We start from the raw sequence: 56,743 nt of genomic DNA, 5'->3' as shown, positions 1-56,743 counted from the left end.
GCCGCCCGCTGCGGTTGATTCCACGGAGCTTGCCGTCTGCTTCTGCTGCCAGAGGCTTTCGAGCGTACGACGCAGACGCGCCGGCGTCACCGGCTTGTGCAACACCGGTATGCCCATCGCCGAGAGCGCCTCCAGTTCAGGCGAAGCCATGTCGCCGGTAATCAGCAACGTGACGACTTCGCCGTGTCCCGCGTGCCGCAGCACATCCCGCACGGCATACAGCGCCTCGGCGCCTGTGCGATGGTTCGCCAGCTGGTAGTCACACAGCACGGCGTCCGGCGCGAAACCTTCGTCGACGGCCTGCAGCGCCTGGATCTCATCCGGCGCGCCGCGCACGATACAGCCCCAGCGGCCAAGCAGCGTCGACAGCCCTTCGAGAATCGACGGGTCATCGTCGATGCACAGCACGCGGCGTCCTTCTATTGCCGAACTGTTCACGACCGTATCGCTCAGGCTCGATACGATCCGTGTCGGATCGCCCGCCTGGACGAGGAAGCGGAATGTCGAGCCGCGCCCGGGCGCCGAGTTCATCTGCAACTCGCCACCGAGCAGGTCAACCAGGCGGCGCACGGTTGGCAGCCCAAGCCCGTGCCCCTGGCGCGCGTCGCGCTGCGGATTCGCGACCTGATAGAACTCTTCGAAAATGCGCCCCTGTTCAGCGAGCGGAATGCCGATGCCCGAATCGCGCACTTCGATATAGCCGCCCGAGCGCCGCCCCGCGCGACGGAAACCGAGCCAGATCGCGCCTTCCTCGGTATAACGCACCGCGTTCGACAGCAGATTGCTCAGCACGCGTTCCAGCAGCACCGGATCGCCGTGCACGATCATCGAGGTCGGCGCAATGCGCAGCGCCAGCCCTTTCGCCGCGGCCTGCGGCCGGTACTGGCTGCCGACACGCTCGAACAGTTCGGCGAGCCGGAAATGCAGCCGGATCACCTGCGTCACGCCGCTTTCGAGCCGCGCCAGATCGAGCACCTGGTTGAACAGCTGGTTCAGCGCCTCGACGTTGCGCACGATGTGGTCGGCGGTCTTCGCGTGCTGCGCCGGCGCGACCGTGCCGTCGTTCAGCGAAGCGGCGAGCAGCCCGATCGCGTGCAACGGTTGCCGAAGGTCATGGCTCGCCGCCGCAAAAAACCGGGTTTTGGCAAGGCTGGCCTCCTCGGCGACCAGCTTCTGCGCCGCCAGCGATTCCGCCAGATATTGCTGGTCGACGCGCGCCTCGACCACGCGGCGAAACAGCTTCCGGTAGCTCAACGCATACACGTTGATCGCGCAGAAGAAGAACGCCAGGACGATCGCGAGAATCGTTCGATCGAACGTATGGACGCTGAAATGCAGCGCAATCGAAGGCAACAGCAGGAACGGAATCGCGGTGACGAAGTTGCGAAAATCGAAACCGTTGGCCATGAACACGCCCGCCGCGAGCGTGACGAGCATCACCGTGTGCAGCAGCGGCAGGTCGGCATGCGGGCTTTGAAAAGCGAACCAGATGGCCGCGCCCGGCGCCGAGTAGAGCAGCATGCCGCGCAGCGCGTGAAGGTTGATCCATCCGCGCGGCGTCAGCGCGGTGGGCCACCGGCGATTGCAGAGCCACAGCGCCAGCCCGGCGCAGTTGGCGACGGCGTAAAACCCGAAACACAACGCGAAAAGATGCGGCGACGGAATGTCCGGCCAGTAGATCGAGATCAGTACGACGATCGAAAACCAGTGCGACACGAAGGCAATCGGGTCCTGCGCGTACAGGACCGGCACAAGATCTTCGTCAATGGCCCGCTGGATCGGATCGGCCCGCATCGTGCGGTCTCCTTGCTGGAAGCCAGCTGTCTGAATGGCGAACCGTGCTGGCTGCTCGCCCCGTTGTGCCGCGTCGTAGCGATGGTTTACCCGGGAGTTTACCCATCAGCTACCACTTAATCCATATAGGCGAAGGCGTCGGTAAAAACCATACTGGTTGCAACTTACCAGCGCGGCCAAAGCCTTTCGGGGCTTTTCAAACAGCCAGATTCACGGCTTCCCGGCGGATTATCCGCCTCCCCCGCGCTCCATGCCCCAAATATTCGACGGAGGCTTTCATGGGCGCTCTTCCGGGCCGCGACCTGGCACGACATCTCGACGACGCAATCCTGCCCGATCTGTGGCGGCGCCGCACGCAGCTGTCGCACGACGAAATGGCGTCGATGTACGACCTCGTCCGGCGCGCGCTGCGCACGTACCATCCCGTCGAACTGCAGGCGCTCGGTGAAGACAAGGAAGAACTCGTCGCCCAGTTCATCTATACGAAGGTGCTGCGGCTCGCGCCGGGCCATACCGAATCGCAGGCCTGCCCGGAGAGCGCGCCGTCGAGCAGCTACGCGCTCTGTGCGTATTTCCGCCGCTATCTGATCGACTGTCTGCGTAGCGCAAGCCATCAACGCAATGTCTCCATGGAAAACGACGGCATGGAACAGGAAATCGACCTGCACGCCCAGGCCCTCGAAGATCCGGTCGACAGCGTGCTGATGGACTACGGTCTCAACGAACACTGCGTGCGCCGCGCCGCCCGGGCCTTTATCGCGAGCCTCGAGGAGCCGGAGCAGATCGTGCTGGCCGGCAGCCTTGGCTGGTGCTCCGAATGCAAGGGCGGTCTGTCGGCCGTTGCCGCGCAATACAGCGTGCCGTCCTACCACTATCGCGCCGTCAAACTCGGCGTCACCATGAAAAAGACGGCCGACGCCGACGATTTTTCCAATACGAAGATCGGCCGCTGGCTCGTCGATGTGCTCGGCATCGCGATCAACCTCGACAATCGCGATGCCATTCTCGTCGCGCTGAATCTGCTCGCGGCCGAATCGAACGCGCAGGAAATGAATGAAGCAGCCGCATAACTGAAGCGCAGCCTGGGCGCAGTCTTTCGTGTGCGGACCGGCCGCATGAAAGACTGCGCGTTTTTTCAATTGCGTCTGCTTGCGCCGTCTAAGATAAATAAGCCCGGGGCGCTCCCCCGCGCTGTCGCGTCCAGTCCCGTCCATTCCTGCCAGGGTTTCCCCGCCCTGCACCCGTGCATGAGAGGTGGTCGTATGAACCGCTTGTCCAGCGCCATTGCGGCGATAGAGCCACATTACGAGGTCGTTGTCGTCGGATCGGGCTATGGCGGCGCTATTGCCGCGAGCCGCATGGCGCGTGCAAAGCGCAAGGTGTGTCTGCTCGAGCGGGGCCGCGAATTCATGGCGGGCGAGTTTCCGTCGACGCCCATCGAAGGTGCCGGGCAGGTGCAGTACAACACGGCAGTCAAGCAGATCGGCTCACCGCTCGCGCTGCTCGAAGTGCACCTCAATGCCGAAGTGAACGCGGTGGTGGGTTGCGGGCTCGGCGGCACGTCGCTGATCAATGCGAACGTGGCGCTGCATCCTGATCCGCGACTGTGGGACGATCCGCGCTGGCCGGCCGCGGTACGCGACGACAAGGACGGTTTGCGCGACGGTTACGCGCGCGCGGTCGCGATGCTGACGCCCTCGCGGGTGCCGGACGATTTTCCGCGTCTGCCGAAACTCGATGCGCTCGAAATGTCGGCAAAAGCGCTGGGTATGGAACAGCGCTTCTACCGGCCGCCGATCACCGTCACTTTCACGACGGGACCCAACGCGGCAGGCGTCCATCAGGAACGCTGCATCGGCTGCGGCGACTGCAATTCCGGCTGCAATCACGAAGCAAAAAATTCGACGCACATGAACTATCTGCCCGATGCCGTCGCGCACGGTGCGCAGATTTTCACGGGCGCTGCCGTGCATTCCGTCGTGCGCGACCCAGCCACGCAAAAATGGCGGGTGCGCTACCAGATCGTCGACGTCGGCCGGGAAATCTACGACGCCCCCGACCTCTTCGTGACCGCCGATCATGTGATCCTGTCAGCAGGCACGATCGGTTCGACCGCCATTCTGCTGCGTTCCAGGGAGGCCGGTCTGCCTGTTTCGCCGCAACTGGGTCATCATTTCACCGGCAACGGCGACGTGCTCGCGTTCGCGTTCAACACCGATACAGAGATCAACGGCGTCGGCTGGGGTACGCACAAGCCTGGCGAGATTCCGCCGGTCGGCCCGACGATCTGCGGGATCATCGATCACCGCGACACGCCGGATGTGAAGGACGGCTTCGTCATCGAGGAAGGTTCGCTCGCGGCGCCGATCGGCGGCCTGATGATGGGCGTACTCGGACTCACAGCGCCGCTCGCAGGCGTGCCTGTGCCGGATCTGCCAGGCGAAGGCAAGCTGGACGACGAAGCGCGCATTCTCGAAAGCATTCTGCGCGGACCGTATCACGGCGCAATGCACAACACGCAGACGTATCTCGTGATGGCGCACGACGATGAAAGCGGTCAGATTTCGGTCGAGAACGGCCGGCCGCGCATCAGCTGGCCTAATGCAGGCAAGCAGCCCATCTACGCGACCGTCGAAAAGACGCTCGAGGAAGCGACTGTCGCGCTGGGGGGCAAATACCTGCGCAATCCGATCTCGCTGGACGCATTCAGGGACCGCCAGGTGACCGTGCATCCGCTAGGCGGCTGCGGCATGGCGGAAGACGCCGCGAATGGCGTCGTCGACCAGGCGGGCCGCGTGTTCAGCGGCCCGGCAGGCAACGCGGTACACGATGGCCTCTACGTGATGGACGGCGCGGTGATGCCGATGTCGCTCGGCGTCAATCCGCTGCTGACGATTTCCGCGCTGGCCGAGCGCAACTGCGCGCAACTGGCCGCATCGCAGGGCTGGGCGATCGACTACGAGTCCGCCGGCACGAACGCTCCGCCTGCGCCGCCGAAAGCCGGCATCCGCTTTACAGAAACGATGATCGGCGACTACACGCCGACAGGCGCGAAAGATGCCGTCAACATGCGCTTCACGGCGACCATCCAGTCGGACGACCTCGAAGACATGATGCAGAATCCGCGGCATCAGGCGGGCATATCCGGCACGATGACGTGTCCTGCACTTTCATCGCAGCCGCTGACGATCAGCGATGGGCGTTTCAACCTCTTCGTCGTCGACGAAAACAACGTCGACCGGCGCGACATGAACTACCGGATGACGCTTCAGTCCGTAGAAGGCAAGACGTACTACTTCTTTGGGCAGAAAATCATTACGCGCACGTCCCTGCTCGAACTGTGGACGCAGACGAACACGCTCTACGGTCAGATGCGCGAAGCGCCGGCCGAGGATGCGCCGGTGATCGGCACCGCGACGCTCATCATCACGTTCGAGAATTTCCTGAGACAGTCCCGCACTTACGACATTACCAACGCGCCCGATAACGAAACGCGGCTCGCGATGGCCGTGAAATTCGGGAAGTTCTTTAGCGGCATGCTGTTCAACGAATATGGCGGCGTCGCGACGCCGCTGCAGTACTTCGATCCTGACGCGGCACCGCGTGTGAAGCGCGCGTTGCGCACGCCAGTTCCACAAGTCTCGTTCTTCAAGACCGATGACGGCAAGACTTTGAGACTCACCCGCTTCCACGGCGGCGACAAAGGTCCGGTGTTGCTGATCCATGGCTCAGGCGTATCGAGCCGCATCTATTCGACTGACCTCATCGATACGAACCTCGTCGAATTCCTGTGCGCGACGCAACATGATGTGTGGCTCGTCGATCTGCGCGTGAGCATCGAGCTGCCGAGCGCGCCCGATCCTACGACCGCCGACGCCGTCGCGCAATACGACATCCCCGCGGCTGTGGCGAAAGTGCGCGAACTGTCGGGCGCGGACAGCATCCAGATTGTCGCGCACTGCTTCGGCGCGGTTGCCTGCACGATGTCGCTGCTGTCAGGGCTTAAGGGCGTTCGCTCGGTCGTGCTCTCGCAGGTTTCCGCGCACCTCGTTCCACCGCCATTGGCGCGGATAAAGGCCGGCTTGCACGTGCCGGATATTCTTAAGCATTTCGGTATTGAGGATATGAGTGCGTACACGAAACGCGATTCATGGCCGAAGAATCTGCTCGACGACGCATTGCGCTTTTATCCGGTAGAAGACGATGAGGAATGCACGAACGCAGTGTGTCATCGCGCGACGTTCATGTATGGTCTTCTCTACGAGCATGCGCAGCTCGATGAGCTGCTGCATTCGAATCTGCAGGAGCTGTTCGGCGTACACGATGTCGAACTCCTCGACCAGCTGGCAGAGATCGTTCGCAAGGGACATGTGGTGAATGCTTCCGGCGATGACGTATATATGCCGAACCTCGCGGGTATGAACCTGCCGATTGCGTTCATTCACGGCTCGGAAAACCGCGTGTATCTGCCCGAAAGCACGGAAAAAACGTACAACCTGCTTGTCGATCAGTTCGGGCCGGACAAGTTCGAGCGCCACATCATCGACGGTTACGGCCACATCGATTGCATATTCGGCAAGCAGGCTGCGGTCGACGTGTATCCGGTGATCGCAAGGCATCTGCTTGCGCATTGAGTTTTTCAATGCGCTAACGATCCGGGAACGCTAAAGCAGTTTGCCCGGGTTCAGGATGCCGTTAGGGTCGAGCGCATGCTTGATAGCGCGCATCGCCGCAAGCTCCTGCGGCGAGCGCGATATCGGCAGAAATTCGCGCTTGAGCAATCCAACGCCATGCTCCGCTGATACCGAGCCGTGCAGCGGCCCGAGCATGTCGTAGACAAACGCGTAGATCGCATGATGATCGATGCCGGGCACTGAATGGCCGTCGACGGTCACGTGCAGGTTCGAATCGCCGATATGGCCGAAGAAATATGAACGGTTGCCGGGCCATTTGTCGTTGAGCGCGGCGCGGCATCGATCGACGAAGCGGCCAATCTCGCCTATCGACAGGCTCACATCGAAATTGACCGGATCGAGCCGCGACGGAAACTCCGCCGTGCATTCGCGGATCGCCCATAACGCACGTGCGTCGGCAACTGATTGCGCGATCACCGCGTCGCGGATTGTCTGCGCTTCCAGCGCTTCGTTCAGCGCGGACGCAAAACGCTCGCCGTCATCCGTCGCATCGAAACTGGCGTGTTCGATCAGTGCATAGAGCGGATGCGCGTCTGCAAACGGCGAACGTGCCTCAGCGGTGAGCGACACGCCAAAGTCGAAAAAGTCCGGCCACATGATTTCGAACGCGCCGATATCGTTGCCGAAACGCCTCGTGAGACCGCGTAGCAGGTTCACCGCTGCGTCGTAACCATCGAGCGCGACGAGCGCGGTATGGCGCGAAGCGCGCTGCGGATGCAGCTTCAGCACAGCGCGCGTGATGATGCCGAGCGTGCCTTCCGACCCGATGAACAGATGCTTGAGGTCATAGCCGGTGTTGTTCTTCACCATCCTGCTCATCGAAGTCAAAACGGCCCCATTGGCAAGCACCGCTTCGAGCCCCAGCACCTGATCGCGCGCAGTACCCGACTGGATCACGCGATTACCGCCCGCGTTCGTCGCGAGATTGCCGCCGATCTGGCATGAGCCGCGCGCGCCGAGATCGAGCGTCAGTTCGAAACCTGCTTCCGCCGCCGCATCCTGCGCGACCTGCAGCGTAGTGCCGGCGCGCACGGTCATGGTGGCCGAGGCGATGTCGATTTCCTCGACGCCACTCATGCGGTCAAGCGAAAGTGCGATGTCAGTCGCGCGGGGAATCGCGCCGCCCGCGAGGCCGGTCATGCCGCCCTGCGGCACGACGCCTTGACGCGCTTCGTTGCAGATCATCATTGCGCGCGCAACCTCTTCCGTCGTACGCGGCAACAGCAGCGCAGCGGGACGCATCGGTTCGAGACGCGTGTAATCCGTCATCGAGCGTTCGCCGATCTGCTCGCCCGTACGCACCGCATCGTCGCCGAGTGCTTCGCGTAGTGCGTTGATGGTCGCCGCTAGCGCTGTGACGTGTTCCATCGTCATGCCGTGGTTCCCTGTGGTGCGTGTTTTTTCCGGTAGCCCATCGAATCGTTGATGCGCCCGAGAATATAGTCGCCTGCCGCGACGGGCTCATATCGGCGTTCGGTATCGCTCGCGCCAAGATCGCGCGGATCGACCAAAGCGCCATACGTAGGATCGTAAAACGTCGCGATCGAATAGCGCTCGCGACCCGACGCATTGATCACGCGATGCAGCGTCGAGCGAAAGCGGTCGTTGGTCCAGCGCGCGAGCAGGTCGCCGACGTTCACCACGAAGCTGCCGGGAATGGGCGGCGCATCGACCCATGTATCGTTCGCGATCTCTCGCACCTGCAATCCACCGACCTGATCCTGCCACAACAGCGTGATGCAGCCGTAGTCGGTATGCGGTGCAACGCCGAACTGGTCCGCATCGGACAGCGGCGGTTGCGGCGGGTAATACACCATCTGCGTGCGCTGCATCCGCTTCGTATAGCGCGACGCAAAGAAATGCTCATCGATGCCAAGGCCGACGGCGACCGCGCGCAGCAGATCGGCGCCGCACACGGCCACCGCCTCGTAATAGCCGTACAACGCGGGCCGCAGTTCGGGCATGAAGTCCGGCCAGTTGTTCGGGCCGCGCAGCGCCTGCCCCGCGAGCACATCGGGATCGTCCTCCGCCAACTCCAGTCCGATGCTGAAAAACTCCTTGTAGTCAGGCCTTTTCGCCTGATACATCGTGGCGTCGCCTAAAGCGTTGAAGCCTCGATGCCGCTGGTTCACAGCCGCACGGCGTTTCGTCTCGACCGGAAACGAGAAGAACATGCGGGCGGCCTCTGCGGCGGCATCGATGGCCGGTTGCGGCACACCATGATTGACGATGTAGAAGAAGCCGATCGTCGTGCACGCGTCGTGGATTTCGCGGCCGATGCGCGCGAGCGCCTGAGAATCATCGCCCGCGCGTACGCCAGCGAGGTCGATGACCGGAATGCGGGTGACAGGTGGCATCGCAACGCTCCATATTGGACCTGCACAACAAGGCAGGCTCACCGTGGGAAAGGACCTCATGACTTCATCGTTGTATATACCGCCAAAAGCACCTTCGCAAGGTACACCGCAACGCCGTGCGAAAGCCAATGATCAGACCGTTCGTACCGGAACATACCTTATTTATTTCCCGGCAGAACTGCGGTATATACTGCCCCGCATGGCTCGCGTCGACCATCATTCACGCGGCACCGCTTTGCCCACCGGAGAATCTCATGAGCATCCTTGCAGGCTGGAAGTGTCGTCTGATGGCGTTGACGTTGTGTGCCGCGAGCGTCGGCAGTGCGTATGCGGACGATCAACTCGCGAAGGTGAAAAAGGCCGGCGAGCTCGTTGTCGGCACGGAAATGCAGTTCGCGCCGTTCGATTTCCTCGAGAACGGCCAGCAGGCAGGTTTCAACAAGGACCTCTTTGCAGAAGTCGGCAAGGAACTCGGCGTGAAGGTGCGTTTCATCGACCTGCCGTGGCCGAGCGTGCTGCCCGGTCTTGAAGCAGGCAAGTTCGACATGGTCGGCGGTCCGCTGACGGTGACGAAGGCGCGCATGGAACGCTACACGTATACCCTGCCCATCGCCGATGCCACCGACGCCCTCCTCAAGCGCGCCAACGACACCGCCCTCAAGCAGTCGTCGGATATCGCCGGCAAGACGGTCGGTGCGGGCAAGGGTTCCGCGCAGCTCGACCAGCTCAAGAGCTACGTCGCCACGCTGCCGAAACCGCCTGAAATCCGCGAATACGTCGACAACAATCAGGCTTACGCGGATCTCGCCGCGGGGCGCATCGCCGCTGTCGCGAACTCGATGACGAACATTGCATACGTCGCGAAGCAACGCCCGGAATCGTTCGCGGTTGTCACGCCGCCGTTCGGCGCAAAGGTCTACTTCGCGTACTGCCTGCGTAAAGACGCGGACAGCAAGCCGCTCGCCGATGCGTTCAACGCCGCGCTCGTGAAGATGCACAGCGACGGCCGCCTCGCCACGCTGCAGAAGAAGTGGTTTGGCGTCGCAATGGATGCGCCTACAACCATGCCTACACCGAACTACTGATGCACCGATGACGTTTGCGATGCGTGTCGACGTAAAGCCTGAGAACACGCATCGCTGTTTAACCTTCGCCCGCTGGTGCCATGTTCAGCACAACCGTCTTCGCGCAGGGTTTGCCGTTGCTGCTTCACGCGGCCATCGCTACCGTCGGCATTTCGCTGACCGGGCTTATGATCGGCTTCTTTGTAGCGGTCGGCGTGTGTTCCGCGCGGCTGTCGACGAATCGCGCCGCACGCATGTTCGGCGGCGCCTATGTGTTTTTCTTTCGCGGCGTGCCGATGCTGGTGCAGCTGCTGCTCGTTTATTACCTGCTTCCGTTCGTGGGAATCAACGTGTCGCCGCTCGTTGCTGCAATCAGCACCGTGTCGCTCTGTTCCGCGTCGTATATCGCGGAAATCCTGCGCGGGGGCTTTCTGAGCATCCCGCACGGACAGATCGAAGCCGCCCGCATGCTCGGCCTTTCGCCGTTCGACATGCTGCGGCGAATTCAGGTGCCACAGGCGTTCCGGCTGACGTTGCCTTCGCTCGTGAACGAAATGGTCTTGCTGATCAAGGCTTCGTCGCTGATCTCGGTGGTCGGTGTCGCTGAAATCACGCGCACCGCGCAGAATATTGCTGCCAGCACGTATCGTCCGCTGGAAGCGTACGTGGCGGCGGGCCTGATCTATTTCGTGATCTGCGGGGTGCTTTCGATGGTTGCACACGCCGCCGAATACCGTTTGCAGCACGCCTGAGGCTATCGCGATGCAGCAATTCGATCCCACCATCATCACGCACAATCTGCAGCCGATCGCAGCAGGCCTCGCAACCACGCTCGGCACGTGGGTCGCGGGGGTGCTGATCGGCCTTGCGCTCGGTTTCGTGATCGCCGTCGTTCAACTCTTTGGCGGACGCTGGATACGCGGTGTACTGCGCGCGTATATCGAGTTCTTTCGCGGCACGCCGTTTCTCGTGCAGCTATTTCTGCTCTACTACGGCGGACCTTCAATCGGTCTCACACTCGAACCGATGACCGCAGGCGTCCTCGGCCTCGGTCTTTACGGAAGTGCCTATTTTGCAGAGGTTTTCCGCTCCGGATTCCAGTCTGTCCCGCCCGGTCATCTCGAAGCGGCATCGTGTCTTGGACTATCGCGCTGGCAGGCCGTCGTGCGCATTCAGGTGCCGCAGATGCTCGTGCTGATCGTGCCCGCGCTGACGAACCTGATCATCGTGCTCAGCAAGGAAACGGCCGTGCTGTCGATCGTTACCGTGCCCGAACTGACGTTCGTGCTGACCGGTATTGGCTCGGCCACGTTCGCCTTTGTCGAGACGCTGCTGGTGCTGTGCTTCTGTTACCTCGCGCTGGTCGAGCTGACGTCGCGCGCGGGCATGTGGGCCGAACACCGGCTCTCCCGCTTCATGGCATGACTCATGGCATGACCCGAGGCTGAACACTGGACGTGAACATGAATGCGATGACCGATATGCCCTCCTCTCTCACTTCCGCCGCTCCGTCAGAACGAAGCGCTGCTGCGCCGCTGATCGAGGTGCGCGATCTCCGCAAGCGCTTTGGCGAAAACGAAGTACTGCGCGGCGTCGATCTCGACATCAGAAAATCGGAGGTGGTGTGCATCATCGGACCGTCGGGTTCGGGGAAGAGCACGTTATTGCGTTGCCTCGCCGCGCTCGAAACCTACGATCAGGGCGACGTACGCATCGAAGGCGAGCTGCTCGGCTATAGCGAACGAAACGGCAAACGCGTGCGCGCATCGCAGGGCGACATCAATCGCGTGCGTCGCAATGTCGGCATGGTGTTTCAGCAGTTCAACCTGTGGCCGCACATGACTGCGCTCGGGAATGTGATGGAAGCGCTACGGCGCGTGCGCAATCTGTCAGGCGACGAAGCCCGTCGACGCGCGCTCGCGATGCTCGACACAGTCGGTCTCTCGCATAAGGGTGATGCGTATCCGGCGAAGCTGTCCGGCGGCCAGCAGCAGCGCGTTGCGATTGCGCGTGCACTCGCGATGGAGCCGCACATCATGCTGTTCGACGAGCCGACGTCCGCGCTCGATCCGGAACTGGTCGGCGAAGTACTGCAGGTGATGAAGCAGCTTGCGCGCGATGGCATGACGATGGCCGTCGTCACGCACGAAATGGGATTCGCCGCGCAGGTCGCGGACAAGGTCGTGTTCATCGATCAGGGACGCATTGCCGTCGAAGGCAACCCGCGCGACGTGTTTCATGATGCGCAGCAGCCGCGTCTGCGGCAGTTTCTGCAGAACTATATCGACCGCAATGCCTTCTGGACGCGCAGCGGCGCAGATGGAGAACCCGCGTGAGCGGCAGCGCTTCACGCGGCGGCAGCGGGAGCGGCGGGAGCGCAGCGCAGAGCCCGGCGAACAGCATCGCCGCGGCACCACCGGCCGCGCGCTATGAGCAGGTCAAGCGCTATATCCGCGACACGATCGAATCCGGCGCGCGACGACCCGGCGACCGCATTCCATCGGAACTCGATCTCGTAGCATCACTCGGCGTATCGCGGATGACGGTGAACCGCGCGCTACGCGAACTCACGAGCGAAGGACTACTCACACGTGTATCGGGCGTCGGCACATTCGTGGCTGAAACAAAGCCGCAGTCGACGCTCCTCATGATCGCCCACATCGGCGACGAGGTCCGCTCACGCGGACACGAATACACCTACGACACGCTGCTCACGCAGCGCGAAACCGCGCCGGCCGTTGTATCGAATGCATTGGGACTTGCGCCGGGCGCATCGGTGTTTCATGTGATCTGCGTGCATCGCGAGAATGGATTACCGGTGCAGCTCGAAGACCGTTACGTCAACCCCGCGATTGCACCCGACTTCATCCACCAGGATTTCTCTTCCGTCAGACCTTCGGAATATCTGTTCGCAACCGTACCGGCACATGATATCGAGCATATCGTCGACGCTGGACTCCCGACGCGCGCCGAAGCCGCGTTACTCGAAATCGCGCAGGAAGAGCCGTGTCTGACGCTCGTGCGGCGCACGTGGACGAGCGGCGTTGCGGTGACGTTCGCGAGATTCGTGCATCCGGGGTCGCGCTATCGGCTCGGCTGCCGGTTCACGCCCGATACGTCGCAACGCCAGGGCTAGAGCCAGCGTGAGTCGTTAGTCAGGCACAAAAAACCGTCACACGTGGCCGGCCAGATGGAAACGTGACGCCGGATGCCACAGACGCACCGACGTCGCCACATCGGCGCCGACCCACGTCCTGCGCCATAGCAACAGACACGGTTCCCCGATCTCCATCATCAGATGACGCCGCACGTTCGCGTCCGGCTTCTGCGCGTAGATGCGAAACTCCGCGCGCTGGATCGGCGCGACGCGCACCATGTAGTGATTCGGTGTCTCGATCGTGAAGTCCTGCAGGAGATACTCAGGAAACACCTTCGGGTTCACGAAACGATCTTCATACTGGATCGGCTCGCCTTCTTCGGCGTGCACGATGCACGAATGAAACGCCGGCCCCGCTTCGAGGCCGAGCGCCTCCAGTGAAAGCGGGTCGTCGCTGGGCTCGAGCGTCAGCACCCGTGCCGTGTGGCGATGGCCGCGCGCGGAGATTTCATCGGCGATATTGCGGATCTCCAGCACGGTCGACTCATAGCGCTGCGGCGCGACGAACGTGCCCGAGCCTTGCACGCGCGTCAGCACCCGCTCGGTGGTCAGTTCGCGCAGCGCGCGCGAGACCGTCATGCGCGCCACGCCGAACTCCTTCACGAGTTCGGTTTCGGACGGGATCAGCCCGCCCGGTTTCCAGACGCCCTCTGCGATGCGCTTCACCACGTAGCGCTTGATCTGCTCATAGGCAGGCAACGCTCTCATCGATACGACCGCGCCAGCGCTGGCCGTTCGATCCTGTTCTAGTTCTGGTTGCTCGTTCAGATTCACGTCGACCTCGTGGGTTGTACGCAATGCGCCAGACAGCTTGCCGGTTGGGCCGCCACTGGGTCAATCAACCGGTCGGTTCAACCGGCGCTCGCCACCGAATGTGGATCGTTCGCCGCGATGCTGGCAGCGTCGGTGGCGGCTACGTTTGTGTTGCTGGTGAGCGTGAAGTCAGGGTCGTCTGCGGGCGGCGTCGCAGGCTTGCCCGGCGTCGGAAAAAGCGGTGGCGCGGCGTCGGCGATCAGACGGAACGCGGCGGCCATGTCGTCCGCGAGTGGGCGGTCGTCACGATACGTCGGCACCAGGCCGCGTACGCGACGCCACAGTGCATCGGTGTGCGGCGCACGCGACGCATCGATGGTCTGCAGGTCATACGCCTGCGCGGCGGCCAGCAGTTCGATCGCGACGATACGGCCCGCGTTTTCGATAATTTCAAGCGCCTTCAAGGCAGCGGGCGTCGCGTGACACAGATGATCTTCCTGCAGGCCCGACGTGATGCCACCATCGAGACTCGCCGGCGCGGCAAGCCGCCGGTTCTGTGCGACAAGCGAAGCCGCCGTGTACTGCGCGATCATGAAGCCGGAGCATGTGCCGCCAGGCTCCGCGAGAAACGCGGGCAAGCCGCTCACCAGCGGATTCACGAGCCGGTCGAGACGACGCTCGGCCATCGCGGCGACCTGCGCGATCGCGGTGGCGAGACTATCCATGGCCAGCGCAATCGATGCGCCCACGGCATGCGCCTGCGAATACACACGCGGCGCGTCGGGCGTGCCGGCGACGATCGGGTTATCGGTGATCGAAGCGAGTTCACGATTGACGACGTCCACAGTCGCGGAGAGTACGTCGCGCGCCGCGCCGTGGACATGCGGAATGGTCCGCATGCTGAGCGGGTCCTGTGTGCGCTGTCCAACAACCGCAGCGAGAATGCCGCTATCAGCAAGCGCATTGCGCATCCGTTCGCCGACGACGTTCAAACCCGGCGACACGCGCAGCGCGAGCGAATCGGCGTCGAACGCGGCAAGCTGTCCACGCAGGTTCTCGAAGCTCATGGCCGCGACGGCGTCGGTCCAGTCGAGCAGACGTTCGGCGCGCGCGAGCGCCAGGGCAGCAAGACCCGTTACGCACGGCGTGCCGTTAATCAGGCTTAAGCCCTCTTTCGCTTCGAGTACGAGCGGTTCGAGCCCGAGCCGCCGCAGCGCCTCGCGACCGGAAATGCGTTCACCGCGATGCCGCGCGTGCCCTTCGCCGATGCACACCAGCGCGATATGCGCCATGTGGCTTAGATAGCCGACTGAACCAAATGCCGGCACTTCCGGCAGGCAATCGGCATCGAGCAGCGCGACGAGCCGGTCGGCGACTTCGAGCCGGATGCCGGAATGGCCGTGAGCGAAATTATTGACTGCTGCTGCGATGATCGCGCGGGTTTCCGCGGCGCACAGCGGCGCGCCGACACCCACCGCATGGCTCATCAGGATATTGCGCGACAGCGTGCGCTGCTCGGACGGCGAGACGATCACATCGCACAACGCGCCAACGCCAGTATTCACGCCATACGCGCGAATCCCGCGCTCGACGATCTGTTCGACGAGCACACGCGCCGCCGCAATGCGCGCGCGGGCATCGGCGGACAGTTCGAGCGGCGCGCCGGCGGCGATCGCCGCAACCTGGCGCCAGTCGAGAGGACGATCGGAACGGATCACAGCCATGATATTGCTCAGTTTGCAGTACGGTGATGGTGGCTCGAAACGAATTGCTTGAAGCGCTCGGATTTGAGTTCGCCGAAGACTTCGTTCGGCGTGCCATCCGCTTCGACCTGTCCTTGATGCAGGAACATCACGCGATTCGACACGTGGCGCGCAAAGCCCATTTCGTGCGTGACGACCAGCATCGTGCGGCCTTCCTCAGCGAGCGAGCGCATCACGCGCAGCACTTCGCCGACCAGTTCCGGATCGAGCGCCGAGGTGGGTTCATCGAACAACATGACCTTCGGATGCATGGCGAGCGCACGCGCAATCGCGACGCGCTGCTGCTGGCCGCCTGAAAGATGCGCCGGATAGTGGCCACGCTTTTCCGCGAGACCGACCTTTGCGAGCAATGCTTCGGCTTCTTCGATCGATTCGGCGCGCGTGCGCTTCAATACCCGCATCGGGCCTTCGATCAGGTTTTCGAGCACCGTCATGTGCGACCAGAGGTTGAAGTTCTGGAACACCATGCCGAGCTGCGAACGAATGCGATCGACCTGACGACGGTCGCGCGGCTGCAGCTTGCCGTCGCTGCGCCGCTTCATCTGGAGTTCTTCGCCCGCGAGCGAAACCGAACCGTCGTCCGGCGTTTCCAGCAGGTTCAGGCAGCGCAGGAAGGTGCTCTTGCCCGAGCCGCTCGCGCCGAGGATCGAGATCACGTCGCCTTCGTGCGCGTCGAGCGAAATGCCCTTCAGTACGTGATGCTCGCCGAACGACTTGTGAATGTTCTTGACCGACAATGCAACGGGTGCCGTAGCGTTCATGTGATTCTCCAGAATGACTGCCGTTCAGGGTGCGGCACGACGTGCTTCAGTGGTGGCGGAAACCGGGCGTTGCGCCGCTGCGGGCGGCGCATCGCGCAGGTGGCGCGACAGGCGGCGTTCGAGCAGACCGAGCAGACGCACGACGACGAAATTCAGGAACAGATAGATCAGCGCCGCGCAGATGAACACTTCGGTCGTGCGATAGGTCTGCTGGATGATCTGTTGCGCGACGCCTGTCACTTCCCACACGGTGACGAGACTCGCGAGCGCCGTCGATTTGACGAGCAGCACTGCTTCGGTCGAATACGCCGGCAGGCACTGACGCAGCGCGATCGGACCAATCACCCGACGCAGCAGCGAGAAACCCGACAGGCCGATCGAGTAGCCTGCCTCGATCTGTCCGACCGGCACGGCCATCAGACCGCCACGAATGATCTCGGCCGTATAACCCGCGGTACACAATGCGAGCGAGAGCACCGCGCACATATACGGCTGGCGCAGGATCGGCCACAGGAAGCTCTCGCGGATCACGCCGAACTGGCCGAGCCCGTAGTACACGAGAAACAGCTGGATCAGGAGCGGCGAGCCGCGAAACACGAGAATGTAGGCGCGAGCGAAGCGGTTCGGCAACCAGTGCGGGGACACGCGCATCGTCACGATCACGAGCGACAGCAGGCCGCCCAGGATCAACGACGAAAAGAACAGACCGAGCGTGACCGGCACAGCGCCGAGCAACTGGCGCACCGTGTCGAGGAGGAAATCGAAGTCGAAATGCATGATGTCGGTGTCCCTGTCAGTTGCGCGCGAAATTGCGCTTGAAGGACCGGCCGACCCGCGCTTCCGCGTGGTTGAAGACACGGTTCGAGATGCCCGTCATCAGCAGATACAGCGCGCCGCCGACGACGAAGAACGTGAAATATTGATGCGTCGAACCCGCCGCGATCTGGCTTGTGCGCAGCAGTTCGGCGAGGCCGGTGACGGAAATCAGCGCCGAGTCCTTGAGGCTCAGCTGCCACACATTGCCGATGCCCGGCAACGCGAAGCGCAGCACCTGCGGAATCAGGATGCGGCGCGCGACCAGCAGCGTCGGCATGCCGGTGGCACGCGCCGCTTCGAGTTCGCCTTTCGACACCGCGAGCACCGCCGAGCGATAGACCTCAGCCTGATACGCGCCGGAAATCATCCCGACGGCCAGCGCGCCGATCACGAACGGCGGCACGCCGACAAAGCCTTCTGCGCCGAACCACTGCCCCACCGTGGTCACGAGCGTCGAGCCGCCGAAATAGAACAGATAGATGACGAGGAGTTCGGGCACGCCGCGAAACACCGTCGTATAGAAATCGCCGATGACGCGCAACGTGCGATGGCGCGACAGTTTGGCCGCGGCGACCAGCGCGCCGAACACGGCTCCAACCGCGAGCGCCGCCAGCGTCAGCCCGACGGTCATCAACGCCGCGAGCAGCAACACGCCGCCCCAGCCTTCCGGCCCGAAGCCGAGCATCTCGATCAGAGCCATTCGCTACTCCTCAACCAGTACGATCGATGAACCGACGGTTCGCGTGGCACGTGCGCCGCGCGAACCGTTACAGCTATACAGCGTTACCGCAGGGTTGCGTGCTGTGTGTGCGGGGTTGCATCGCACAGTGCAGCCCTGTCATATCGCGTTGCAGATCAAGGCGTGACGTCGGTCTTGAACCACTTGTCGGCCAGTTTCCTGACGGTGCCATCAGCCAGCGCGGCGCTGATCGCGGTGTCGAATTTCGCTTTCAGATCGGCGTCCTGCTTGCGGAATGCCAGGCCTTCACCCGGACCCCAGATCGGGCCGCCGATCTTCGGTCCAGCCAGGATGATCGACGCGTTTTCTTTCTTGTCCATGTTCGCGGCGTAGTACGTCACGTCGTCGAACGAAGCGTCGATGCGGCCCGCGACCAGATCCAGATCGCGTTCCGGCGAAGTCTTGTAGACGCGGATCGTGGCGACGTCCTTGAAGCCGTCGTTGATGAATTTAGTGTAGACGGTGCCCGACTGGATACCGATCGTCTTGCCCTTCAACTGCTTGCGCAGTGCGTCGACGGTCGGCTGGTCAGTTTTCGGGTCGCCAGTCAGCTTGACGGGCGCGGCGGTGGGCGAAGCTTTCGCCAGCACTTTCGGGTCGGTCACAGCGAACGTGGCCGGCGTGGCCGCATACGGCTTCGAAAAAGCGATGATTTTTTCGCGCTCAGGCGTGATCGAGATCGCGTCCATCAGCACGTCGAACTTGCCGGCCTGCAGGCCCGGGATCATGCCGTCCCAGTCCTGGGCGACGAGATTGCACTGGATCTTGATGCGCGCGCAGAGATTCGCGACCAGTTCCGGCTCGAAGCCGCCGAGCTTGCCGCCCGGCAATGTCAGGTTCCACGGCGCATAGCCGCCTTCGAGTGCAATCGTGACCGATTTCCATTCTTTCGCCTGCACAGGCGCCGCGAGAATCGCAGCCGTGCCGAGAACTGCGCCAATCAATGCCTTTGCCAACGTAGTGCGCTTGACCTTCACGTCGAATCTCCTTTGATTGAGGACCACCAGACCACCAGACCACCGGTCAAGCGATCACCCGCCCGGCGAATTTGTATAGACAAGTCTGCACGAGACAAAAAGCAGTCGCAAGAAAATTTGTCGAAAATCGCGGAAAGTTGGGGTAAGCCCTATGGATAAAGGCCTTTAAGGCGGGTCGAGGCGCGGGATAGTCACAACGGCAGTGGGGAGATTCGCGCCGGGATGGGGCATTTTGTCTAGACAGGTTGGTGTGATGGTGCAGACGATGCTTCAGGCTGGAGCGTCCAGGTACGTCCCGCATTCGACGGGCGTCACCGCTCCCGGCAGCCAGACCAGGCAGGGCGGGATTTATCCACGATTGTCCCCACGCACCCGCTTCGGCATCCGCCGCAGTGCCGCCCGCTGGATCACCGGATCACCGGATCATTCAGCCAGCTCACCACACGCCTGGCACCAGCCGGTATCTCACCCGCCCTGCGTACTCCGCGTAGCCCGGCAACTGCGCCGCCAGCATCCGCTCCTCCATGACCGCCCGCCAGCCGATGCCGGCCACAAGCAAAGGCACGCACGCCAGCCCCCACCACGAGCCGAGCAGCAACGGCGAGCCGATGAAGAACAGGATCGCCGCCGCATACATCGGATGACGCACCCACGCATACGGGCCGGAATCGATGACCTGATGCCCGCGCTCCGTCTGCACCTTGACGACCGGCGCCGCAAAACTGTTCGCGCGAAACACGAACCACGTCATCCAGACGCACAGAAACATCGCGAGCGCGCCCGCGATGTTCAACCATAGCGGCACGAACGACCATTGCCAGCGACGCGCGTCGAGCGCCATCAGCACGAGCCACGCGCACCACACGATTGCGACACAAGTCATGAACAGCTTGTCCCATCCGCTCTGGCCGCGCTGCACGAGCGGCTTGAGACGCTCTTCGAGCAATCCTGGATCATGTCGCGCGAGCCGCAGGCCGATCCATAACCCGAGCGCACCCATCTCGGCCAGGTAGCACCAGCCAGCCGGCCACGCCCATGTGTCTGCCGCGCCGAACAGCAGAACGCCCATGCCGGCGAGCCACAACACCGTCTGGACAACGAGTCGCGTAATCATTGTGTTATGTGCCTACGTACGCAGCACGGCGCGTCCCTTCACGCGCTCGAACACACGGCCAGGATCAATATCGCCTGTATCGATGCCGAAGAGGCCGCGCAGAACGTCCGCAAGTTCGCTTGCATCGGCGATCTGTCGCTCGGTCACGTCGCCGTCCTTCGTACGTTCCGTCAGACGGTCGTCGAAGAGCGTCGCGCGACCGCCTGGCACCACGCGCGTCACCACCAGATCCGTCGTAAAGAACGATTCGGGATACGTCGACGTGTACCAGTTGCTCACTTCGTAGTCGATCCATTCCACGCGGTTCAGATCGAAGCGATAGACCTTCGCCCATGTCTCGCCCGCCTGCAGCTCGAGGTCGAACGCGCCGTGCGATGCGTCAGCGAGGCGGAACGGTTCCAGTGTCGTCAGCTGCGTTTCGCCAGCGATGAGGCGCAATGGCGACGTCAACGTCGCCGAGCCGAAGCCGACGTCGGCCATCCACGCATCGCCATCGAGATCGACGCGCATCAGCATGTGCGTTCGCGGCGGCACGGCGTCGGAATCGCGGCCCCACAACACGCGCGCAATGAGCGGCGTGACTTCGAAACCGAGCTGCATCAGCACGTGCGCGAAGAGCCGGTTCTGCTCGAAACAGTAGCCGCCGCGACGACGCTCAACCAGCTTGTCGACGACTGCGGCAAGATCGAGCGAAACACGGCAACCGGTCAGCGGATCGAGGTTTTCGAACGGGATCGCGTGCGCATGCAGGCGCTGCAGATCACGCAGGACGTCGAGGGTCTGCGCGCGCGGCCCGGTGTAGCCGATACGCGCGAAATAGCGGTCGAGGTCGAGTGGGTTGGCCATCGGGGTCTCCTGCCCGGTCGCATCGAGGGAATTGAACGCGTCGCGAACGCCTGGCGAACGCGTTACGGAAATGGATCATAACCTTGGGCGACGCGACCCGCTGCCCGCGCTGCCCGTTTCCCCGGCGCGGAAAACGCGCCGGGGAAAGTTGGGAACGACGCGCCGCGCGGCTTACTGGACGCCCTTCAACGCACTCGTCGCGATCGACGGCACCGATATGCCATGACTCGACGCGAACTGCACGGCCGCGCTCAATGTTGACATCAGCGATTGCAACTGGCCCGGTGCGGACTGCGCGATATATGAGGCGGCCTGCGCCGTCTGCGGATTCAGCCCCGACTGCAGCAGCGACGATGGGCTCATCTGCCCGACACTGCCCAGCCCTGACTGCAGGCTCGAATACTGGCTGACGCCCTTGCCCAGCGACGAGAGTCCGTCGGTGAATGCCTGCTTGTTGACTGGCGTACTGGACGACGCGCCGCCCGCGAAAGCCTGCGTCAACGTCTGCGACAGCGACTGCTGCGTGCTGCCGACCTGCGACAGCGTACTGGCCGAAGGCACGCCGCCGCTGAGCAGACCGGCCGCCTGCTGCGCCTGACCGGCCGCGCTGCCAAGACCCATTGCCGACGCAAGGCTCGATTGCCCGCTCAGCACCTGCTGGTTGGCGCCGACATAGTTCTGAAGTAGCTGCGTGACGCCGCCCGACGAAGGCGCCGCGCTGTTCGCGGCGTTTCCGCCGCCGCCAATGCCGAACTGCTGAAGGTTGAGCTGCGCGTGAGACGCGCCGCTCGCCAGCAGCCCTGCACCGGCAATCAACGACAACGAGAGCGAGAGGATGCGTTTTTTCATGTGTATCTCCTGACAGTAGCCTTTCGTGGCAATCGTGCGCTTCGACAGCACGCTGACGGCAGCGTTCGGCCGCCTGGCCATCCGGCTGATGCAAAGCAACGAAGGCACATGAAAGTTATAGCGTTTGCCGCACCGCCGACGGCGACGTTTTCGTCTGAGTTGAGATTCATCGGCGACGCCTCACGCTGGTGTAACGGTTTCCAGCGAACATGCGCTACTTCATGCGCCCATATCTGACCGGTAAAACCCCAAAAATCCAGCCGATCCTTTCTTTTTAATTACATTTATATTTCCTGACAATTACGGAAAAGCGGCTTTTATCGCCGTTCGTCAATCTCTTGTATAAATTTAAGTAATGTCTATGCGAATCATTCTCATTTGTGTTGACTGAACTATGCGGGGTGCGTACGATTCTGCTCATCCGCAGTGCGTCATGTCGTCGACCGCTGCTGCGATCTGGCGTCCGACCTTTGCCTTCCATCTTGCAGATCGTCACGCAAATACCAACAAACAAGGATTTCGATGAAGCTCGTCCGGTCCACACGGCTCGCTCGTGAAGCGCGTTCGCGTGACGAAGCCCGACCGCGCATTCGCGCGATGCGCGTCCCGCCCCTCCGCAGGGCGGCGTTCTGTACGGCGTTCGCGTTTGCGACATTAAGCGGTGGTGCTGCATTCGCAGCCGCCAGCCCTGATGCCACGCCTGAAGCCCCTGAAGCCGACCTGAACATCAAGGCCCAACCCGCCGACCAGTGGACCGGTGTCTGGACACGTCAAACGCTCCTTGGCGATATGGGCGGGTTGCGTCCGTGGCTCGGCAAATACGGCGTGACGTTTGGCCTCACCGAAACCAGTGAATATCTCGCCAACCTGCGCGGCGGCCTCTCGCGCGGCGGCGATTACGATGGTCTGACAACAGCCACCGTCACCGTCGATACGCAGAAGGCGTTCGGTCTTCAGGGCGGCACCTTCAATGTCAGCGCGCTGCAGATTCACGGCCGCAACCTGAGCGCCGACCGGCTCGGCACGCTGAACACGGCGAGCGGCATCGAGGCGCAAGGCGCGACCCGTCTGTGGGAAATGTGGTACCAGCAGTCGTTCCTGAACAAGCGGCTCGACATCAAGGTCGGTCAGCAAAGTATCGACCAGGAATTCATGACGAGCCAATATTCGGCGCTCTTCGTGAACACGATGTTCGGCTGGCCGGGCGTCCCTTCGTACGATATGCCGTCGGGCGGTCCGGCGTATCCGCTGGCTGACCTTGGCGTACGCGTGCGCGGGCAGATCACGCCTTCGCTGACGGCCTTGGCCGGCATCTATGACGGCGATCCGCTCGGCAACGATCGTGACAACCTCAGCGGCACGAACTTCAACCTGCACAACGGCACGCTCTTCATCGGCGAGTTGCAGTACGCGATCAACCAGCCGGCTGACGGCGAGATGGTCGGTATGGGCAAGACTGGCCTGCCGGGCACGTACAAGATCGGCGTCTGGTACAACAACGGCCGCTTCGCCGATCAGCGCTTCGACAACACGGGCGTTCCGCTCGCCAACACGACCCTCTCGACCGGCACGCCGCAGTCGCATCACGGCGACTACAGCATCTATGCCGTCGCTGACCAGATGGTGTGGCGTCCCGATCCGGACGAGCCGCGCAGCCTCGGCGTGTTTGCGCGCGTGATGGGCGCGCCGGGCGATCGCAACCTGATCAGCGCGAGCGCCAACCTCGGCATCGTCATGAAGGCGCCGTTCCAGGGTCGCGACAACGACACCGCGGGCATCGCGCTGACGTACATCAAGGTCGGCAGCCACGCACGCGACTTCGACCGGGACAGTCTCGCGTTCACCGGCGGCCCGTACCCGATCCGCAACAGCGAAACCGTGCTGGAAGCGACCTATCAGTATCAGGTCACGCCATGGTGGCAGCTGCAGGCCGACGCGCAATACACGTTCAACGCAGGCGCGGGTCAGAACCCGAACGACACGACCCAGGCACTGCGCAATACGTTCGTGGTCGGCGTACGAACCAGCATCACGTTCTAACGCTTTCCCTGACAGAACCCTACGAACCCTACGCATTCGATCATGACGGAATCAATGTTTTGCGCGAGCGGCACGGAGACATACATGACCTTCCCCACGCGCCAGGCTCACCGCCGCACGACGGGCACTGTACGCGCCACGCTCACCGCCGCGCTGACCTTCGCCGCGCTGTTCGCAGCGGGCGCTGCACAGGCGGAACCGAAAGGCTTCCTCGAGACGCTGAAGCATCACGAGACGCTCATCAACACCGTGCCCGATAACGGCGACCAGAACCCGTACGCTGTCGTCGTCGCGCCGGTTTCCATCGGCACGATCAAACAGGGCGACGTGCTGGTCGGCAACTTCAACAACGCAACGAACCTGCAGGGCACCGGCAGCACGATCATCCATTACCACCCCGACACGAAGCAGATGTCGACCTTCGCGACCATACCGCGCGACCTGAAGGAATGCCCGGGCGGCATCGGCTTGTCGACCGCGATGACGATGCTGAAATCGGGCTGGGTGATCATCGGCAGCACGCCGAGCAATGACGGCACCACCGGCACCAAGGGCGCCGGCTGCCTGATCGTGCTCGACCCGCAGGGCAAGGTTGCATCGACCATCGTCAGCGCGAACATCAACGACCCGTGGGGCAACATGGCCGTCGTCGATAACGGCACGAGCGCGACGCTTTTCGTGAGCAACGCGGGCTTCGGCGTCGGTGGCGCGGATGGCAACCCGCCGGTGTTCAAGCAGGCCACGGTGCTGCGCCTCGAACTCGACATTCCCCAGGGCAAGCCGCCGGTCGTGAAGAACGAAACGGTCGTCGGCAGCGGCTTTGGCGCGCAGGCAGACAAGGGCGTGTTCCTCGTCGGGCCGACGGGCCTCGCGCTCTCGAATGACCAGAAGCTGCTGTATGTATCCGACGCGACCGGCAACCGCGTCACCGAGATCGACGATCCGCTGACGCGCGATACGAGCGCGGGCGTCGGCCGCCAGCTGACCGCCGACGGACTGCTGCATCGGCCGCTCGCGATGGTGACGGCGCCGAACGGCCACCTGCTCGTGACGAACGCGCTCAACGGCCAGGTCGTCGAAATCGATCCGGTGGAAGGCAAGCAGCTTTACGCACGCTGGATCGACACGGACAAGGCGCAATCGCCGCCGGGTAATGGCGACCTGTTTGGCATTGCAATGACGCCGGAAGGCGACGGTTTCTACTACGTACAGGATGACGTGAACACGCTCGTGCTCGCGAAATAAGCATCATGGCAAACGACCACACGCCCCCATCGCGCCCGTCGCGACGCGGGTTTCTCAAGGCAGGCGGCGCCGCGGTAGCGGCCGGCGCCGGCCTCGGCACGACAGGCGTCGCGCAGGCCGCGCCCGGCAAGACGCATGCGGACGATCCGCAGCACGCTGTCGAGCCGTTCTTCGGCGCACATCAGGGCGGCATCGTCACGCCGCAGCAGAGTCACACGTATGTCGCGGCCTTCGATCTGACGACCGAAAAACGCGATGACGTGATCGGCCTGCTGCGCGCATGGACCGACGCCGCTGCACGCATGACGCAGGGCGCGACCGCTGCCCCGCTGGGCACAGCCGACGATAAGTCGGCCCCCGATTCGGGCGACGTCCTCGGGCTCGGTCCGCAGGGTCTCACGATCACGTTTGGCTTCGGTCCCGGCCTCTTCACGCAGGACGGCAAGGACCGCTACGGCATCGCGAATCGCCGGCCGGCCGCGCTCGTCGATCTGCCGCGCTTCAATGGCGACCAGCTGATTGCGCAGAAGACCGGCGGCGACCTCTACATCCAGGCCTGCGCGAACGACGCGCAGGTCGCGTTTCATGCGGTGCGGCAACTCGCGCGCATGGGTTACGGCGCGATCCAGATGCGCTGGGGTCAGGCGGGTTTCCTGTCGGGTCCCAAAGGACAGACGCCGCGCAACCTGATGGGCTTCAAGGACGGCACGAACAACCCGTCGACGGAGAAGCCGTCGCTGATGAACCAGTTCGTCTGGGCCAGTGCCGCCGACGCGCCATGGATGCAGGGCGGCACGTACACCGTCGTGCGCCGGATCCGCATCACGCTCGAACACTGGGACCAGATGCAACTCGGGTTCCAGGAAGAGGTGTTCGGCCGGCACAAGAACAGCGGCGCACCCATCGGCATGAAGAACGAGCTCGACGCGCTCGATCTCAAGGCCGAGGACAAGGACGGCAATCCGGTCATCGCGCAGAACGCGCACGTCCGGCTGTCGAATCAGGCGACCAACAATGGTGCGCAGATTCTGCGCCGCTCGTATTCGTACAACGACGGCACGAACTTCTATATCGAGCGGTGGCCGCCATGGCGCCAGGAAACGGAATACGACGCCGGCCTGATTTTTATCGCGCATCAAAGCGATCCGCGCACCGGTTTCATTCCGATCAACGACAAGCTCGCGAAGTTCGACTTGATGAACCAGTTCACGACACACGTCGGCAGCGCGGTGTTCGCGTGTCCGCCGGGCGCGCGACAGGGTTCGTTTATCGGCGCGGGCCTGTTCGAGACGTAAGCGGCGCGGGCTGCTTTTACGTTTTACGGCCCGCGAACCGCGTACGCCGGACGCACAGAACGCATTAAACACATTGCACGCAACACACATCGAATCATTACATCAAGGGGATAGAAGGATCATGGCTCAATCATGGTTTCGCGCGCGCCTCAGCGCGTCCTGCATCGCGGCCGCACTGTCGCTCACGCTGGCGGCGCCTGCCGCGCACGCTGCGTCGATCGTGCTGTACAGCGCGCAGCACGAGCAGGTCGTCAACATGCTCGCGAAAGATTTCGAAAAGCAATCGGGCATTTCGGTGAAGATCCGCAACGGCGAAGGTCCGGCACTCGCGGCGCAGCTCGTCGCGGAAGGCTCGGCCACACCGGCTGACGTGTATTTCACGGAAAACTCGCCCGAGCTGATGCTGCTCGAAGAAAAAGGCATGCTGACCAAAGTCGATCCGTCGACGCTTGCAACGATTCCGGCGCGCTTCAACTCACCGTCGGGCCAGTGGGTTGGCGTGACGGCGCGTGAGAGCGTCCTCGCGTACAACACGACGAAAGTCCAGCCTTCGCAGTTGCCGCCGTCGCTGTTCGATCTGGCGAAACCTGAGTGGAAAGGCCGGATCGGCATCGCACCGAGCGACGGCGACTTTCTGCCGCTTGTGAGCGCCGTGCTCGCGCTGAAGGGCCAGGAGCAGACGCTGCAATGGCTCAAGGGCCTGAAAAAGAACGCGCAGATTTTCGATGACGACGAAGGCGTGATCGCAGCAGTCAACCGCGGCGGCGTGGCCACGGGCATCATCAACAATTATTACTGGGCACGCCTGCACGCCGAACTCGGCGACAAGGCTACGCGCAGCGCGATCTATCACTATGGCAATGGCGACGTGGGCGCACTCGTGAACGTGTCGGGCGCGGCCGTGCTGAAGACCACGCACAACGCGGATGGCGCGCAGCAGTTCCTGAAGTATCTGGTCAGCGAACGTGCGCAGACCCTGATGGCGAAGAGCCACGTCAGCTACGAATATCCGCTGCATGCAGGCGTTGCAGCTGATCCGGTGCTTAAGCCGTTAGCGGAACTGACGCCGCCGACGCTCACGCTCGAACAGCTTGGCGACGACAGCCAGGCTGGCAAGCTGCTGCGTCAGGCGGGCCTGCTGTAATGATCGATCGATGAGCGAAATCATCATTGCCGCTACGGCGGCTCCCGTACCGGCGCACGTCCACAGACGCGCGCCGCGCGGTCTGCTCGCGGCAGCCGCACTCAGCGCCTTGCTGGTGCTGCTGCCGCTGGCGTTTACGTTTTATCGCGCAACGACGTTCGGCTTCGACGAGGCGATTGAACTCGTGTTCAGACCGCTCGTCGGCGAGCTGTTCGTCAATACGCTGCTGATTACCGTGAGCGCGACGCTCGCAGCAGCGGTGATCGGCACGGCCGCTGCGTGGTTCGTCGAACGCACGCATGTGCCGGGACGTCGCGTGTGGGCGGTGCTCGCCGCCGCGCCGCTTGCGATGCCGGCGTTCATCACAAGTTACGCGTGGGTGTCGCTGAGTCTCGATCTGCAGGATTTTGCGGGCGCGCTGCTCGTCATTACGTCCGCGTATTTTCCGCTGGTGTATCTGCCGGTTGCCGCCGCGCTGCGCGGTATGGATCCGGCGCTCGAAGAAAGCGCGCGCGCACTCGGCTGCGGACGCTACGCCACCTTCATGCGCGTCGTGCTGCCGCAACTGCGCCCCGCCCTGCTCGGCGGGATGCTGCTCGTGGCACTCGGCGTGCTATCCGAGTTCGGCGCGTTCCAGATGCTGCGCTTTCGGACCTTCACGACCCAGATCTACGCCGAATTCCGCACGAGCTTCGATAACAGCGGCGCATCGTTGCTCGCGTGCCTGCTGATCGCGCTGTGTCTCGTGTGCCTTGCGCTCGAATTTCGTGTGCGCGGTGGTGCGCGGTATGAGCGCGTCGATCGCGGGGCGAGACGCGCGGCCTTGCGCTATGACCTCGGCAAGTGGCGCTGGGTCGTTTCGGGCGGCTTCGCGACGCTCGCCATTGTCACGCTCGGCGTGCCGCTCGGCATGATCGGGTTCTGGCTCACACAGGAAGGCGCAGCGGCTGTCACGCCGACCGAAGTGTCGCCGGAACTGCTGTTCAACGCGACGGTGTCGTCGCTGGGCTTTGGTCTCGCCGCCGCGATCGTGACGACGCTGCTTGTCATTCCGCTCGCGTTCCTGCTGGTCCGTTTTCCGGGACGCCTCGCAACGGTCTTCGAACGCACCGTGTTTCTCGCGCAGGGCGTGCCCGGGCTTGTGATCGCGCTTGCGATCGTTTCGCTTGCGGTGCATGCGCTGCAGCCGCTGTATCAGAGCTCGACGCTGCTCGTTATCGCGTACGCAATCCTGTTCATGCCGCTCGCGCTCGTCAGCGTGCGCGCGGCGTTGCTGCAGGCTCAGCCGCGTCTTGAGGAAACCGCGCGGGCGCTCGGTCTGAACTGGACGCAGACATTTGTCCGTGTACTGCTGCCGCTCGCCGGGCCCGGGCTGGGCGCGGCGGCATCGATGGTCTTCATTTCGGTTGTCACCGAACTCAACGCGACCCTTCTGCTCTCGCCAATCGACACGCACACACTCGCCACGCAGGTGTGGTCCGATACGTCGACGCTCGCGTTTGCCGCCGCCGCGCCGTATGCGGCGCTACTGACGGGTATTTCGCTGTGCGCATCCGGCGTGCTGTTTGCGCTGCTCGGCCGCTCGGCGCTGCTCGGACGCGATGGATAGCCTGCAATGCGCAGCAAAGCACACGGCATGGCGCGACGACACGGAATCGACGCATAATTGCTGCGCAACGACGCACGCATGACAACGCACAGGCACCCCGCCCCTTTTTATCCGGTTCACATGAGCAATCTTCGTATCAGCGGGCTGCACAAATCCTTCGACGGCCACGCCGTGCTGCATGGCGTCGACCTGTCGGTCGAGCGCGGCACGCTGCTCGCGCTGCTCGGCCCGTCCGGCAGCGGCAAGACCACACTTCTGCGGGTGCTATGCGGCTTCGAGCGCGCGGACAGCGGCGTCGTCGAAATCGATGGCCGCCGGGTTGCGGGCGACAACCTGCATCTGCCGTCCGAACAGCGGCGCATCGGCTACGTGCCGCAGGAAGGCGCGCTGTTTCCGCATCTGTCCGTGGCGGACAACATCGTGTTCGGCTTGCCGCGCGGACAGCGTCGCGCGCAGCATCGTGTGGCGGAACTGCTGGAACTGGTTGGATTGTCCGCGAACTACGCGAACCGCGCACCGCAGCAGCTTTCAGGTGGCCAGCAGCAGCGTGTGGCATTGGCCCGCGCGCTCGCGCCCTCGCCAACGCTCGTGATGCTCGACGAGCCGTTCTCGTCGCTCGATGCCGCATTGCGACTCGAAACACGTCAGGCGGTAGCGAATGCGCTAGCCGCGGCGGGTGCGACGGCGGTGCTGGTCACGCACGATCAATCGGAAGCGTTATCGCTCGGGCGCGAAGTTGCCGTGTTGTGGAACGGCAAGCTGATCCAGACCGCGACGCCCGAAACGCTCTATCGACGCCCCGTCTCGCGTGAACTCGCTTCGTTCATCGGCGAAGCGGTGCTGCTGCCAGGTGTCGCGTCGCGCGATGTCGCCCGGTGCGCGCTGGGTGAGCTGAAGCTGTCGACAGCCGTTGCCGATGGTCCGATCGATGTCATGGTGCGGCCCGAACAGATTTACGTGCTTCATGCGGAAGACGTCACGCGTCATGGCAAGCCCACATTCAGCGCAATCGTGCGCGAAGTGACCTTCAATGGCCAGGACGCGAGCGTCGTGTTGCAGTTGCAGGAGGAATCTGGCACCGCGGGTTCAGGCGCGCCCCGGGATGGAACCGTCCTTCGCGCCCGCGTGCCGGGCTATCGCAGCCCGCAGCCAGGTGAACGTGTGCGACTCGCTGTCGACGGCGAAGTGACGGCCTACGCGCGCGTCTGACTCCGCATCGACAGATCCTGCATCATCTGCGCGGCGAGATAGTCGCAGGTTGGCCGGTCGGATTTCGCACTGCGCGCGACGACGATCTCCAGGGGTTCGATCGTCGGCAGACCCTGCGCCTCGCCATAAATCGCCAGCCGTGACGGCACGCTGCAGCGCGCTAACGCCACGACGGCAAGTCCAGCATCGACGGTCGCCACAAGACCAAGCAGGCTCGCGCTGCTGTACGCGGCGCGATACTTGATGCCCGCACCATTAAGCGCCGCAAGCGTGTGCGCCCGCGCGACACACCCGTGCTCATACAGACCCACCGGCAGCGGCGACGTCGCCAGCACCGACGTATCGTCGGGCGCGCCGACCCACACCATATCCTCACGACGCACCAGGTCGCCGCGCAGCTTGCGGTCGCGCGTGACGAACGCGAGATCGATCTTGTTGTCGGCCAGCATCGGCGCGAGCGCGGTGCTCTGCGCGCAGACGATCTCGATCTCGACGCGCGGATACAGGTTCGAAAAGCGCCGCAACACGGGCGACAGGAGCGACGAAACGTAATCGTCCGGCGCGCCGAGTACAACGCGCCCAGTCACGTCCGGCCGCGCGATCGCCGACCACGCCTCCTCGTGCAGATCGAGCATCCTTCGCGCGTACTCGAGCAGCGTGTTGCCGGGACGCGTCAGCGCGAGATTGCGCGTGTCGCGCATGAAAAGCGTCGTGCCCAGCATGCGCTCCAGCCGCTTGATCTGCATGCTGACGGCCGCCTGCGAACGGTGCACCGTCACCGATGCCTTCGTGAAACTGCCCGCTTCCACCACCGCAACGAAAGTGCGCAACAGATCGACATCGAACTCGGGATGCATGATTCATCAATTTATCTTATGGAATTTCTCAATTTAATTCGTTTGTGAGCGATCGGCAAGTCCTCGATACTAGGTTCGTCAACGCATGCGAAGGAGCCGGTTTACATGAACATCACCGAACGCCAGCAGGGTGCCGTCACACTGGCAGCCGGCGGACTGTTGATGGGCACCATCGGGATCTTTGTCGAGGAAGCGCGGCTCGGCGCGCTCACGCTGGTCTTTTTCCGCTGCCTGTTTGGGTTTCTCGCGCTCTTCGCGTATTGCGCCTGGAAAGGCTTTTTCGCGCGCCGCTATTTCACGCGGCGCACCGTCGTGCTCGCCGTCGTGTCAGGCATTCTGATGGTCACGCAATGGGTCTGGTTCTTCGATGCGATTCATCGCACGAGCATTGCCGTCGCGACGGTCGTCTTCCATGTGCAGCCGTTCTGGGTCGTGCTGATTGGCGCGGCGCTGTTTCACGAGCGGCTCGGCATCGACCGGCTCGGCTGGATCGCCACCGCGTTTGTCGGCCTCGTGCTTGCTTCGGGCGTGATGGCGAGCGCAGGTGTGCAGGGGCACGCGGGCTATCTGACTGGCATCGCCGAAGCCCTCGCCGGCTCGGTGCTGTACGCGAGCGTCACGTTGATCGCGAAGAGCCTTGGCGATATGCGCCCGCACCTGCTGACGCTCGCGCAATGTTTTGTCGGCGTGATCTGCCTGCCGTTTATCGCGCCGCTCGCAGCCGTTCACATTTCGCCGCAGCAGTGGTTCTGGGTGATCGGAATGGGCGTGCTGCATACCGGGCTCTCGTACGTGCTGATCTATGGCGCGTTGCCCAGGCTGACGACGCCCGTCATCGCCGTGCTGCTGTTTGTCTATCCGCTAACGGCCATTGCCATCGATGCGCTCGTGTACGGCCGCGCGCTTTCGCCGTTGCAACTCGCAGGCATGGCTTTGATTGTGGCCGCGAGTCTCGGCGTGAATCTCGGCTGGCCGCTGCTTTCGGTTGTGCTGCCGGATACGCGTGCACGTGCCGGGCGCCACGCCGACTGACGCTGTTCAGTCGCCGTAGTGAAAACGGCAGGCGATCACGTAGATCAAACCGTCTTGCGGTAGATAGACCAGACGGTCGGCCCGCGTGATTCGCCTCGACCAGAAGCCCGTCAGATTGCCAACGAGCGGCTCGGGTTTGCCGGTTCCCGTAAACGGATCGCGCCGGCATTCCTCGAGCAGCGCGTTGATGTTTTGCAGGACCTTCCGGTCCGCCTGCTGCCAGTGCAAATAGTCTTCCCACGCTTCGTCAGTAAAGGCGAAAGCGGTGTCAGCCCTTGCGGCCTCTTTGTTGCGGCTCTTCTGTTTGCTCATTGTTCAGCAGGTTGCGTGGAATCGCCTTGCCAGCCTTGACCTGGGCGATGGAACGCGCAAGCCGTTCGGCGTTTTTCGGGGAGCTCAGCAGATACAGCGTTTCCTGCATCGCGTTGAAATCCTCGAGCGACACCATGACCACATGCTCACCGCTTTGCCGCGTAATCATCATCGGCGTGTGGTCGCGGCATACGTCATCCATCGCCTGCTTGAAGCCGGCGCGCGCCTCGCTATAAGTTAGGACGTTCATTTTTGGGTTCTCGACCTGAGTGGTTTCGCTCCGGTCGCTCCTGTCAGATTGGGTTGGCAGCGCTGCTTTCACGGGCCTCCCTTCGGGCACCCTTTCGGGACAATTGCAGCTTTCCATCGGGATCGTTAATTGTACAGAACGCCGTACAACAAGACAATCGCCGCCAATGCAACGCCTGCCTGCAACCTTGAGGCAAAGCATGGCATCTGGCGGCGGCCGGTAACAGTCAGCCGATCAGCCAACCGCAAAGTAACGGCGGTGCGGCGTATTACGCCCGCGCCGCCGCCCGTTCACTGTGGCAACACCTCCCCTCTGGTCTCCGGCGCGAACGGAATGATGAACAGACCGATGACGAAAGCGGCCGCTGTTATCGCGACCGGTATGCCGAGCGTATGCATGTTCAGCACGGCGGCGCCGAGCAGGAAGTTCACGCCCGCGCCCACGAACCGGCCGAACGACGTGCAGAACGCAAACGCGGTCGCGCGCACGCGGGTTTCGAACTGCTCCGGCAGCCACAGGCTGAACAGCGCGAAATTGCCACCGAAGAAGCCGAGCACCACGAGCCACGCGATGAACGGCGCCAGTCCGTTCGGCAGATAGAACGCCCAACCGAACGCCCCGACGATCGACACCGCCATCCCCGTGAAATAGATCGCAAGCGTATTCTTGCGTCCGATGCGTTCAGCGAGCGGCGGCAACGAGAGACAGCCGATGATCGTTGCGATCGAAAGCAGACCCGTCGCGATCGACGCCATCTTGATCGCCTCGGGTTTCGCCATCCCGGCCTTCGTCGCGAGCTGGATCACCGCCGACGGTTCGTACACCGCGCCGGCCCACAGCCCGATGATCGCGATCGTGAGCAGCGCGCACGCAACCCACGTGCGGCGTCGATATGCCGGCCCGAGAATCTCGCGCAACGGCTTGCTGTGCACGGTGCGCGCTTCGGCTTTCGTCCACTTCTCCGGTTCCTTCACGCGCAGCAGGATCAGGATCGCGCACACGACCGGGACCGCGCCCGTGAGGAACATCGCGCGCCAGCCGTAATGCACGCCGATCGTGTAGTTCAGTGCGGCTGCGAGGAAGAAGCCCGCGTAGTAACCCGTCTGCAGATAGCCCGCGCCCATCTTGCGTCGGTCTTCCGGCCACGCTTCGGCGACGTACGTACCCGCCAGCGCCCATTCGCCGCCGATCCCGACGCCGGCAATGAACCTGTAGATGCCGAGTTCCCACACGTTGTGTGCGGTCGAGGCGAGCCCCGTAAAGATGGCGAACGTGAAGATCGTGCCGGCCAGCACCTTCGTGCGGCCGAAGCGGTCGGCGAGCGGACCCCAGATAAACGACAGCCCCCAGCCGACGAGGAATAATGCGAAAAGAATCGAGCCGGCAAGGCCTACGTTGGCCGGCGTCGCGGCATACCCTGAGCGCGGTAGCAGCTCGGTGAGCGCGGGCGTGAGGACGAGCGCGTAGATGAACGAGTCCATCCCGTCGAGCGTCCAGCCAGCCCACGCGCCCCAGAAGCCTGCAATCTGCGAGCGATTGAGCGGTGTGCGATGCCGCGCGCCTGCCGCGCGGTCCGTCAGTGAATTCATCATGCTCCTCCGGTAATGCGGTTGGAATACGTGCTTCTGAACGACCGTGCAGCGAGCCTGCGAGGCGAAAGCCACGCGACCTTGCCGCCATGATGCGGGCATCGACTCACAGACGATGCAGCTGGGCGCGACGGCTTGCCGGCCTGGCTGGATGACTGCTGACGGGTCGAGGCACCCGGGTTTCTCCTGCTGGAGAAAACATCATTTCATATATAATATTTGATCTCATGAGCGAAGCAACGAGTGGTTTTCCCTTACACGGCGGCAGGCAGGCCTCCCTTCTTCCGGAGGCCGCTGCACCGCGGGCCAGTACGTCACGTGTGATCGCGGACGCGCTGCGCGCCGCGATCGTCGACGGTACGCTGGCGCCTGGCGCGCCACTGCGGCAGGACGCGATCGCCCGGCATTTCTCGGTCAGCGCGATTCCGGTTCGCGAGGCGCTCCGTCAGCTGGAAAGCGAAGGCTGGGCCAAGGTCGAGATGCACAAAGGCGCGACGGTCGCGCCGCTCTCGGCAGCCGAGGCGCGCGAAATCTATGAAATCCGCTCGGCGCTCGAAAGTCTTGCGATCGGGCTTGCCATCCCGGCGCACACCCCCGCGACGCTGCTCGAATGCGAAAGGCTGTGCAAGGCGGCCGAGCTCGAATCCGATCCGTCGCTGTACGCGGCCCGCAACCGCGCGTTCCACATGAGCCTCTACGCGCCCGCCGCCCGTCCGCAACTTGAGGACCTGATGGCAACGCTGCACCGGCGCGGAGAACGCTATCTCCGGCTCAAACTGGGTCTGCCGAGCTATAAGGGCGAATCCGACCAGGAACACGTCACCTTGCTGGACGCCGTGCGTCGGCACGACATTCCCGCGGCACAGAAGCTCGTCGTGCGCCACCTGCTTGACACGGGCGAGCTGCTTTATCGTTTCATCACCGAGCGCGTCGAGGCCGAGGCCGCGCAACCGAAAACCCGCAAGCCGCGCGCTTCACGCGGTTCGATCAAAACCGGGAGTTGAATCCGCCGATGAACCAGCGAGCCGCAACATCACCCGTGTCACCGCCTTCAACTCCGGCCGCTGCCGGCGGCGCCGCGCCCGCCGCGCGCTCCTGGACCACGCGTCGCGACGAAAAGAACCGTCGGCTCGCCGCTGTTGCCCCGTGGCTGAAGGACGGCGTTCTACCTGCGGAGCGCATCATCGATGCACTGGAAACGCTGATCTGCCCTGGCGACCGCGTCGCGCTCGAAGGCGACAACCAGAAGCAGGCCGACTTCCTGTCCCGTTCGCTGGCGAAGGTCGATCCGCAGAAAGTGCACGACGTGCATCTGCTCATTTCGACGATCAACCGTCCCGAGCATCTGACGCTCTTCGAAAAAGGCATCGCGCACAAGGTCGACTTTTCGTTTGCCGGACCGCAAAGCCTGCGCGTCGCGCAACTGCTCGAAGATGGCCAGCTGGAGATCGGCGCGATCTATACGTACGTCGAGCTGTATGCGCGGATGTTCGTCGACCTGACGCCGCACGTCGCGCTGCTGTGCGCGGAAAAAGCCGACCGTCACGGCAATCTCTACACCGGCCCGAATACCGAAGACACGCCGACCATCGCCGAAGCCGCCGCGTTCCGGCATGGCATCGTGATCGTTCAGGTGAACGAGATCGTCGATGAACTGCCGCGCGTCGATATTCCAGGCTCGTGGGTCGATGTCGTCGTCGAGGCGGACCGGCCGTTCGCCGTCGAGCCGCTCTTCACGCGCGATCCGCGTCACATCGGCGATCTGCAGGTGCTCACCGCGATGATGGTGATTCGCGGCATCTACGAGCCGTACGGCATTACGTCGCTGAATCACGGTATTGGATTCGATACCGCCGCGATCGAACTGCTGCTGCCTACGTACGGCGAATCACTCGGCCTCAAGGGCAAAATCTGCCGCAACTGGACGCTCAATCCGCATCCCACGCTGATCCCCGCGATCGAATCGGGCTGGGTCGAGAGCGTGCATTGCTTCGGCAGCGAAGTCGGCATGGAGCGGTATATCGAAGCGCGGCCGGATGTGTTCTTTACTGGCAGCGACGGCAGCCTGCGATCGAACCGCGTGCTCTGCCAGCTGGCCGGGCAATATGGCGTCGATCTGTTCATCGGCTCTACGCTGCAACTCGACGCTGACGCAAATTCATCGACTGTCACACGCGGCCGGCTCGCGGGCTTCGGCGGCGCGCCGAACATGGGTCACGATCCGCGCGGACGACGTCATTCGAGCGAAGCGTGGCTCAAGCTGCTAAAAGACGAGGGACCGGTTTCGCGTGGCCACAAGCTCGTCGTGCAGCTGGCGGAGACGTACAAGAAAGGCGGCGAGCCCACGTTCGTCGATGAACTCGACGCGATCGCGGTCGGCCAGAAAAGCGGCATGCCTGTCGCACCGGTGATGATCTATGGTGACGACGTCAGTCACGTCGTCACCGAGGAAGGCATCGCGCATCTGCACAAGGCGGAAGGCGTCGAAGAACGACGCGCGGCGCTCGCTGCAGTCGCCGGCGTAACGCCAGTCGGCCTGCGAGCGAAGCGTGAGAAAACCGACGAACTGCGCCGCCGCGGCATCGTCGCGTATCCCGAAGATCTTGGCGTCCGGCGCGGCGAAGCGAAGCGCTCGCTGCTGGCTGCGCGCAGTATCGACGATCTCGTCACGTGGTCGGGCGGGTTGTACGCGCCGCCGGCACGCTTCAGAAGCTGGTGACGTGATGGGGGCCATCAGTAGCAGTGCCTTGATGCCCGCGCGCGCTGTCCGTCGTAGTGCGAAGTGCGACGATAACGCGCGGCGCGCGTTGCCGCCGCTTTCCGACGCCCAGCTGGCCGCGTACGCCGTGACCGCGCTGATCGAGGAAGCGCAACTGACGCCGAAACCCGCACTCGTCGACCGACGCGGAAGCGGCGCGCATCGGGATCTCGATCTTGCGACAATGATTCGGTCGGCGAACTCGCTCGGACCGACATTTGCCGCGCTCGCCCGCGTTTCGCGCGGACGTGTGCCTTCCGCGACGTTGCGCGCTGAACTGGCGCAGATCGGTCGCGCGGGCGAGCTCGCGATGATGCAGGCCACCGGCGGCAGTAACGCGCATCGCGGCGCGATCTGGATTCTCGGGTTGCTGGCGGCGGGCGCGGCGATTTGTGGAGATGAGGCCGCGCAGGCCTCATCGATTTGCGAATCCGCCGCGCAGATCGCGTGCTTTCCCGACCGCTTTGCCGCTCCTGTCAGCGAGAGCCACGGGGAGCGTGTGCGCCAGCGTTATCGCGTCGGCGGCGCGCGGCGGGAAGCGCAGGATGGCTTTCCACACGTGATCGACATTGGCCTGCCCGCGCTGCATCGCGCGCGCGCCGACGGCATCCCGGAAGACGCGGCGCGCATCGACACCTTGCTTTCGATCATGGTGTCGCTTGACGATACCTGCCTGCTTCATCGCGCCGGGCTGCCGGGTCTTGCCGCCGGCAAACAGGGCGCGCGACGGGTACTCGCATGCGGCGGCAGTGCCTCACTGCCCGGTCGCATGGCGCTCGCCGCGCTCGAAAGCGAATTGATGACACTCAACGCATCGCCCGGCGGCTCAGCCGATCTGCTCGCCGCCACCCTCTTCATCGACACACTCATTCAACGCGACGCCAGCGGAATCACCTGCGGGAGTGCTGAACCATGGAACATCTGACTTTCGACTATCCGGCGCGACGCGCTGTCACGACACGCGCGCACGTCGGCGTCGTCGGCTCGGGCGATCTGGAGGTGCTGCTGTCGCCGGCCGATACGATGAGCGCGCATGTAATCGTGCGTACGAGCGTCGACGGCTACAGCCACATCTGGAAGCACGTGCTCGACCGGTTTTTTTCGCGCTACGACGGCGCGGCGCAGATCGAGATCAACGATTTCGGCGCGACGCCCGGCGTTGTCGCGCTGCGACTCGCCGAAGCCATCGAGGAAGCCGGATCGGGAGATGCCGCATGAGCACCCTTGAAACAGCTATTCCCGCGCTGCTGCACGAAAGCTTCATCGAGTTGTCCGCGCGCGAACGTGCGCGTTCATTGCTCGACGCCGGCACGTTTCGCGAACTGCTCGGCCCGTTCGACCGTATCGAATCGCCGTGGCTGCCGATGCAGGGCATCGTCTGCCAGGCCGATGACGGCGCGGTGATCGCGCGTGGCACGATCGACGGCCAGCCAGCGGTCGTTGCCGCGATCGAGTCGGCGTTTCAGGGCGGCAGCATCGGCGAGGTGTCGGGCAGCAAGATCGCGGGCGCGCTTGAACTGGCGCTGCGCGACTGCGAGCGCGGCCGGATCGTGCGGCCCGTCGTGCTGTTCGAAACCGGCGGCGTGCGATTGCAGGAAGCGAACCTCGGGCTCGCGGGAATCGCCGAAATCCAGGCCGCCATTGTGGCGCTGCGCCGGCATGTGCCCGTGGTCGGCGTGATTGCGGGCATGGTGGGCTGCTTTGGCGGGATGTCGCTGGCGGCGGCGTTGTGCTCGTATCTCGTGGTGACGAAACAGGGACGCCTCGGCATGAACGGCCCCGAAGTGATCGAGCAGGAAGCCGGCATCGAAGAACTCGACGCCAGCGACCGGCGCCGCATCTGGCAACTGATCGGCGGCGAGCAACGCGCGGCGGCCGGGCTCGCCGATATCCTCGTTAGCGACGACGCCACCGCCGTGCACGATGTCGTGCGCCAGGTGTTTTCGCGCGGTGTGCCGGCTGCGCATCGCAGCGAAGAAGTGGACACGTATCTCGCAAGGCTCGCTGATATCGATCCGGCTACGGTCTCGCCTGAATCGATGCGCGCTGTCTTCCGGGCAACCGCCACGGCCGGCCAGAAGGAGGACGCATGAACGACACGTCACTGACACGCGGTGCGCGCTGGTTCCGCGCGCTCGCTGGCGAACCGGTGACGGCCGCGCCCGTCTGGAGCGCCGACGCATTGCTTGGCGATGAAGCCGCGCGCTTTATCGCGGTGGTGCCCGATCCCATGAACCGTTTTCCCCGCGCGACCGATAACGTCGTCGGGCTTGAACAGGGATGGCTGCTGGCGCGTGCTGTGCGCGAGACGATCGCAGCGGATGCTCACGCGGGCACACGCAGGCCGATCGTCGCGATCGTCGACGTCAAAAGCCAGGCGTACGGCTATCGCGAAGAGATGCTCGGCATCCACCTGGCGTGCGCGGCGGCCGTCGATGCGTATGCGTCCGCACGCGACGCCGGCCATCCGGTCGTCGCGCTGATCGTCGGGCCGGCGATGTCCGGTGCGTTTCTCGCGCACGGCTATCAGGCGAACCGGATCGTCGCACTCGACGCGCCCGGCACGATGGTCCACGCGATGGGCAAGGACGCCGCGGCACGCGTGACCCGGCGCACCGTCGAGGAACTCGATGCGCTCGGCGAGAAGATCGTGCCGATGTCGTATTCGATGACTTCGTTCGCAAAGCTGGGTCTGCTCGATCAGTTGATCGAAGGGATCGACGCCGATGCGCCCGATGAAACGCAGATCGAGCGCGTGCGTCAGGTCCTGGTCGAGTCGGCTCGCGCCGCGCGTGACGGAGCGCGTGATCTTTCCCACCGGCTCCAGTCCGACACGGCGAAAGCAACACGTGCGGCATCGATCGAAGTGCGCCGGCGACTGGCCGAACAGTGGGATGCGACCTGATGCGTATCTGCACCGCGCCGCCGTTTTCCAGCGAAACGGTTGACGAAACGACTCGCGACGCTGCCGGTCCGGCCGGCAACGGGACCGCGCGTTGGCATGCACACGACCTGCTGAGGTTGCGTCACCTGCGCCACTTCGACGGCGAGCCGGCGTGGGTGCGCGATGCGTTTGCCCACGCACCCTTCGCTGTCGTGCGACGCGCACAGGCCGCAGCAGGCTTCGTTGCGATCGGCATGCGCGGAACCCGTCGAGCCGAGCGCTACGGCACGTGGGCGCAGGCCTTCGACGTCGAAGCTACGATCGCGCCCGAAGATCTGGTCGATGCTGCGCCTCTGTCGAACCGGCGCACGCTGCCCGCCTTCATCGCGCTGACGGCATTGCAACGCGACGCGGCGAACCTCAAACGGTTTGTGTGGGGACCGGCTGGCAGCGTCGGCTTCGAACTTGCGACCCACGTGCCGACCGTTACCGCGTCGAGCGATCTCGATCTGCTGATTCGCGCACCGGAGAGCTTGCCCAAAGAAGCCGCGGTCGCCTTGCTGGCCGAACTGCAGTGGCACGCCGAACGCGAAGGCATTCGCATCGATGCGCAACTGGAAACGCCTGCTGGCGGGATCGCGCTCGCTGAACTTGCAGCCGGAAAGGCGCACGTGATCGCGCGGCATGCGCAAGGCCCGCGCCTCGTCGCCGATCCGTGGTTCGTCAAAACGGACGATGCCTGATGCCTGCCTTTGTATTTCCCGGCCAGGGCGCGCAGCAGGAAGGCTATCTGCGCCGCCTGGCGGGGCACGCATCGGCAAACGAGACGTTTGAAGAAGCGTCAGACGTTCTGAACACCGACGTCCTGACGCTCGACACAGCCGAAGCGCTCCGCTCGACCGTTGCCGTGCAGATCGGGCTCGTTGTTGCAGGTGTCGCGACTGTGCGCGCACTCGCGGCCGAACACCTGACGCCGGATGTCAGCGCTGGCCTTTCCGTCGGCGCGTACCCAGCGGCGGTGAGTTGCGGCGCGCTGGCTTTCGACGATGCCCTTCGCATGGTGCGCAAGCGCGCCGAGCTGATGGAAACCGCGTATCCGTCGGGTTACGGCCTGGCAGCAATAAGCGGGCTGACCGAGCATGAACTGGAAAAGCTCGCCGCAGACCACGCGAGTGAAGGCCGAACGCCGGTCTATATCGGAAACGTCAACGCGCCACGTCAAATTGTGATGGCCGGCGCCAACGATGCACTCGACGCGTTCATCGAGCGTGCGCGTGCCGCAGGTGCCCGCAAGGCGACACGGCTTGCGGTCAGCGTGCCCTCGCACTGCAAACTGCTTGCACATGCGAGCGATGAACTGCTCGATTTCGCCAGAGACATTCCGTTTCGAGCGCCCGTCAGCACGTATGTTGGGAACCGCGGAGGCCGGCCATTGCACACACCCGAAGCGATTCGCGACGACCTCGCCACCAACATGCGTTACACCGTGCGGTGGTTCGATGCGCTAACTGTCATGATTGAAATGGGGACACGCGTTGTGGTCGAGGCCCCGCCGGGACAAGTACTGACCGACATCACGCGAGAAGCCTTCCCGGAGGTATCCGCGCTCGCGGCGAACACCATCGCGTTCGAACGACTTGCTGCAACGCTGCGCCGACGCATCGAAGCCAGCGACCGCTGACGCACAGCGCGTCCTCGCCCTACTCCAGAAAGATTTCCTGCAACGTCGACAACGCGTTCGACAGCGCCAGTTCCGACACCACACCCGCTTTCTTCGCAAGCCGCGTCTTGTCGACCGTGCGAATCTGGTCGAGCAGCACAAGACCCTTCTTCCGCTGAAACGTTAGCGGCACACGAAAGGGCGCGGGCTTGCCGCTGGTGGTCATCGGCGCGACGATGACCGTTCGCAGATGGTCGTGCAACTCGGCCGGTGAGACCACCACGCACGGTCGCGTTTTCTGGATTTCGCTACCGATGGTGGGATCGAGCGCGACCAGCCAGACTTCACCCCGCGCTACCACACGAGCCCCGCATCGTCCGCGTTTGGAAACTCGCCCATCACGAGACTGTCGTTGCCCGACGCAGCGAGCGCCCGGCTCGCCTCCGCCCAACCCGCACGCACCTTCTGCTTTGGCCGGCGCAACACCAGCGCGTCACCTTCTACCAGCATTTCCACTTCGTCCTCCAGTCCCAGTTGGGTCAAGATCGGTTTCGGGATCAGTACGCCATGCGAATTACCCATTTTGCGAATCGTCGTTTTCATGGCGTCACCCGGAGTGGAAATGCTATGCGGTTAAAGGCGGTATGTAAATACAATGTTGGTACATTCTAGCACGGCAAATGGCATAGGATGAATCTCATGCCCAGTGGCTCCTGGCAAAAAAACAACCCCGCATCATTCATCGAATGATCGCGGGGCCGCTCATTCCAGCGCGATGCCCACAGCACCAGAAAAGACCGTCTGGTTACGGCCCAGCCTTCTGCAAGCCGCCCATCGCATCCGGCCTGGAACCGGAGTCAGCGCCCGTTTCTTCGCGCGACGAATGCACGCGCCTGCGATCCACCGTCGCGACCGCACCCGTCCCGCCAGTCCGTCGCGCGCCGCGCGCATGGCGCTCGATCAACCGCTGCAGCAGGCAGAACGCACATAGCAGCGCGCCGATCACGATGCGCGTCCACCACGAACTGAGCGTGCCGTCGAAGGTGATCAACGTCTGGATCGTGCCGAGAATGCCAACGCCGAAGAGTGAACCGATCACATAACCGACGCCACCCGTCAGCAACGTCCCGCCGATCACCGTTGCGGCGATCGCGTCGAGTTCCATGCCCTGCCCCTGCAGGCCATATCCCGACAGCACGTAGAACGTGAAGACCGCGCCGCCCAGCGCCGAACAGAATCCGCTCAGCGCATAGACGCCGACTTTCGTACGCGCAACCGGCAAACCCATCAGCAACGCCGAGCGCGCATTGCCGCCGATCGCGTAGACGTTGCGCCCGAAGCGCGTGAAGTGCGCGATAAAGATGGCCGCGACGAGCGTCGCCATTGCGATCAGCACGTTCGCGCTCACGGACCCCGTGCCGATTTTCAGCCGGTACGCGGAAATAGCCTTGAACGTCGGATGGCTGATCGTGATCGATTGCGTCGTGATGAGAAAGCACAGGCCGCGCGCGAAGAACATGCCCGCGAGCGTCACGATGAACGGCTGCAGCCGGAAGAAGTGGATCAGCGCGCCCTGCACTGCACCGAACAGCGTGCCCATCACAAGCACGATCGGCAGAATGATCCACACCGATAGATGCGCGCGCTCGGCAAGCACGGCTTCGACAATCGTCGTCAGCGCGACGACCGAACCCACCGACAGATCGATGCCGCCGGAGACGATCACGAACGTCATACCGATCGCGACAATCAGCAGAAACGCGTTGTCGACGAGCAGATCGAGCAGCACCTGCCACGAGAAGAAGCCCGTGTACATCACCGAACCGAAGCCGAACAGCGCGCAGAAGAGCGCGATCGTCACCGCAAGCGGCAAGGTGCGTGGATCGAAAATGCGGATGAAGGCAGCTGAAAGGCGGCTCATCGCGCCACCCCGCGCTGTGTAACCAGCGTCATCGCCATGGCGCGTGCGGACGGCGACTGGATCACGCTCACCGCCAGCACGACCGCCGCCTTGACGACGAGCGTCGCTTCGGGCGGCACGCCGATCGAATACGTCGTGTACGTAAGCGTCTGGATGATCAGCGCGCCGAGCACCGTGCCCGCCAGACTGAACCGGCCGCCGAGCAGCGACGTGCCACCCAGCGTCACCGCGAGAATCGCATCGAGTTCGAGCAGCAGGCCGGCATTGTTGCCATCGGCGCTGCGCACGTTGGAGCTGATCAGGATGCCCGCTATCGACGCCGTCAGCCCCGAGAATCCGTACACCGCAAACACAATCGCCTTCGAGCGCAGACCGACGAGCCGCGTCGCGACCGGATTCACGCCGATCGCGCGGATGAATAGCCCGAGCGCCGTGCCTTCGACAAGAAGCGCCGTCGCCAGCACGGCGGCCGTCGCAACCCACACCGAAAACGGGACGCCCAGCAGATAGCCGCCGCCGACGAACAGATAGCCCGGCGCGCCGATCGGAATGATCTGGCCGGCCGTCAGCAGTTGCGCGACGCCGCGTCCGGCGACCATCAGGATCAGCGTGGCGATGATCGGCTGCATGCCGACGAACGACACCAGGAGGCCGTTCCACATCCCGCTCAGTACGCCCACGACAAGCGCCGCGCACAGCGCCTGCGCGACGAGCGCGGGCGTCGGCACCGCGTTGCTGGCGAGCGTCGTGGCCGCCGCTGCGCCCGCGATGGCGACCACAGCGCCGACTGAAATATCGATGCCGCGCGTCGCGATCACGAGCGTCATGCCGGTCGCGACGAGCACCAGCGGCGCCGCGCGATTCAGGATATCGATCGGTGCGCCGAACAGGTGACCGTCAAGCATGCGTATCGACAGGAAATTCGGATTGACCCACAAGTCGAGCAGAAATAGCAGCACAAGCGTCACGCAAGGCCAGACGAGCGGTCGTTCGGCGCCTTCGCGCCCGAGCCAGTTTGGTATTTTCATTCGGCGCTTCCTGCGATGAGTCGATAGATGTCGTCTTCGTTCGAGACGTTGCCAGCCACTTCCGCGATCTTGCGACGGTCGCGCAGCACCGCGACGCGATGGCTCACGCGCACGACCTCGCTGACTTCCGACGAGATGAACAGAATGCCCAGCCCCTTGCCGCACAGCGCGAGCATCCGGTCCATGATGTCGAACTTCGCGGCGACGTCGATGCCGCGTGTCGGCTCGTCGAGAATCAGGATTTTTGGATCGGTGGCGAGCCAGCGCGCGAGCAACGCTTTCTGCTGGTTGCCGCCCGACAGCAGACCGATCGGCTGCTCTGCGTCGGACGCCTTGATGCCGAGGCGCTCGATCCATGTGTCGGCGATTTCGCGCGCGCGGCGCCGGCTGATCTTGCGCAGCCAGCCGCGTTTCGCCTGCAGTGCGAGCAGGATGTTTTCGCGGATCGACAACTCCGCGACGATGCCCTCCTTCTTGCGGTCTTCGGGGCAATAGCCGATGCCGTGACGCACCGCGTCGTGCGGCGAACGCAGCCGCACCGTGTGGCCGTCGATCGTGATCGTGCCGCTATCCGCGCGATCCGCGCCGAACAGGAGACGCGCTGTCTCCGTGCGGCCAGAACCAAGCAGGCCGGCGAGCCCCAGAATCTGGCCGGGTTGCACGTCGATATCCAGCGGCTGGATCGTGCCGCGCCGCCCGACGCCACGCAACTCGACGAACGGCGGCACAGTCGCCTTATCCGCCGGACCTTCGCGCGCGGCCTCCTTCAGACGCGTGCTCATCCGCTCATGCCCGACCATCTTCGACACGAGCCGGTCCGCCGACAGATCGCGCGCAAGATACTCACCTTCGCGCTCGCCATTGCGCATCACGGTGATCCGATCGGAAATCGCGTACGTCTGCTCGAGAAAATGCGTGACGAATAGAATTGCGATGCCCGATTGCTTAAGATTCCGTAGTATTTCGAAGAGCTGTGCGACTTCGCCGTCGTCGAGGCTCGACGTGGGTTCGTCAAGAATCAGCACGCGCGCATCGACGGAAATCGCGCGCGCAATCGCCACCATCTGCTGCACGGCGATCGGGTACGCGTCGAGCGACTTCGTGACATCCAGCGAGACGTTCAGACGTGCAAGCGCCGCCTCCGCGCGCCGCCTGATTTCAGGCCAGTCGATACGACCGAACCGCTTCGGCTGCCGGCCCGCGAAGATGTTCTCCGCCACCGACAGGTTCGGACACAGATTCACTTCCTGATACAGCGTGCGGATGCCCGCGGCCTCCGCTTCCTGCGGCGATGCGAACTGCACAGCCGCGCCGCCAAGGTGGATCTCGCCGCCGTCGGGCGCCACAACGCCCGTGAGCACATTGATCAATGTCGATTTGCCCGCGCCGTTCTGCCCCATCAGCGTGTGAATTTCGCCGGGATAAAGACGGAAGTCGACGTTCTGCAGGGCCTTTACGCCTGGAAACGTCTTGCTGATGCCTCTCGTTTCGAGCACCGGCGCGCGTTCGCCCGCGGGCGCTCCATGGACGTCGGGCGCCGGGCGGGCGTTGGGCAATGCTGGTTCAGGTGTCGGATGGGCCATAGACCTTTGATGGTCGGTTGAAAAGACGCCGTCCGTTGTCGCAGCAACGGACGGCGTTGAGGCACCACACTGGAGAAACTGGCTACAACGCGTTCAAAGGCGCGATCAGTATTTACGCGTCGGGAGCGTCTGCGCCGCGACGCTCATCGGGAATACGGTCTCCTCAGTCAGAATGCGCTTCGGCAAAGGCTTGCCGGCCACCACGTCTTTCACGGCCGACATCAGTTGCGGTCCGAGCAGCGGGCTGCATTCCACATCGACGTTCATCTTGCCCGCCGCCATCGCCTGGAAGCCGCCCTTCGTCGCATCGAACGAAACGACGATCACATCCTTGCCCGGATGCATGCCGGCTTCCTCCATGGCCTGGATTGCACCCAGCGCCATGTCGTCGTTATGCGCATAAACTAAATTAATTTTATTTCCATAAGTTTTGATAAACGCTTCCATGACCTGTTTGCCACCGGCCAGCGTAAAGTCGCCGCTTTGGGACGCGATGATCTTGAATTTCGGATCGTTCTTGATCACTTCGAGCAGGCCGGAATGGCGGTCATTCGCCGGCGCGGAGCCGACCGTTCCCTGCAGTTCGGCGATGTTGACGGGGCCTTTGTCGTTTTTGTAGTGATCTGCGATCCAGTGGCCACCGCGCCGCCCTTCTTCCATGAAGTCCGAACCGATCATCGTCACGTAGAGCGACGTGTCTTTCACGTCGATGTTGCGGTCGGTCAGGATCACGGGAATCTTTGCGGCTTTTGCTTCAAGCAGCACAGGTTCCCAGCCCGATTCCACGACCGGCGAGAACGCAATCACGTCGACCTTCTGCGCGATATACGAACGGATCGCCTTGATCTGGTTTTCCTGCTTCTGCTGGGCGTCGGAGAATTTGAGGTTGATTTTCGCGTCCGCGGCGGCGGACTTCACCGATTCGGTGTTGGCCGTGCGCCAGGCGCTTTCGGCGCCCACCTGCGCGAAGCCCAATGTGATCTTCTTGTCTTCTGCCTGCGCGCTGAAGGCGGAGAGCGTGAGGGCGCCCGCGCCCACGCAGGCCGCGAGTGTGCGCAACGCGGTGCGTCGTGAAATGGTCATGACTGTCTCCTGATCTTTGTTCTGTATAGGTTGCCCCCGCCTGTTGGCCGCGCCAGATGGGGACGAAACCAAGCGTAGTGGCTCCCTCCCGAAGCGTCCAATCATTTGATTTGCCGAACCCATACCAGTTTTGATATGGAGTGGCCCGCTGCAACGCACGAAGCGGGATCGCGGCTCGCAAGAAATCGTGCCCGCTTGTTTACGTTTTCCTGATACCGCCACCCGATGTCTTTAGACGCTCCCTACAACGGGCACGCTAGTCTTGCATCACCCTGGCTTTGTAGTGATATCGATGGACATGATCAGTCATCCGGTGAGCAGGACCGTCGGTGCGCTGTGCGTCGCGCTGACGCTCGCAATGGCTTCAGGCGCGAGCCGCGCCGCGGCCACCAGCGACGGCAACGACAACGGCGACGAAGCGGCGCGAGCCAGGCACGTGAGCGTCGTCCGGATCCTCACCGGGCAGTTTCGGGTGACGGAAGCACGCGCGGAACATATCGTCGACGCGGTCGAGCGGACCGCCGGGAAGCTGCGGGTACCGATGTCGCTGATTCTGGCGATCATCCAGACCGAATCGAGCTTCGATCCGCACGCGACGAGTTCCGCGGGCGCGATCGGGCTCATGCAGGTCATGCCGGCAACACAGCGGGACACTGCGCCGCGCACCGACATTCATGATCCGGATGGCAACATCTACGTGGGAACGTCGATCCTGCGGCGCTATATCGATCAGGCAGGTGGCGACATGGGCGCGGCGCTTAACCGGTACAGCGGCGGCACGCACGGTTACGCGCGGCGGGTGCTCGCACGCTGGCACTACTTCAGCGATTTCGCGGATCCGGGTACGCCCGCTCCGGCCCACGCTGCGACGCTGGTTCTGCGGGTCACCACCGCAGAACCGGCAGCGGCGCTCGCCGGCCCGGCAGTTATCCGCGCGGCGTCACAAAGCGAAACGTCAGATTGACGCGCTCGCCCTCTACGCGAAGTTCTTTCGGCACACGATGCCGCCATTCCGCCTGTGTCCGACCGCGCATCACGAGCAGGCTTCCGCCTTTAAGCGCATACGACTGCACGACACCCGTCCGGTTGTGCTTCAGATCAAACGTGCGCGCGACGCCCAGGCTCACCGACGCGATCACCGGCTGCGCGCCGAGTTCGGGTTCGCGATCGGCATGCCAGCCCATGCTGTCGTTACCGCTTCGGTAGCGGTTCAACAGCACGCTGTTAAAGCGCGCGCCACTGGTCGCTTCAGCGGCGGCCTTCAGTTCGGCCACAGCGGGCGTCCACGCGTCAGGCACGTTGCGGATGCCCGAGTACACGTAGACAGCATCCGGCTCGCCCTGCCACGCGGTCAACCGTGGCAACGGCACGCGGCCAGCGGGCGTCATCATCGTGTCCTGCTTCCACGCGACTTCGTCGACGATGCGCGCGAGCGTGACCGACGCGACCTCGGGCGAAAGCCACTCGGGATACCAGTCGACGTCAGGTGCGGGAAGATCGTTGAAGAGGTCAGGCATGTGTGCATTTCCGGTGAACGCGTCACCATCGATCCGTCAAAGAGAAACCATCGTTATTATGAATGCCGAAGCGGGGTGCATCATCCGCCACCTTGCGCTTTCATCCCTTTTCTATCTCGCGGGGTTTCCCATGACGCTCTCAAACGAAGCACTCGATCAGCTGTTTCGCACCGCTCGCACGCACAACGCCTGGCTGCCGAAACCCGTCGACGACGCGCTGCTCCGGCAAGTCGTCGAGCTCGCACTGCTCGCGCCAACATCCGCCAATTCGAGCCCCGGGAGGTTCGTGTTCGTGAAGACGCCCGAGGGCAAGGAAAAACTCCGTCCCGCGATGGCGCCCGGCAATCTGGATAAAACGATGGCGGCGCCGGTGACGGTGATCGTCGCGATGGATATGGCGTTCTACGAGCATCTGCCGAAACTGTTCCCGCAGGCCGACGCGCGCAGCTGGTTCGCCGGTAACGACAAGCTCATCGCGGACACCGCATTTCGCAACGGAACGCTGCAAGGCGGCTATCTGATCATGGCCGCGCGGGCGCTGGGTCTTGACGCCGGTCCGATGTCCGGCTTCGATCAGAAACGGGTCGACGAAGCGTTCTTCGCCGGCACAACGCTGAAATCGAATTTCCTGATCAATCTCGGCTACGGCGACGCGTCGAAACTGTACCCGCGCAATCCGCGCTTCACGTTCGACGAAGCCGCGAAGTTCGTCTGAGATTTTTGACCGGATGCCGGCGCGATGTGTCCGTATGGATGGGCGTGGCGCGCGGCATTCAGGCGAAAAGCGCCACATAGAAAACGATCGTGCCGATCAGGGCGCCGACAAAACAGAAACCCTCTTCTGCCTCGTCGCCATTTGAGCGCAACCACGCGCCCACGACGCCGAAAAATCCGGCGATGCCCAGTGCCACGCACACCATCACCACGTCGAAAAGCGCACTTCGGCCGAGCTCGGAAAACTCGATCTGCCGCACGCCGAAATACAACGCGAGCGCCATCACCGAGAGCACCACAAGCGGCAGCATCACATGGCTGCCTTCGTGGCCGACATGATGCACGCGGTGGCCCGTGTGGCTGTCGTGAGCGACAGTCCGTGTCGTTTTCATCATTCGTCTCCCATATCGCTCTCTGAAGCCGGCGATAGATCGAACCATGACCGTCACCGGTTTGGACCGCCACGGCGCTGGAAGAATCCGGCCCCCGAGACAGAAAACGCGATCAGCAACGACACGGTTCAATTTGAGAATAGTCGATCTCCATACGCAATTCAAAACCTGTTTAGTTCATTGCCGGCGGCAAGTTTGAACGGCCCGTGCGCATGCTGCGACGCACGAAATCCAGCCTACATGGCGACATGCGCGCCAAGCCTTTGACGTTTTCGCCAAAGGCCGTTCTGCAGGCCGCCGGCACCCCTCTCAAACTCTCGGTAGAATGGTTTGCCTGCCCGCCGTTTCGTCTCCGGGCGCTGCCGCGTTCCTTCAGCGCCGGTTGCTTCCTTCCGCGTCAACTACCCCTCTATGCGCCGATCATTTTCGTTTCTGGCTCGCATCATCTTCATCGGTATCCTGCTGCACATTTATGTCGGCTTTCGCCTGATTCCCGACCTGCCGGTTGGCACCACGTGGCGTGTGCTCGCCGCCCTGTGGCTCGTACTGTCGGTGTTTGTGATTCCGCTCGGGATGCTCGCGCGAACCATCGAGCAACAGCCGCTCGGCGATCGCCTCGCGTGGATCGGCCTGATGGGCATGGGCTTCTTCTCGTCGCTGCTCGTGCTGACGTTCGGGCGCGATCTGTTGCTCGCCTCGCTGCTGACTATCGACGCGATCTGGCCGCACACCATCCCGCTCGCGGTATGGCGCACCGATACCGCGGCAGCCGTGCCGCTGCTCGCGTTGCTTTCGACGGCAGTCGGTCTTTTCAATGCGCGCCGGCGCGCACGCGTGGTCACGATCGACGTGCCGATCGACGACCTGCCCGCTGCGCTCGACGGCTTTACAATCGTCCAGATCAGCGATATTCACGTCGGCCCGACCATCAAGCGCAGTTACGTCGATGCGATCGTCGATGCGGTCAACAAGCTCAAGCCCGACCTGATCGCGGTAACGGGCGACGTGGTCGACGGCAGCGTCGAACAGCTTTCAGATCACACGCGCCCGCTGTCGCGGCTAAGCGCATTGCACGGCGCGTATCTCGTCACTGGCAATCACGAGTACTACTCCGGTGCGCATGCATGGATCGATGAGTTTCGCCGGCTCGGCCTGACGGTGCTGATGAACGAGCACGTCGTCGTTGAACACAGGGGCGCGCAGGCGATCATCGCGGGCGTGACCGACTTTTCCGCGGGACATTTCGATCCTGCACATCGCAGCGATCCGGCCGCCGCACTGACAGGCGCGCCCGGCGACGTACTGATCCGCGTGCTGCTCGCGCACCAGCCGCGCAGCGCGGAAGCCGCCGCTGACGCCGGCTTCACGCTGCAACTCTCGGGGCACACGCACGGCGGGCAATTTTTCCCGTGGAATTTCTTCGTGCGACTTCAGCAGCCGTTCACAGCGGGCCTCGCGCGCATGAACGGCCTGTGGGTGTACACGAGTCGCGGCACCGGCTACTGGGGCCCGCCAAAGCGTCTCGGCGCGCCGTCCGAAATCACGCGCGTCCGGCTCGTACCGGCTGAAGGCATCTGACATGCCCTGCCGGCTGCCATGGCCGGCCGCATTCCGCGTCTGGTCACCGGGCTTCGTCGTGGTACGCCCGGCTCACTGCCGTGGTAAAACTCGTGCTGACGCAGCATCGAAAGGATGAAAACCGGATCATGGATGGCAACAAATCACTGCATCAAACGTCGTTTTACCTGCTCCTGTTTGCGGTGTCCGTTGCGCTATGTTTCATCCTCGCGCCGTTTTTCAATACCATCTTCTGGGGCAGCATTCTCGCCCTTCTCTTCCAGCCCGTGCAGCGCCGTCTGCTGATCAGGTTTGGCCGTCGCCGCAATCTCGCGGCGTTCACGACATTGCTGCTGTGTATCGTAATCGTGATCCTGCCCTTGACGCTGGTTGCCGGCACGCTCGTGCAGCAAGGCACGCTTGTCTATGGCCAGATGAAATCGGGCAACCTGAACTTCGGCAATTACTTCGACCACGTCGTGCACGCGTTGCCGGCTTCCGCGCAGCGTTTGCTCGATCAGGTCGGGCTCACCGACATCTATGATCTGCAACAGAAGCTCACCGCGGGGGCAGCGCAGATCAGCCAGTTTCTCGCGGGCCAGGCGTTGAGCATCGGACAGAACACGCTGCAATTTCTGATCAGCTTCGGCGTCATGCTCTATCTGCTGTTTTTTCTCGTGCGCGATGGGCGCGAAATATCGCGCCTGATCCGCGAAGCGATTCCGCTCGACGAAGACCGCAAGCAGCATCTGGTGCGCAAGTTCACGACCGTCGTGCGCGCGACCGTCAAGGGCAACGTCGCGGTGGCGCTCATTCAGGGCGGCCTGGGCGGTATCGCGTTCTGGTTCATTGGCATACAGGGCGCGCTGCTGTGGGGCGTGATGATGGCGTTTCTGTCGCTGCTGCCCGCGATCGGCGCGGCGCTGATCTGGGGACCGGTGGCGATCTATTTCCTGCTGACTGGCGAACTCGCGAAAGGGATCGGGCTGATTGCATTCTGCGCGATCGTGATCGGCATGGTGGACAACGTGCTGCGCCCGATTCTCGTCGGCAAGGATACGAAGATGCCCGACTGGGTCGTGCTGATCTCGACGTTAGGCGGCATGGCGATGCTGGGCATCAACGGCTTCGTGATCGGGCCGCTCGTCGCCGCGCTGTTCATGAGCTGCTGGGATCTTTTCACGCGCGACAAGCATGGCGCGTCGATTGAAGAGTGATGAATGCGGTCGCCGCGTAACCGCCCATCGCGGTGCTAGCGGTTCTCTGGCGGGTGTGGCTATTCGCCGGGTTGCTGTCAACCCGCGATGTCGTGGCGCGCTTCACGAATACTTTCCCGGACGGGTTGACCTGCCCTTGTGCAAAAGCCTAAAATCCGCCCATTCTTTCGAAAAGGAAGCCATCGTGGACAGTAGTTCGAGTCGACCCTCGATCCAGCCGACCGCCTGACGGCAAGACCTCCGCGCCAGCTTTCCCCTGCCGCCGTCTTGCCCTCCTGGCAGACGGTGCGCGTCACCTTCATTCTCGTGCACTGTTTTCAGTCTCCGCGGCCCGCCGCGGGGCGGTTGCTTTTTTGCGTCGCGAGCCTGTGTTTCCGCTCGCAAGCATCGCTACACAGACGTTGATCGCGCCATTTCGCGCAACTGTCACGTGTTTCGTTCAACCTGCAAGTTTTGCCCGCGCATCCTTCGCCAGCCATACGCATTGGCCGTGTAGCGCGCGGGCAAGCATGAACCGTCGTAATTAAACTGATGACATTCGATCTTGTCCTGCGGCTGCTGGCCGCTTTCGCCTGCGGCGTCGCGATTGGCCTTGAACGGCAGATGCGCCAGCGCAATGCCGGCCTGCGCACCATTACCCTCGTCGCAAGCGGCGCGTGTCTCTTCGTCCTGCTCGGCGTGCTGACGGGCAACGGCACAGCGGGCGTCACGCAGATTGCCGCCTACGTCGTATCCGGCGTCGGCTTTCTCGGCGGCGGCGTGATCATGCGCGACAAGGGCTCCATTCAGGGCATCAATACGGCCGCGACGCTGTGGTGCTCGGCGGCCGTTGGCGTGCTGTGCGGCGCCGGGCACTATGGCCCGGCGCTGGCCGGCACGGTCATCGTCCTGCTTACGAATACAGTCCTGCGGGAAGTGAGCCGGATGATCAATTCGACACCGGTGTCGAACGCGGATCTCGTGCGCGAGTACGCGCTGACCGTCGTCTGCCGCGAGGACAACGAGATCCATATCCGTACCGTGCTTTCGAACTCAATGTATTCGACGCCGCTGTCATTCCAGAGTCTCACAAGCGAGGATGTCGCGGATCAGACCGGCCGCATTCGCGTCACGGCAACGCTGAAGCTGCACCCGAAAGATCAGCCAAAGCTGGAACTGATGGCGAGCCGCATCAGCATGGAGAAAAGCGTGTCGAGCGTGAGCTGGGTCGCGAACGAGGCGGAACCGACACCCGAATAAAACTGTGCAGTTGCTGCGAATCGAGGCACCTGTCGCGCAGATTGTAAATTTTCGCCTCAATGATGGACGCGTTATGACGCGTCGACTAAGCTCCGCCAGCGTGATTGTTCGCGCTTAAAACATAGGAGTCCATTATATGGAACATGGCATTCTTGCCTGGCTGATCATTGGTGCGGTCGCAGGCTGGCTCGCCGGCCTGCTGGTGAAAGGCGGCGGATTCGGATTGATCGTCGACATCATCGTGGGTGTTGTCGGAGCGTTTATCGGCGGCTGGCTGGCCGGAGCGCTCGGTATTTCCCTCGGCGGCGGATGGATCGGTTCGATCGGCACCGCGGTGATTGGCGCAGTTGTGCTGCTCATTGTCATCCGGCTGATCAAACGGGCGTAAATCTGGCAGTGGTCGACGGATATGCGTCAACGTCAGGCGATCCGGGTCGCCTGACCTTTACGTCCCCGGTGTTGCCGCCGCCGACGTATCGCGCTGGTCTTGTTGAAGCCCGCTCCGGCGAATCACTCGAGATGCGGCGCGATGCCGCGTGATGCAGTGTGCTGCATTGCAGCGTGCGCGGCCTCAGCACACAGAATCGGCGCGCAAACTATGAGACTGGCGCATCCAATGAATTTGCTTATTGGATATCGAGCTTTACCGATCGTCTGGAGCGGCTACAGTTCATGTGTGTTGTCCCATCGTGCTGACTGTCTGGCACTCGGAGGAACGCCATGGGCATCTGGAAGCCGGATCCGAGCTTTTACCCGTCACCCCGTCTTGCCGCGCAGGCGCCGCCCGAAAAGCTCGCGTACGTCGCGGCCTTCGACCCCGATCGCAACCTGCCGGACGCGATCGAAGTCGTCGACGTCGATCCCGATTCGCCAAACTACGCCAGCATCGTCGGCACGCTGCCGATGCCGAATACCGGCGACGAACTGCATCACTTCGGGTGGAACGCGTGCTCGTCGTGTCTGTGTCCCAATGCGCCGCATCCGCACACTGAGCGGCGCTATCTGGTCGTACCCGGACTGCGCTCATCGCGCATCTACATCGTCGATACCAAGGCCGATCCACTGAAGCCGAGCATCGCCAAAATCATCGAACCGGAGACGATCGCGGACCGCACCGGCTACACGCGACCGCATACGGTCCACTGCGGCCCAGGTGGCATCTATCTGACTGCGCTGGGGAATGCCGACGGCGGCGCGCCAGGCGGGGTTTTTCTGCTGGATCCGCAAAGTTTCGAGCCGCTGGGGCGCTGGGAAGTCGACCGCGGACCGCAACAACTCGCCTACGACGGCTGGTGGCATCTCGGCTACGACACGCTTGTGACGAGCGAGTGGGGAACGCCCGACACCTTCGAAAACGGGTTGATTCCCGAGGTCCTGCTAGGCGCGCGATATGGTCGCCGGCTGCACTTCTGGGACCTCACGCGCCGCAAGCATGTTCAGGAAATCGATTTCGGTCCTGAGTATCAGCTCGTTTTCGAACTGCGTCCCGCGCACGATCCGACCAGGGCATATGGCTTCGTCAACTGCGTGATCAGCCTGAAGGACCTGTCGTCGTCAATATGGGTCTGGTACCGCGACGGGAACGCGTGGGCCGTGCGCAAGATTATCGACATTCCCGCTGAGCCAGCCAGTGCCGACGTTTTGCCGCCGGTGTTGCAGTCGTTCGGCGCCGTGCCCCCGCTCGTGACGGACATCGATCTATCAATGGACGATCGCTTTCTCTACGTTTCCTGCTGGGGAACGGGCGATCTGCTGCAATACGACGTATCCGATCCATTCGCGCCGAAGCTGGTGGGCAAAGTGCGAATCGGCGGAATCGTGTCGCGCGCGGCTCATCCTGCCGCACCGGAGAATGCGCTGAACGGTGGTCCACAAATGGTGGAGATAAGCCGCGATGGCAAACGCGTCTATTTCACGAACTCGCTCTACGGCGCGGTCGACCCGCAGTTCTATCCAGAGGGAATCGACGGCTGGATGGTTAAACTCGATGTTGGCGCCGATGGCGGTCTGACATTCGATCAAAAATTCTTTCTTGAATGGCCAGCAGGACATCGCCCGCATCAAATCCGGCTGCAAGGCGGCGACTGTTCTTCGGATTCATACTGCTACCCGTAACATCGATGAATCTTTCGACGTCCCCGTGGTGGATCTGGGCTGTCGTCGCCGGACTGGGGACGTTTCACGGACTTAACCCCGCGATGGGATGGCTATTCGCTGTCGCACTCGGCCTGTATCGACGAAGCCGACGGGTGGTGCTCCTGGCGCTGATTCCGGTTGCGCTAGGTCACGCGATGGCGGCTGCATGCGTGCTCGTCGCGGGCCTCTCGTTGAGCATGACGATCGACCATCATATGTTGAATCGCGTGTGTGGCGTGATATTGATCGGATGGGCTGCGTGGCACGCGTTACGCGGCCATCGAATGCGTTCTCGCGTCGGCATGCAAGCCGGGTTCGTGGGATTGACCGCCTGGTCGTTCGTCATGTCGAGCGCGCATGGCGCTGGATTGATGCTGATTCCCGCGCTCATGCCGATCTGCAATGGCCTTTCGGATGGTTCGGCAGCAACACTTGCCGGCACGCAGATCCTTTCAGGTGTCCCGCCCGTTGCAGCGATTGCGGCTGCCGCCCTGGCCGTTCACACGGCTGCGATGCTGCTCACGACCGGCATCGTGTCATTGCTGGTCTTCGACCGCTTCGGTGTGGCGTGCCTGCGAACGAAATGGGTGAACGTGGATCTGGTATGGACAGCGTCACTGGCGGGATGCGGGGTAATACAGCTCGGGCTTTAACGCGGGCAGTCTGCGCACGTGGAATACGCAGTCTGCGGGAGCGGGCGGGTGGGTCAGCGGGAGCGGCCAGATGGCGGGTCGGTGGCGGGCTTTTTGGGGGGCGGTAAACGCAGAAACCCCACCTTTGTGGGGTGG

Annotated in this window: 54 protein-coding genes (1 of these 54 cut by a window edge); 30 read left to right on the top strand and 24 right to left on the bottom strand. The window is 63.2% G+C overall.

From position 1 onward, the window contains the following. A protein-coding gene (locus P3T21_RS17910) for an ATP-binding response regulator (protein ID WP_429257276.1) crosses the window boundary here: on the bottom strand, positions 1–1,794 show its 5' portion. Its footprint begins 48 nt before the window's first position; only the first 1,794 of its 1,842 coding nucleotides appear in the window; it begins with the start codon at positions 1,792–1,794; its stop codon lies beyond the left edge, outside the window. A 278-nt stretch (positions 1,795–2,072) separates the two neighbouring features. Between P3T21_RS17910 and P3T21_RS17905 the strand changes: the two genes are divergently transcribed. Together P3T21_RS17905 and P3T21_RS17900 are read left to right on the top strand one after the other, a co-directional pair. Beyond that, positions 2,073–2,864, top strand: coding sequence for a hypothetical protein (locus P3T21_RS17905; protein ID WP_429257275.1), 792 nt, complete (start codon positions 2,073–2,075; stop codon positions 2,862–2,864). 192 nt (positions 2,865–3,056) lie between these two features. After that, entirely contained in the window at positions 3,057–6,428 is a 3,372-nt protein-coding gene (locus P3T21_RS17900; protein ID WP_429257274.1) for an alpha/beta fold hydrolase, read from the top strand. A 30-nt stretch (positions 6,429–6,458) separates the two neighbouring features. Here P3T21_RS17900 and P3T21_RS17895 read toward each other — a convergent pair whose 3' ends face one another. Both P3T21_RS17895 and P3T21_RS17890 read right to left on the bottom strand, forming a co-directional pair. Then, positions 6,459–7,862 (bottom strand): FAD-binding oxidoreductase, encoded by a 1,404-nt coding sequence (locus P3T21_RS17895; RefSeq protein ID WP_429257273.1) that lies wholly within the window; start codon positions 7,860–7,862, stop codon positions 6,459–6,461. Continuing rightward, positions 7,859–8,845 (bottom strand): isopenicillin N synthase family dioxygenase, encoded by a 987-nt coding sequence (locus P3T21_RS17890; protein WP_429257272.1) that lies wholly within the window; start codon positions 8,843–8,845, stop codon positions 7,859–7,861. Before P3T21_RS17890 ends, P3T21_RS17895 begins: the two co-directional genes overlap by 4 nt. Positions 8,846–9,099: 254 nt before the next feature. On the opposite strand from P3T21_RS17890, the gene P3T21_RS17885 reads away from it, so the two are divergent. The 5 genes from P3T21_RS17885 (at position 9,100) to hutC (P3T21_RS17865) (ending at position 13,045) form a co-directional block, all read left to right on the top strand. Beyond that, positions 9,100–9,930, top strand: a complete 831-nt coding sequence (locus tag P3T21_RS17885; protein WP_429257271.1) for a transporter substrate-binding domain-containing protein — start codon at positions 9,100–9,102, stop codon at positions 9,928–9,930. Between the two features lie 80 nt (positions 9,931–10,010). Further along, positions 10,011–10,661, top strand: a complete 651-nt coding sequence (locus P3T21_RS17880) for an amino acid ABC transporter permease (RefSeq protein ID WP_429257270.1) — start codon at positions 10,011–10,013, stop codon at positions 10,659–10,661. A gap of 10 nt (positions 10,662–10,671) precedes the next feature. Then, positions 10,672–11,334, top strand: coding sequence for an amino acid ABC transporter permease (locus tag P3T21_RS17875; protein WP_429257269.1), 663 nt, complete (start codon positions 10,672–10,674; stop codon positions 11,332–11,334). Positions 11,335–11,372: 38 nt separating this feature from the next. After that, positions 11,373–12,245: an amino acid ABC transporter ATP-binding protein gene (locus P3T21_RS17870; RefSeq protein ID WP_429257268.1), complete on the top strand. Its 873-nt coding sequence runs from the start codon at positions 11,373–11,375 to the stop codon at positions 12,243–12,245. Positions 12,246–12,310: 65 nt separating this feature from the next. Further along, the gene (gene hutC, locus P3T21_RS17865; protein WP_429257526.1) at positions 12,311–13,045 is read left to right on the top strand and encodes a histidine utilization repressor; all 735 of its coding nucleotides are present in this window, start codon (positions 12,311–12,313) and stop codon (positions 13,043–13,045) included. A gap of 36 nt (positions 13,046–13,081) precedes the next feature. Here hutC (P3T21_RS17865) and hutC (P3T21_RS17860) read toward each other — a convergent pair whose 3' ends face one another. The 9 genes from hutC (P3T21_RS17860) to P3T21_RS17820 form a co-directional block, all read right to left on the bottom strand. After that, positions 13,082–13,774, bottom strand: coding sequence for a histidine utilization repressor (hutC, locus tag P3T21_RS17860; RefSeq protein ID WP_429257525.1), 693 nt, complete (start codon positions 13,772–13,774; stop codon positions 13,082–13,084). Between the two features lie 143 nt (positions 13,775–13,917). After that, positions 13,918–15,543 (bottom strand): HAL/PAL/TAL family ammonia-lyase, encoded by a 1,626-nt coding sequence (locus P3T21_RS17855; RefSeq protein ID WP_429257267.1) that lies wholly within the window; start codon positions 15,541–15,543, stop codon positions 13,918–13,920. Between the two features lie 8 nt (positions 15,544–15,551). Then, complete coding sequence (locus P3T21_RS17850; protein ID WP_429257266.1) at positions 15,552–16,343, bottom strand: ABC transporter ATP-binding protein; 792 nt, start codon at positions 16,341–16,343, stop codon at positions 15,552–15,554. 24 nt (positions 16,344–16,367) lie between these two features. Beyond that, on the bottom strand, positions 16,368–17,120 hold the full coding sequence (locus P3T21_RS17845) for an ABC transporter permease (RefSeq protein ID WP_429257265.1): 753 nt from the start codon (positions 17,118–17,120) through the stop codon (positions 16,368–16,370). A gap of 16 nt (positions 17,121–17,136) precedes the next feature. After that, on the bottom strand, positions 17,137–17,859 hold the full coding sequence (locus P3T21_RS17840; protein ID WP_429257264.1) for an ABC transporter permease: 723 nt from the start codon (positions 17,857–17,859) through the stop codon (positions 17,137–17,139). Between the two features lie 155 nt (positions 17,860–18,014). Beyond that, on the bottom strand, positions 18,015–18,875 hold the full coding sequence (locus P3T21_RS17835) for a transporter substrate-binding domain-containing protein (RefSeq protein ID WP_429257263.1): 861 nt from the start codon (positions 18,873–18,875) through the stop codon (positions 18,015–18,017). Between the two features lie 436 nt (positions 18,876–19,311). Further along, positions 19,312–19,989: a methyltransferase family protein gene (locus P3T21_RS17830; protein ID WP_429257262.1), complete on the bottom strand. Its 678-nt coding sequence runs from the start codon at positions 19,987–19,989 to the stop codon at positions 19,312–19,314. A gap of 12 nt (positions 19,990–20,001) precedes the next feature. Then, positions 20,002–20,835: an arylamine N-acetyltransferase family protein gene (locus P3T21_RS17825; protein ID WP_429257261.1), complete on the bottom strand. Its 834-nt coding sequence runs from the start codon at positions 20,833–20,835 to the stop codon at positions 20,002–20,004. A 171-nt stretch (positions 20,836–21,006) separates the two neighbouring features. Continuing rightward, positions 21,007–21,684, bottom strand: coding sequence for a hypothetical protein (locus P3T21_RS17820; protein ID WP_429257260.1), 678 nt, complete (start codon positions 21,682–21,684; stop codon positions 21,007–21,009). 597 nt (positions 21,685–22,281) lie between these two features. Here P3T21_RS17820 and P3T21_RS17815 point away from each other — a divergent pair. From P3T21_RS17815 to P3T21_RS17790, 6 genes are all read left to right on the top strand, one after another. After that, entirely contained in the window at positions 22,282–23,724 is a 1,443-nt protein-coding gene (locus tag P3T21_RS17815; RefSeq protein WP_429257524.1) for a carbohydrate porin, read from the top strand. An 84-nt stretch (positions 23,725–23,808) separates the two neighbouring features. Beyond that, positions 23,809–24,969 carry a hypothetical protein gene (locus P3T21_RS17810; RefSeq protein WP_429257259.1) on the top strand — a complete coding sequence of 387 codons (1,161 nt, stop codon included), beginning with the start codon at positions 23,809–23,811 and terminating at the stop codon, positions 24,967–24,969. Positions 24,970–24,974: 5 nt separating this feature from the next. Next, positions 24,975–26,264, top strand: a complete 1,290-nt coding sequence (efeB, locus tag P3T21_RS17805; RefSeq protein WP_429257258.1) for an iron uptake transporter deferrochelatase/peroxidase subunit — start codon at positions 24,975–24,977, stop codon at positions 26,262–26,264. A 121-nt stretch (positions 26,265–26,385) separates the two neighbouring features. After that, positions 26,386–27,408, top strand: a complete 1,023-nt coding sequence (locus P3T21_RS17800) for an iron ABC transporter substrate-binding protein (RefSeq protein WP_429257257.1) — start codon at positions 26,386–26,388, stop codon at positions 27,406–27,408. 10 nt (positions 27,409–27,418) lie between these two features. Beyond that, a complete protein-coding gene (locus P3T21_RS17795) occupies positions 27,419–29,017 on the top strand; it encodes an ABC transporter permease (protein ID WP_429257256.1) in 1,599 nt (532 codons plus the stop codon). A gap of 120 nt (positions 29,018–29,137) precedes the next feature. Further along, on the top strand, positions 29,138–30,226 hold the full coding sequence (locus tag P3T21_RS17790; RefSeq protein ID WP_429257255.1) for an ABC transporter ATP-binding protein: 1,089 nt from the start codon (positions 29,138–29,140) through the stop codon (positions 30,224–30,226). On the opposite strand, the gene P3T21_RS17785 is transcribed toward P3T21_RS17790, so the two are convergent. Then, positions 30,211–31,083, bottom strand: a complete 873-nt coding sequence (locus tag P3T21_RS17785) for a LysR substrate-binding domain-containing protein (protein WP_429257254.1) — start codon at positions 31,081–31,083, stop codon at positions 30,211–30,213. The two genes, P3T21_RS17790 and P3T21_RS17785, sit on opposite strands and share 16 nt — an antisense overlap. Before the next feature lie 105 nt (positions 31,084–31,188). On the opposite strand from P3T21_RS17785, the gene P3T21_RS17780 reads away from it, so the two are divergent. Continuing rightward, positions 31,189–32,115 (top strand): DMT family transporter, encoded by a 927-nt coding sequence (locus tag P3T21_RS17780; protein WP_429257253.1) that lies wholly within the window; start codon positions 31,189–31,191, stop codon positions 32,113–32,115. Positions 32,116–32,121: 6 nt separating this feature from the next. Here P3T21_RS17780 and P3T21_RS17775 read toward each other — a convergent pair whose 3' ends face one another. The 3 genes from P3T21_RS17775 to P3T21_RS17765 form a co-directional block, all read right to left on the bottom strand. Then, positions 32,122–32,427, bottom strand: coding sequence for a Txe/YoeB family addiction module toxin (locus tag P3T21_RS17775; RefSeq protein ID WP_429257252.1), 306 nt, complete (start codon positions 32,425–32,427; stop codon positions 32,122–32,124). Beyond that, positions 32,384–32,677, bottom strand: coding sequence for a type II toxin-antitoxin system Phd/YefM family antitoxin (locus tag P3T21_RS17770; protein ID WP_429257523.1), 294 nt, complete (start codon positions 32,675–32,677; stop codon positions 32,384–32,386). The genes P3T21_RS17775 and P3T21_RS17770 overlap by 44 nt, the downstream gene beginning before the upstream one ends. Positions 32,678–32,967: 290 nt before the next feature. Next, positions 32,968–34,266: an MFS transporter gene (locus tag P3T21_RS17765; RefSeq protein ID WP_429257251.1), complete on the bottom strand. Its 1,299-nt coding sequence runs from the start codon at positions 34,264–34,266 to the stop codon at positions 32,968–32,970. 227 nt (positions 34,267–34,493) lie between these two features. Between P3T21_RS17765 and P3T21_RS17760 the strand changes: the two genes are divergently transcribed. Genes P3T21_RS17760 through mdcH form a run of 8 tightly spaced genes read left to right on the top strand, consistent with a single transcriptional unit; the run spans position 34,494 to position 41,589 of the window. After that, positions 34,494–35,270, top strand: coding sequence for a GntR family transcriptional regulator (locus P3T21_RS17760; RefSeq protein WP_429257250.1), 777 nt, complete (start codon positions 34,494–34,496; stop codon positions 35,268–35,270). A gap of 8 nt (positions 35,271–35,278) precedes the next feature. Further along, positions 35,279–36,985: a malonate decarboxylase subunit alpha gene (gene mdcA / locus P3T21_RS17755; protein ID WP_429257249.1), complete on the top strand. Its 1,707-nt coding sequence runs from the start codon at positions 35,279–35,281 to the stop codon at positions 36,983–36,985. A 31-nt stretch (positions 36,986–37,016) separates the two neighbouring features. Further along, positions 37,017–37,949 (top strand): triphosphoribosyl-dephospho-CoA synthase, encoded by a 933-nt coding sequence (locus P3T21_RS17750; RefSeq protein WP_429257248.1) that lies wholly within the window; start codon positions 37,017–37,019, stop codon positions 37,947–37,949. Continuing rightward, positions 37,937–38,242: a malonate decarboxylase subunit delta gene (locus P3T21_RS17745; RefSeq protein ID WP_429257247.1), complete on the top strand. Its 306-nt coding sequence runs from the start codon at positions 37,937–37,939 to the stop codon at positions 38,240–38,242. The genes P3T21_RS17750 and P3T21_RS17745 overlap by 13 nt, the downstream gene beginning before the upstream one ends. After that, positions 38,239–39,117, top strand: a complete 879-nt coding sequence (locus P3T21_RS17740) for a biotin-independent malonate decarboxylase subunit beta (RefSeq protein ID WP_429257246.1) — start codon at positions 38,239–38,241, stop codon at positions 39,115–39,117. Before P3T21_RS17745 ends, P3T21_RS17740 begins: the two co-directional genes overlap by 4 nt. Then, positions 39,114–39,929, top strand: a complete 816-nt coding sequence (gene mdcE / locus P3T21_RS17735) for a biotin-independent malonate decarboxylase subunit gamma (protein ID WP_429257245.1) — start codon at positions 39,114–39,116, stop codon at positions 39,927–39,929. The genes P3T21_RS17740 and mdcE overlap by 4 nt, the downstream gene beginning before the upstream one ends. After that, positions 39,929–40,651: a malonate decarboxylase holo-ACP synthase gene (locus tag P3T21_RS17730; protein WP_429257244.1), complete on the top strand. Its 723-nt coding sequence runs from the start codon at positions 39,929–39,931 to the stop codon at positions 40,649–40,651. Before mdcE ends, P3T21_RS17730 begins: the two co-directional genes overlap by 1 nt. After that, positions 40,651–41,589 carry a malonate decarboxylase subunit epsilon gene (gene mdcH / locus P3T21_RS17725; RefSeq protein ID WP_429257243.1) on the top strand — a complete coding sequence of 313 codons (939 nt, stop codon included), beginning with the start codon at positions 40,651–40,653 and terminating at the stop codon, positions 41,587–41,589. The genes P3T21_RS17730 and mdcH overlap by 1 nt, the downstream gene beginning before the upstream one ends. A gap of 19 nt (positions 41,590–41,608) precedes the next feature. Here mdcH and P3T21_RS17720 read toward each other — a convergent pair whose 3' ends face one another. From P3T21_RS17720 to P3T21_RS17695, 6 genes are all read right to left on the bottom strand, one after another. Then, a complete protein-coding gene (locus P3T21_RS17720; RefSeq protein ID WP_429257242.1) occupies positions 41,609–41,929 on the bottom strand; it encodes a type II toxin-antitoxin system PemK/MazF family toxin in 321 nt (106 codons plus the stop codon). Further along, the gene (locus P3T21_RS17715) at positions 41,923–42,171 is read right to left on the bottom strand and encodes an AbrB/MazE/SpoVT family DNA-binding domain-containing protein (RefSeq protein ID WP_429257241.1); all 249 of its coding nucleotides are present in this window, start codon (positions 42,169–42,171) and stop codon (positions 41,923–41,925) included. The genes P3T21_RS17720 and P3T21_RS17715 overlap by 7 nt, the downstream gene beginning before the upstream one ends. 202 nt (positions 42,172–42,373) lie before the next feature. Then, positions 42,374–43,489 (bottom strand): galactofuranose ABC transporter, permease protein YjfF, encoded by a 1,116-nt coding sequence (gene yjfF, locus P3T21_RS17710; protein ID WP_429257240.1) that lies wholly within the window; start codon positions 43,487–43,489, stop codon positions 42,374–42,376. Then, positions 43,486–44,517, bottom strand: coding sequence for an ABC transporter permease (locus P3T21_RS17705; protein ID WP_429257239.1), 1,032 nt, complete (start codon positions 44,515–44,517; stop codon positions 43,486–43,488). Before P3T21_RS17705 ends, yjfF begins: the two co-directional genes overlap by 4 nt. Continuing rightward, positions 44,514–46,100: a sugar ABC transporter ATP-binding protein gene (locus tag P3T21_RS17700; protein WP_429257238.1), complete on the bottom strand. Its 1,587-nt coding sequence runs from the start codon at positions 46,098–46,100 to the stop codon at positions 44,514–44,516. The genes P3T21_RS17705 and P3T21_RS17700 overlap by 4 nt, the downstream gene beginning before the upstream one ends. Positions 46,101–46,205: 105 nt before the next feature. Beyond that, entirely contained in the window at positions 46,206–47,183 is a 978-nt protein-coding gene (locus tag P3T21_RS17695; RefSeq protein WP_429257522.1) for an ABC transporter substrate-binding protein, read from the bottom strand. 292 nt (positions 47,184–47,475) lie between these two features. On the opposite strand from P3T21_RS17695, the gene P3T21_RS17690 reads away from it, so the two are divergent. Continuing rightward, on the top strand, positions 47,476–48,147 hold the full coding sequence (locus P3T21_RS17690) for a lytic transglycosylase domain-containing protein (RefSeq protein WP_429257237.1): 672 nt from the start codon (positions 47,476–47,478) through the stop codon (positions 48,145–48,147). On the opposite strand, the gene P3T21_RS17685 is transcribed toward P3T21_RS17690, so the two are convergent. Beyond that, entirely contained in the window at positions 48,110–48,700 is a 591-nt protein-coding gene (locus P3T21_RS17685; RefSeq protein ID WP_429257236.1) for an alpha-ketoglutarate-dependent dioxygenase AlkB family protein, read from the bottom strand. The genes P3T21_RS17690 and P3T21_RS17685 overlap by 38 nt on opposite strands. A 130-nt stretch (positions 48,701–48,830) precedes the next feature. On the opposite strand from P3T21_RS17685, the gene P3T21_RS17680 reads away from it, so the two are divergent. After that, a complete protein-coding gene (locus P3T21_RS17680; protein WP_429257235.1) occupies positions 48,831–49,415 on the top strand; it encodes a malonic semialdehyde reductase in 585 nt (194 codons plus the stop codon). 58 nt (positions 49,416–49,473) lie between these two features. Here P3T21_RS17680 and P3T21_RS17675 read toward each other — a convergent pair whose 3' ends face one another. Beyond that, positions 49,474–49,806 (bottom strand): hypothetical protein, encoded by a 333-nt coding sequence (locus P3T21_RS17675; protein ID WP_429257234.1) that lies wholly within the window; start codon positions 49,804–49,806, stop codon positions 49,474–49,476. A 411-nt stretch (positions 49,807–50,217) separates the two neighbouring features. Here P3T21_RS17675 and P3T21_RS17670 point away from each other — a divergent pair, with 411 nt between their 5' ends. The 6 genes from P3T21_RS17670 (at position 50,218) to P3T21_RS17645 (ending at position 56,608) form a co-directional block, all read left to right on the top strand. Further along, positions 50,218–51,384 (top strand): metallophosphoesterase, encoded by a 1,167-nt coding sequence (locus tag P3T21_RS17670; protein WP_429257233.1) that lies wholly within the window; start codon positions 50,218–50,220, stop codon positions 51,382–51,384. A 128-nt stretch (positions 51,385–51,512) separates the two neighbouring features. Beyond that, entirely contained in the window at positions 51,513–52,580 is a 1,068-nt protein-coding gene (locus P3T21_RS17665; protein WP_429257232.1) for an AI-2E family transporter, read from the top strand. A gap of 531 nt (positions 52,581–53,111) precedes the next feature. Next, positions 53,112–53,819, top strand: coding sequence for an MgtC/SapB family protein (locus P3T21_RS17660; RefSeq protein WP_429257231.1), 708 nt, complete (start codon positions 53,112–53,114; stop codon positions 53,817–53,819). Between the two features lie 136 nt (positions 53,820–53,955). Further along, on the top strand, positions 53,956–54,207 hold the full coding sequence (locus P3T21_RS17655) for a GlsB/YeaQ/YmgE family stress response membrane protein (RefSeq protein WP_429257230.1): 252 nt from the start codon (positions 53,956–53,958) through the stop codon (positions 54,205–54,207). Between the two features lie 332 nt (positions 54,208–54,539). Then, complete coding sequence (locus tag P3T21_RS17650) at positions 54,540–55,934, top strand: selenium-binding family protein (protein ID WP_429257229.1); 1,395 nt, start codon at positions 54,540–54,542, stop codon at positions 55,932–55,934. A gap of 5 nt (positions 55,935–55,939) precedes the next feature. After that, entirely contained in the window at positions 55,940–56,608 is a 669-nt protein-coding gene (locus tag P3T21_RS17645) for a hypothetical protein (RefSeq protein ID WP_429257228.1), read from the top strand. Positions 56,609–56,743 lie beyond the last annotated feature (135 nt).

The sequence above is a fragment of the Paraburkholderia sp. GAS334 genome, from assembly GCF_050436625.1.
Taxonomy (GTDB): domain Bacteria; phylum Pseudomonadota; class Gammaproteobacteria; order Burkholderiales; family Burkholderiaceae; genus Paraburkholderia.
Note: the sequence above shows the minus strand (reverse complement) of the source record. Positions and strands in the feature narration are given on the sequence as shown.

Coding starts and splice junctions, on each gene's coding strand:
- P3T21_RS17765 (WP_429257251.1), bottom strand. CDS start 34,266: ATGAATTCACTGACGGACCGCGCGGCAGGCGCGCGGCATCGCACACCG.
- P3T21_RS17680 (WP_429257235.1), top strand. CDS start 48,831: ATGACGCTCTCAAACGAAGCACTCGATCAGCTGTTTCGCACCGCTCGC.
- P3T21_RS17745 (WP_429257247.1), top strand. CDS start 37,937: ATGGAACATCTGACTTTCGACTATCCGGCGCGACGCGCTGTCACGACA.
- mdcH (WP_429257243.1), top strand. CDS start 40,651: ATGCCTGCCTTTGTATTTCCCGGCCAGGGCGCGCAGCAGGAAGGCTAT.
- mdcA (WP_429257249.1), top strand. CDS start 35,279: ATGAACCAGCGAGCCGCAACATCACCCGTGTCACCGCCTTCAACTCCG.
- P3T21_RS17775 (WP_429257252.1), bottom strand. CDS start 32,427: ATGAGCAAACAGAAGAGCCGCAACAAAGAGGCCGCAAGGGCTGACACC.
- P3T21_RS17820 (WP_429257260.1), bottom strand. CDS start 21,684: ATGAAAAAACGCATCCTCTCGCTCTCGTTGTCGTTGATTGCCGGTGCA.
- P3T21_RS17880 (WP_429257270.1), top strand. CDS start 10,011: ATGTTCAGCACAACCGTCTTCGCGCAGGGTTTGCCGTTGCTGCTTCAC.
- P3T21_RS17855 (WP_429257267.1), bottom strand. CDS start 15,543: ATGGCTGTGATCCGTTCCGATCGTCCTCTCGACTGGCGCCAGGTTGCG.
- P3T21_RS17665 (WP_429257232.1), top strand. CDS start 51,513: ATGGATGGCAACAAATCACTGCATCAAACGTCGTTTTACCTGCTCCTG.
- P3T21_RS17730 (WP_429257244.1), top strand. CDS start 39,929: ATGCGTATCTGCACCGCGCCGCCGTTTTCCAGCGAAACGGTTGACGAA.
- P3T21_RS17870 (WP_429257268.1), top strand. CDS start 11,373: ATGAATGCGATGACCGATATGCCCTCCTCTCTCACTTCCGCCGCTCCG.
- P3T21_RS17645 (WP_429257228.1), top strand. CDS start 55,940: ATGAATCTTTCGACGTCCCCGTGGTGGATCTGGGCTGTCGTCGCCGGA.
- P3T21_RS17715 (WP_429257241.1), bottom strand. CDS start 42,171: ATGAAAACGACGATTCGCAAAATGGGTAATTCGCATGGCGTACTGATC.
- P3T21_RS17690 (WP_429257237.1), top strand. CDS start 47,476: ATGGACATGATCAGTCATCCGGTGAGCAGGACCGTCGGTGCGCTGTGC.
- P3T21_RS17830 (WP_429257262.1), bottom strand. CDS start 19,989: ATGATTACGCGACTCGTTGTCCAGACGGTGTTGTGGCTCGCCGGCATG.
- P3T21_RS17740 (WP_429257246.1), top strand. CDS start 38,239: ATGAGCACCCTTGAAACAGCTATTCCCGCGCTGCTGCACGAAAGCTTC.
- P3T21_RS17655 (WP_429257230.1), top strand. CDS start 53,956: ATGGAACATGGCATTCTTGCCTGGCTGATCATTGGTGCGGTCGCAGGC.
- hutC (WP_429257525.1), bottom strand. CDS start 13,774: ATGAGAGCGTTGCCTGCCTATGAGCAGATCAAGCGCTACGTGGTGAAG.
- P3T21_RS17760 (WP_429257250.1), top strand. CDS start 34,494: ATGAGCGAAGCAACGAGTGGTTTTCCCTTACACGGCGGCAGGCAGGCC.
- P3T21_RS17890 (WP_429257272.1), bottom strand. CDS start 8,845: ATGCCACCTGTCACCCGCATTCCGGTCATCGACCTCGCTGGCGTACGC.
- P3T21_RS17815 (WP_429257524.1), top strand. CDS start 22,282: ATGCGCGTCCCGCCCCTCCGCAGGGCGGCGTTCTGTACGGCGTTCGCG.
- P3T21_RS17875 (WP_429257269.1), top strand. CDS start 10,672: ATGCAGCAATTCGATCCCACCATCATCACGCACAATCTGCAGCCGATC.
- P3T21_RS17845 (WP_429257265.1), bottom strand. CDS start 17,120: ATGCATTTCGACTTCGATTTCCTCCTCGACACGGTGCGCCAGTTGCTC.
- P3T21_RS17790 (WP_429257255.1), top strand. CDS start 29,138: ATGAGCAATCTTCGTATCAGCGGGCTGCACAAATCCTTCGACGGCCAC.
- P3T21_RS17695 (WP_429257522.1), bottom strand. CDS start 47,183: ATGACCATTTCACGACGCACCGCGTTGCGCACACTCGCGGCCTGCGTG.
- P3T21_RS17780 (WP_429257253.1), top strand. CDS start 31,189: ATGAACATCACCGAACGCCAGCAGGGTGCCGTCACACTGGCAGCCGGC.
- P3T21_RS17705 (WP_429257239.1), bottom strand. CDS start 44,517: ATGAAAATACCAAACTGGCTCGGGCGCGAAGGCGCCGAACGACCGCTC.
- P3T21_RS17895 (WP_429257273.1), bottom strand. CDS start 7,862: ATGACGATGGAACACGTCACAGCGCTAGCGGCGACCATCAACGCACTA.
- P3T21_RS17675 (WP_429257234.1), bottom strand. CDS start 49,806: ATGAAAACGACACGGACTGTCGCTCACGACAGCCACACGGGCCACCGC.
- efeB (WP_429257258.1), top strand. CDS start 24,975: ATGGCAAACGACCACACGCCCCCATCGCGCCCGTCGCGACGCGGGTTT.
- P3T21_RS17825 (WP_429257261.1), bottom strand. CDS start 20,835: ATGGCCAACCCACTCGACCTCGACCGCTATTTCGCGCGTATCGGCTAC.
- P3T21_RS17770 (WP_429257523.1), bottom strand. CDS start 32,677: ATGAACGTCCTAACTTATAGCGAGGCGCGCGCCGGCTTCAAGCAGGCG.
- P3T21_RS17660 (WP_429257231.1), top strand. CDS start 53,112: ATGACATTCGATCTTGTCCTGCGGCTGCTGGCCGCTTTCGCCTGCGGC.
- yjfF (WP_429257240.1), bottom strand. CDS start 43,489: ATGAGCCGCCTTTCAGCTGCCTTCATCCGCATTTTCGATCCACGCACC.
- mdcE (WP_429257245.1), top strand. CDS start 39,114: ATGAACGACACGTCACTGACACGCGGTGCGCGCTGGTTCCGCGCGCTC.
- P3T21_RS17800 (WP_429257257.1), top strand. CDS start 26,386: ATGGCTCAATCATGGTTTCGCGCGCGCCTCAGCGCGTCCTGCATCGCG.
- P3T21_RS17795 (WP_429257256.1), top strand. CDS start 27,419: ATGAGCGAAATCATCATTGCCGCTACGGCGGCTCCCGTACCGGCGCAC.
- P3T21_RS17900 (WP_429257274.1), top strand. CDS start 3,057: ATGAACCGCTTGTCCAGCGCCATTGCGGCGATAGAGCCACATTACGAG.
- P3T21_RS17785 (WP_429257254.1), bottom strand. CDS start 31,083: ATGCATCCCGAGTTCGATGTCGATCTGTTGCGCACTTTCGTTGCGGTG.
- P3T21_RS17905 (WP_429257275.1), top strand. CDS start 2,073: ATGGGCGCTCTTCCGGGCCGCGACCTGGCACGACATCTCGACGACGCA.
- P3T21_RS17700 (WP_429257238.1), bottom strand. CDS start 46,100: ATGGCCCATCCGACACCTGAACCAGCATTGCCCAACGCCCGCCCGGCG.
- P3T21_RS17810 (WP_429257259.1), top strand. CDS start 23,809: ATGACCTTCCCCACGCGCCAGGCTCACCGCCGCACGACGGGCACTGTA.
- P3T21_RS17685 (WP_429257236.1), bottom strand. CDS start 48,700: ATGCCTGACCTCTTCAACGATCTTCCCGCACCTGACGTCGACTGGTAT.
- P3T21_RS17650 (WP_429257229.1), top strand. CDS start 54,540: ATGGGCATCTGGAAGCCGGATCCGAGCTTTTACCCGTCACCCCGTCTT.
- P3T21_RS17670 (WP_429257233.1), top strand. CDS start 50,218: ATGCGCCGATCATTTTCGTTTCTGGCTCGCATCATCTTCATCGGTATC.
- P3T21_RS17750 (WP_429257248.1), top strand. CDS start 37,017: ATGCCCGCGCGCGCTGTCCGTCGTAGTGCGAAGTGCGACGATAACGCG.
- P3T21_RS17885 (WP_429257271.1), top strand. CDS start 9,100: ATGAGCATCCTTGCAGGCTGGAAGTGTCGTCTGATGGCGTTGACGTTG.
- P3T21_RS17850 (WP_429257266.1), bottom strand. CDS start 16,343: ATGAACGCTACGGCACCCGTTGCATTGTCGGTCAAGAACATTCACAAG.
- P3T21_RS17840 (WP_429257264.1), bottom strand. CDS start 17,859: ATGGCTCTGATCGAGATGCTCGGCTTCGGGCCGGAAGGCTGGGGCGGC.